The sequence below is a fragment of the Vicinamibacteria bacterium genome (assembly GCA_035570235.1).
In the GTDB taxonomy this organism is placed as follows: Bacteria; Acidobacteriota; Vicinamibacteria; order Fen-336; family Fen-336; genus DATMML01.
Map to the genome: position 1 here is coordinate 1 of DATMML010000085.1, position 57,671 is coordinate 57,671.

General features: G+C 69.7%; 39 protein-coding genes (1 of these 39 running past the window's edge). 22 read left to right on the forward strand and 17 right to left on the reverse strand.

Annotation, left to right across the window (positions count from 1 at the left end; translation table 11 throughout):
• Window positions 1-182: 182 nt before the first annotated feature.
• Window positions 183-1,826 (forward strand): tetratricopeptide repeat protein, encoded by a 1,644-nt coding sequence (locus tag VN461_15305; protein ID HXB56145.1) that lies wholly within the window; start codon window positions 183-185, stop codon window positions 1,824-1,826.
• Window positions 1,827-1,896: 70 nt separating this feature from the next.
• On the opposite strand, the gene VN461_15310 is transcribed toward VN461_15305, so the two are convergent.
• Window positions 1,897-4,581 carry a GH116 family glycosyl hydrolase gene (locus VN461_15310; GenBank protein ID HXB56146.1) on the reverse strand — a complete coding sequence of 895 codons (2,685 nt, stop codon included), beginning with the start codon at window positions 4,579-4,581 and terminating at the stop codon, window positions 1,897-1,899.
• A 348-nt stretch (window positions 4,582-4,929) separates the two neighbouring features.
• On the opposite strand from VN461_15310, the gene VN461_15315 reads away from it, so the two are divergent.
• Window positions 4,930-8,319, forward strand: coding sequence for a TonB-dependent receptor (locus VN461_15315; protein ID HXB56147.1), 3,390 nt, complete (start codon window positions 4,930-4,932; stop codon window positions 8,317-8,319).
• 92 nt (window positions 8,320-8,411) lie between these two features.
• Here VN461_15315 and VN461_15320 read toward each other — a convergent pair whose 3' ends face one another.
• Entirely contained in the window at window positions 8,412-10,007 is a 1,596-nt protein-coding gene (locus VN461_15320) for a trehalase family glycosidase (protein ID HXB56148.1), read from the reverse strand.
• Between the two features lie 151 nt (window positions 10,008-10,158).
• Between VN461_15320 and VN461_15325 the strand changes: the two genes are divergently transcribed.
• Window positions 10,159-12,519, forward strand: coding sequence for a hypothetical protein (locus tag VN461_15325; GenBank protein ID HXB56149.1), 2,361 nt, complete (start codon window positions 10,159-10,161; stop codon window positions 12,517-12,519).
• Here VN461_15325 and VN461_15330 read toward each other — a convergent pair.
• Window positions 12,516-13,085, reverse strand: coding sequence for a hypothetical protein (locus VN461_15330; protein HXB56150.1), 570 nt, complete (start codon window positions 13,083-13,085; stop codon window positions 12,516-12,518). The genes VN461_15325 and VN461_15330 overlap by 4 nt on opposite strands.
• A complete protein-coding gene (locus VN461_15335; GenBank protein HXB56151.1) occupies window positions 13,082-13,462 on the reverse strand; it encodes a hypothetical protein in 381 nt (126 codons plus the stop codon). Before VN461_15335 ends, VN461_15330 begins: the two co-directional genes overlap by 4 nt.
• Window positions 13,463-13,541: 79 nt before the next feature.
• Here VN461_15335 and VN461_15340 point away from each other — a divergent pair, with 79 nt between their 5' ends.
• From VN461_15340 to VN461_15375, 8 genes are all read left to right on the forward strand, one after another.
• Window positions 13,542-13,979 carry a transcriptional repressor gene (locus VN461_15340; protein HXB56152.1) on the forward strand — a complete coding sequence of 146 codons (438 nt, stop codon included), beginning with the start codon at window positions 13,542-13,544 and terminating at the stop codon, window positions 13,977-13,979.
• Window positions 13,976-14,401, forward strand: coding sequence for a rubrerythrin family protein (locus tag VN461_15345; GenBank protein HXB56153.1), 426 nt, complete (start codon window positions 13,976-13,978; stop codon window positions 14,399-14,401). Before VN461_15340 ends, VN461_15345 begins: the two co-directional genes overlap by 4 nt.
• Before the next feature lie 149 nt (window positions 14,402-14,550).
• A complete protein-coding gene (locus VN461_15350; protein HXB56154.1) occupies window positions 14,551-15,816 on the forward strand; it encodes a heterodisulfide reductase-related iron-sulfur binding cluster in 1,266 nt (421 codons plus the stop codon).
• Window positions 15,816-16,412 carry a DUF3501 family protein gene (locus tag VN461_15355; protein HXB56155.1) on the forward strand — a complete coding sequence of 199 codons (597 nt, stop codon included), beginning with the start codon at window positions 15,816-15,818 and terminating at the stop codon, window positions 16,410-16,412. The genes VN461_15350 and VN461_15355 overlap by 1 nt, the downstream gene beginning before the upstream one ends.
• 38 nt (window positions 16,413-16,450) lie before the next feature.
• Window positions 16,451-19,174: a HEAT repeat domain-containing protein gene (locus tag VN461_15360; protein HXB56156.1), complete on the forward strand. Its 2,724-nt coding sequence runs from the start codon at window positions 16,451-16,453 to the stop codon at window positions 19,172-19,174.
• Complete coding sequence (locus tag VN461_15365; protein ID HXB56157.1) at window positions 19,167-20,111, forward strand: cyclic nucleotide-binding domain-containing protein; 945 nt, start codon at window positions 19,167-19,169, stop codon at window positions 20,109-20,111. Before VN461_15360 ends, VN461_15365 begins: the two co-directional genes overlap by 8 nt.
• 141 nt (window positions 20,112-20,252) lie before the next feature.
• Entirely contained in the window at window positions 20,253-20,576 is a 324-nt protein-coding gene (locus tag VN461_15370; protein ID HXB56158.1) for a YtxH domain-containing protein, read from the forward strand.
• A gap of 44 nt (window positions 20,577-20,620) precedes the next feature.
• Window positions 20,621-21,067: a hypothetical protein gene (locus VN461_15375; protein ID HXB56159.1), complete on the forward strand. Its 447-nt coding sequence runs from the start codon at window positions 20,621-20,623 to the stop codon at window positions 21,065-21,067.
• Between the two features lie 36 nt (window positions 21,068-21,103).
• Here the strand turns inward: VN461_15375 and VN461_15380 are convergent, their stop codons facing one another.
• Window positions 21,104-21,604 carry a PH domain-containing protein gene (locus VN461_15380; protein ID HXB56160.1) on the reverse strand — a complete coding sequence of 167 codons (501 nt, stop codon included), beginning with the start codon at window positions 21,602-21,604 and terminating at the stop codon, window positions 21,104-21,106.
• A 209-nt stretch (window positions 21,605-21,813) separates the two neighbouring features.
• On the opposite strand from VN461_15380, the gene VN461_15385 reads away from it, so the two are divergent.
• Window positions 21,814-24,441, forward strand: coding sequence for a M1 family aminopeptidase (locus tag VN461_15385; protein ID HXB56161.1), 2,628 nt, complete (start codon window positions 21,814-21,816; stop codon window positions 24,439-24,441).
• 33 nt (window positions 24,442-24,474) lie between these two features.
• On the opposite strand, the gene VN461_15390 is transcribed toward VN461_15385, so the two are convergent.
• The 3 genes from VN461_15390 to VN461_15400 form a co-directional block, all read right to left on the reverse strand.
• Complete coding sequence (locus VN461_15390) at window positions 24,475-25,962, reverse strand: SpoVR family protein (GenBank protein HXB56162.1); 1,488 nt, start codon at window positions 25,960-25,962, stop codon at window positions 24,475-24,477.
• 118 nt (window positions 25,963-26,080) lie between these two features.
• On the reverse strand, window positions 26,081-27,163 hold the full coding sequence (locus tag VN461_15395) for a DUF444 family protein (protein ID HXB56163.1): 1,083 nt from the start codon (window positions 27,161-27,163) through the stop codon (window positions 26,081-26,083).
• A 127-nt stretch (window positions 27,164-27,290) separates the two neighbouring features.
• Window positions 27,291-30,530 carry a serine/threonine protein kinase gene (locus VN461_15400; protein ID HXB56164.1) on the reverse strand — a complete coding sequence of 1,080 codons (3,240 nt, stop codon included), beginning with the start codon at window positions 30,528-30,530 and terminating at the stop codon, window positions 27,291-27,293.
• A gap of 189 nt (window positions 30,531-30,719) precedes the next feature.
• On the opposite strand from VN461_15400, the gene VN461_15405 reads away from it, so the two are divergent.
• From VN461_15405 to VN461_15435, 7 genes are all read left to right on the forward strand, one after another.
• Window positions 30,720-31,373: a cysteine dioxygenase family protein gene (locus tag VN461_15405; GenBank protein ID HXB56165.1), complete on the forward strand. Its 654-nt coding sequence runs from the start codon at window positions 30,720-30,722 to the stop codon at window positions 31,371-31,373.
• A 68-nt stretch (window positions 31,374-31,441) separates the two neighbouring features.
• Window positions 31,442-34,894: a GAF domain-containing protein gene (locus VN461_15410; GenBank protein ID HXB56166.1), complete on the forward strand. Its 3,453-nt coding sequence runs from the start codon at window positions 31,442-31,444 to the stop codon at window positions 34,892-34,894.
• Window positions 34,895-35,188: 294 nt separating this feature from the next.
• Complete coding sequence (yqeC, locus tag VN461_15415; protein ID HXB56167.1) at window positions 35,189-36,019, forward strand: selenium cofactor biosynthesis protein YqeC; 831 nt, start codon at window positions 35,189-35,191, stop codon at window positions 36,017-36,019.
• Between the two features lie 25 nt (window positions 36,020-36,044).
• Complete coding sequence (locus VN461_15420; protein HXB56168.1) at window positions 36,045-36,878, forward strand: XdhC/CoxI family protein; 834 nt, start codon at window positions 36,045-36,047, stop codon at window positions 36,876-36,878.
• Window positions 36,879-36,956: 78 nt separating this feature from the next.
• Window positions 36,957-37,517 (forward strand): hypothetical protein, encoded by a 561-nt coding sequence (locus VN461_15425; protein HXB56169.1) that lies wholly within the window; start codon window positions 36,957-36,959, stop codon window positions 37,515-37,517.
• Window positions 37,517-38,476, forward strand: a complete 960-nt coding sequence (locus tag VN461_15430; protein HXB56170.1) for a P-loop NTPase — start codon at window positions 37,517-37,519, stop codon at window positions 38,474-38,476. Before VN461_15425 ends, VN461_15430 begins: the two co-directional genes overlap by 1 nt.
• A 2-nt stretch (window positions 38,477-38,478) precedes the next feature.
• A complete protein-coding gene (locus tag VN461_15435; protein HXB56171.1) occupies window positions 38,479-39,042 on the forward strand; it encodes a helix-turn-helix domain-containing protein in 564 nt (187 codons plus the stop codon).
• A gap of 40 nt (window positions 39,043-39,082) precedes the next feature.
• Here the strand turns inward: VN461_15435 and VN461_15440 are convergent, their stop codons facing one another.
• From VN461_15440 to VN461_15450, 3 genes are all read right to left on the reverse strand, one after another.
• On the reverse strand, window positions 39,083-40,348 hold the full coding sequence (locus tag VN461_15440; GenBank protein ID HXB56172.1) for a cytosine permease: 1,266 nt from the start codon (window positions 40,346-40,348) through the stop codon (window positions 39,083-39,085).
• On the reverse strand, window positions 40,345-41,028 hold the full coding sequence (gene deoC / locus VN461_15445) for a deoxyribose-phosphate aldolase (protein HXB56173.1): 684 nt from the start codon (window positions 41,026-41,028) through the stop codon (window positions 40,345-40,347). The genes VN461_15440 and deoC overlap by 4 nt, the downstream gene beginning before the upstream one ends.
• Before the next feature lie 167 nt (window positions 41,029-41,195).
• Window positions 41,196-41,804 (reverse strand): RpiB/LacA/LacB family sugar-phosphate isomerase, encoded by a 609-nt coding sequence (locus tag VN461_15450; GenBank protein ID HXB56174.1) that lies wholly within the window; start codon window positions 41,802-41,804, stop codon window positions 41,196-41,198.
• 268 nt (window positions 41,805-42,072) lie between these two features.
• Between VN461_15450 and VN461_15455 the strand changes: the two genes are divergently transcribed.
• Window positions 42,073-44,952, forward strand: coding sequence for a carboxypeptidase regulatory-like domain-containing protein (locus tag VN461_15455; GenBank protein HXB56175.1), 2,880 nt, complete (start codon window positions 42,073-42,075; stop codon window positions 44,950-44,952).
• An 81-nt stretch (window positions 44,953-45,033) separates the two neighbouring features.
• Here the strand turns inward: VN461_15455 and VN461_15460 are convergent, their stop codons facing one another.
• The 3 genes from VN461_15460 to VN461_15470 form a co-directional block, all read right to left on the reverse strand.
• A complete protein-coding gene (locus VN461_15460; GenBank protein ID HXB56176.1) occupies window positions 45,034-47,133 on the reverse strand; it encodes a sulfatase-like hydrolase/transferase in 2,100 nt (699 codons plus the stop codon).
• A 71-nt stretch (window positions 47,134-47,204) separates the two neighbouring features.
• Window positions 47,205-49,451 carry a sulfatase-like hydrolase/transferase gene (locus tag VN461_15465; GenBank protein ID HXB56177.1) on the reverse strand — a complete coding sequence of 749 codons (2,247 nt, stop codon included), beginning with the start codon at window positions 49,449-49,451 and terminating at the stop codon, window positions 47,205-47,207.
• Window positions 49,452-51,749: a tetratricopeptide repeat protein gene (locus VN461_15470; protein ID HXB56178.1), complete on the reverse strand. Its 2,298-nt coding sequence runs from the start codon at window positions 51,747-51,749 to the stop codon at window positions 49,452-49,454.
• 110 nt (window positions 51,750-51,859) lie between these two features.
• Between VN461_15470 and VN461_15475 the strand changes: the two genes are divergently transcribed.
• Both VN461_15475 and lysA read left to right on the forward strand, forming a co-directional pair.
• Complete coding sequence (locus VN461_15475) at window positions 51,860-53,206, forward strand: amino acid carrier protein (GenBank protein ID HXB56179.1); 1,347 nt, start codon at window positions 51,860-51,862, stop codon at window positions 53,204-53,206.
• Window positions 53,206-54,444, forward strand: a complete 1,239-nt coding sequence (lysA, locus tag VN461_15480; protein HXB56180.1) for a diaminopimelate decarboxylase — start codon at window positions 53,206-53,208, stop codon at window positions 54,442-54,444. Before VN461_15475 ends, lysA begins: the two co-directional genes overlap by 1 nt.
• Before the next feature lie 3 nt (window positions 54,445-54,447).
• Here the strand turns inward: lysA and VN461_15485 are convergent, their stop codons facing one another.
• The 3 genes in view from VN461_15485 to VN461_15495 are tightly spaced (each overlapping or abutting the next) and all read right to left on the reverse strand, a layout consistent with a single transcriptional unit that may run on beyond the window.
• Window positions 54,448-55,356, reverse strand: a complete 909-nt coding sequence (locus VN461_15485) for a serine hydrolase (protein ID HXB56181.1) — start codon at window positions 55,354-55,356, stop codon at window positions 54,448-54,450.
• The gene (locus VN461_15490; protein ID HXB56182.1) at window positions 55,341-56,873 is read right to left on the reverse strand and encodes an ABC transporter substrate-binding protein; all 1,533 of its coding nucleotides are present in this window, start codon (window positions 56,871-56,873) and stop codon (window positions 55,341-55,343) included. Before VN461_15490 ends, VN461_15485 begins: the two co-directional genes overlap by 16 nt.
• Window positions 56,821-57,671: the 3' portion of a C40 family peptidase gene (locus tag VN461_15495; GenBank protein HXB56183.1), read on the reverse strand. Its footprint extends 43 nt past the window's final position; the window shows 851 of its 894 coding nt (coding positions 44-894); its start codon lies off the right edge, out of view; the stop codon is at window positions 56,821-56,823. The genes VN461_15490 and VN461_15495 overlap by 53 nt, the downstream gene beginning before the upstream one ends.

Genomic DNA, 57,671 nt, shown 5'->3' on the forward strand with positions numbered 1-57,671 from the left:
CGCAAAGGCGGACGCGATCGAGGTGCGCTGGCCCAGCGGTCAGACCGACCGGCTCCAGGACGTCGTGGGCCGCCGGGTGGTGACGATCCGGGAGGGCGCGAACCCCTGAGCCCTCTGGGCCCCGACCGGCTTCCTCGCCCCTTCGAGCCCGCGATGCCGGCCTCGGGATGCGGGATCCGACCATGATCCGCGTGGTGGGGGTGGTCATGGCCGCCGCCGTCCTGACCGCCGCGGGGGAGAGGGGAGGAGCGTCCGCAGGCCCGCCTCCCCGCGAGGCCTCCCCCGCGTACGTGGGCAACCAGGCCTGCCTGGCCTGCCACCATTCCATCCAGCAGAGCTACTCCCGCACCGCGATGGCGCGCACGAGCGGTCCCGCGCTCCCGAACCTGATCGAGGGATCGTTCCGGCATGCTCCCTCGGGGGTGGAGTACCGGATCTTCAAGGAGGACGACCGCGCTCTTCTTTCCTACTCACGGTCCTACGACCCCAACCTGAGGGGGACGCAGCTCCTCAAGTACTACGTGGGCTCGAATACCCGGGGCCGCACGTTCCTCTTCCAGATCGACGGTTTCCTCTACCAGGCTCCCCTCAATTACTACGCGGAGAGGAAGCTCTGGGACATGTCGCCCGGATACGAGAAGCTCACGGAGATGGAGCTCAACCACTCCGTGACGCCCAGCTGCCTCTTCTGCCACGCCAGCGGCGTTCAGCCGCAAGTGCGGGGGACCGTGAATCGATTCGGCGGAGACGTGTTCCGGCAGGACGGAGTGGGTTGCGAGCGCTGCCATGGGCCCGGGGGCGACCACGTGAAGGGCAAGGGCTCGATGGTCAATCCGGCCAAACTGACGGGTGAACTCCGGGACGGGGTCTGCTTGCAGTGCCATCTCGAGGGGCAGGCGGAGATCCTGAAGCCGGGGAGAAGGCGGGAGGACTACCGGCCGGGGGAGAGGCTCTCCGACTACGTCACCACCTTCGTGGTCGCGGACGCGGCCCGAGGCGGGTTGGGAGCGGTGAGCCACGTGGAGTCGCTCGAAGAGAGCGTCTGCAAGGCCAAGAGCGGCGACGCCCTGTCCTGCACCACCTGTCACGATCCGCACCGGCCGCCGAATCCCGCCGAGAAGGCCGGCTACTACCGGGCCAAGTGTCTGGGCTGCCACCTGGCCATGGCGGAGCGACACCATCAGGAGCAGCCGGACTGCACCGCGTGCCACATGCCGCGCCGGGAGAGCGCGGATGTTGGGCATACGGTGGTGACCGATCACCGGATTCTGAGAAAGGCGACCCATGAGGAGCGGGAGCCCTGGGCTCCGGGTCGGCGGCTGGTCCCCTTCGGTAACGCGCGAAGCGACCCGCGGGATCTTGGGTTGGCGTACGCCGAGGTCGCGGAGCGAGGGGATGAGTTTGCCAGGGCCGAGGCACTCCGGCTCCTGGAACAGGTCCGCCCGCGGTATCCCGCCGATCCCGCCCTGCTGACCCGGTTGGGCTATCTCTACCAGATGCGCGGGGACCTGGCGCCGGCGGCGAGCTCCTACGAGCAGGCCCTGGCCGCAGATCCCGACCGGGCGGTCGCGGCCGCGAACCTGGGGGTGATCTACGCGACCCGCGGCCAGCTCAACTTGTCCCTCCCCCTCTGGAAGAGCGCCTTCGAGAGCAACCCCCAACTCAGCGACCTCGGCCTGAATCTGAGCCGGGCCTTGTGCGCTGCCGGCGACGCGAGTGGCGCCCGGGAGGTGCTGGAGCGCGTGATCCGACACAACCCCGACTTGGGGGCCGCCCGGCGGCTGCGCGCGGACCTCACCGCGGGCGGAAAGTGCGGTGGTCCCTGAGTTCGGCCCGCTCGGGCGGCGGCCCGGTCCCCCGTCTCCCTCCGTCCCCCGCTGCCCCTGCTCCTGGTTCCTAGCCGCCGTCCCTGAGGGGCAGGCGGACGTCGCGTCGGACGTACCGGTCGGAAGGCCCCTCGAACGCCACGCGCAGCGCCCAATCGCGGCCGGCCTTCTCGAGCGTGACGCCCTCCACCGCTCCTGGTCGGCGGGGGGTGCGCAGGAAGAGGGCGTAGGTGTGCCCGCCCAGGCCCTCGAGGGAGAGGCTGAGGGCGGAGCCCTCGGCCCGTGCCCGCAAGACGCGCAGCCCCTGGCTCCGCGCTCCGGGCGCCGCTGCCTCGGCCCGCATGTAGACGTCGGTGCCTTCGTCGTAGGCAAAGACGATCTCGGTCGTCTCCGCGCCGTCCACGACGACCTCGGCCCGCTGCACGTCCCCCGACCGGGACCGCGCGAACCGCGCCGACCGGCCGTTCACCGCGACCGAGCGCACGGTGGCGTCGAGGGGGAACGACGGCGCCACCACCAGCCGAGGAAGGGGAGCCGGGCTCGAGCGGTCCTGGCGCCTTATCGTGATCGTCTCCCGGCCGGAGGTGCGGAGAAGCTTGAGCTCGAATCGGGACTCGCCCACGGCCAGGCTGCGCACCGTCACCCGATCCCAGTCCGCGGGGAGCTGGGGCGCGAAACGGAGGACGCGGCCGCCCCCTCCCGCCTCCAAGCCGAGCAGGCCGCGGAGGATGGGGGTCACCACCATCGCCTCCGACCAGACTTGGTGGTGGGAGGAGCGGCCGAAGGGCGTGTCGAAGTCCCCCGACAGAAGCTCGGTCACATAGCCGAGCGCGCTACGAGAGCGGAGGAGGGCGTTCGCCATCAGGGCCTGTAGGCCCACGTGCGGCCGACCGTACCCGTAGGCGGCCATGGCCGTCCAGCCCGTGAACAGGGGCCAGACCGAGCCGTAGTGGTAGGAGAGCGGATCGTAGAGCTCGCTGCGGCTGGAGAGGAGGCGCGCTCCCCAGTCGGTCGCGATGGCCCCCGCGCCGAGGTGGTCGATCTCCGACTGGCCGCGGCCGTCCTCGAGGAGGTGCCACCACAGGGGGACCGCCGGGAGGACGGTGTCTTCGTCCACGAAGCGGCCCCGGGCCAAGGCCTCCATTCTGGCCTGGCGTCGCTCGCGGTCCGGTCCCGGCTCGGCCACAGGTGGCTTGCCGGTGGGGAGCACGGTCGCGAAGCCGTAAAAGCCGCGGCCCTCCAGCCAGTACGTCCTCTCCGTAGCGGCGCGGGTGCGCTCGGCGGCGGCCCGCGCCTCCTCGGCCAGGCTCGATTGGCCCATCGCCTCCGCCATCTCGGCCAGGCTCCGCGCGGCCTCCATGAACACGCCCTGCATGTAAATTTCCTCGTGCGGCGGATAGAGCGCTCCCCCCTCCACCCATCCGTGGCCGAAGCGGGTGTTCTCGACCAAGCCGTTGCCGTCGGTGTCGGTGCCGGCGGAGAAGCGCCAGGCTTTTAGGATCGACTCCCAGCTCGCCTTGAGGAAATCGCGGTCCCCGGTCGCGCGCCAGTAGTCGGCGTGGGCCGCCACGTAGAGCGGGGTGGCGTCCGCGCTGTTCCAGGGGTAGGGGTAGTCCGTGAACCAGGGGACCAGGGAGGCGCTCTGGGAGACCTCGTGCGGGATCTTCCCGTCCGCGCGCTGGTATGTCTTGAGGAAGGAGAGGGCGGTGCGGGTGGCCGCAAAGTCGCCGCAAGCGTCCAGGGCGAAGGCCGTCCAGAGCGCGTCCCGTCCGAAGAACCAGGCGTAACCGGGCCGTTCGCTGTCACCGGAAGTGCGGTAGCCGGCGACAAGCCCGGTTCCCAAGAGCGGGTTGGTGGCCATCCCCTTGTCCAGGCCGACCTTGGCCCAGGCGAAGGACTCGTCGAGGCGCGCGTCCGGAGTGGCGAGGGACACCGTCTGATCCTGCAGGTCCCGGTAGTGGGAGACGTTGCGGTCATAGAGCTTGGCCACCGAGCCGAGCAGACGGTCATAGTTGGCGATGGCCGCCGCTCGCCCTTCCACGCTCGCCGCCATCGCGATCGGAATGAAGCCGGAGCTCCTCCCTTCCCCCGGCGCCTCGATCACGAAGCGGGTGGGAACGTCGCGCGGCTCCTCCTGGTAGGGCATGACGGACACGTCCCGAGCCGTGGGGGAGCCGACGACGGCCGCGAAGCGCTTGCTCTCCTCCGTCAAGTAGTAGGCGTGGACCTTCCCATCCCATTCGAGGTTGGGCGTCATCAGGCCCCCCGGCCACATGAGCCGCAGCCGGGGGCGGAAGGAGGCGGTAATGGTCATGGGCAAGGTGCTTTCCACGTCCAGAAGCATCAAGATCCCGGGCTCTTCCAGGGGAGCGAAGATCACTTGCCGGATTGTGAAGGCCGCGTGGGCGTAGGTGAGCACCGTGGCCTCGGGCCGCACGGCGATGCCGGCCATGACCTCGCCGCCGTCGATCTCTAGCGGGTAGTCCCGCAAGCGGAACGAAAGGTGAAAGTCGTCCAGCAGCTTCAGAGGGTATACCCAGGATTCAAGGGTTTGACCTTCGTGACCGAGAACCGCGGACCGCCGGCCCACGACGCTGAAAAAGCGACCCGCCTGCACGGGTTGCTCGAGCTCTAGCCCGCTCTTGATCAGGGGGAAGCGGGCGACGGAATCGGCCTCCGGACGGGCCGGGGCAGGCGCGGCAAGCGCGATCAAAGAGCCGCCGATCAGGCAGATGAGGGTGCATCCCTTCGGCACGCAATACCTCCTTGTGGGCGGGGGCAGGGTAGGACGCTGGGCCGACCTCGTCAAGCGACACTTTCTTAAGGACCGTCAATAAGTGCCTGAGGGGCCTGAAAAAAGGGCTTGACGCCCCGACGCCACCGAAGTAGCATCCGCGAACAAATTACGCTTCATTGAAGAAACTTTATGCAATCCGGCCTGGGTGCCGCCCGCGGGACGCTCAAGCACAGCTCACCTGGTCCTGGCTCCGAGGGAGCGACTGCCTCGTGGTCCGACGAGAGCTCACGCCTTTGCCGAATCGCATCGAGATTGAACAAGTTCCTGAAAAATGGGGCCGACCGAGACCCTGAAGGGGGTTGGGTTATGACGTTGTTCCGACGGTTTTCTGTAGTGGCCTTCCGGTCCTTGACCGGGGGAGCGCTGGCGGGCCTCGTCCTCGCCTTGACCTTCACGCCCAGGCCCGCGATGGCCCAGGCCGTCTACGGCAGCATTGCGGGCACGGTGATCGACAGCACCGGTGCCGCGGTGCCGGGCGCAGCCGTGACCGTCACGAGCGTCGAACGCAAGAGCGTGGACGCCGTGCAGACGAACGCGACCGGGAATTACGTTAAGGACCGCCTGCTGCCCGGCCGCTACGAGGTCAAGGCCGAGCTGGCCGGTTTCAAAGCCAAGGTGGTTTCCTCGGTCAACGTCAGCATCGACACCCAGACCAAAGTGGACTTCCGTCTCGAGCTCGGCGAGGTGTCCGAGACCGTCACCGTCAACGCGGCCGAAGGCCAGCTCTTGAAGACCGATCGCGCCGACGTGGCCACGACCTTCGAGACCAAGCAGCTCACCGAGTTGCCGGTTCTGGACCGGAACTTCACGAAGTTCGTCCTGCTCACGCCGGGGACGCAGAAGCAGGTCTGGCAGCACGCGGCCAGCGAGAACCCGCAGGGCTCGACCCAGACCATTGTCAACGGCCAGACCTTCAGCGGCACCGGCTGGCAGCTCGATGGGACCGACAATCGCGACGTCATCCTGGGCATCGTTGTCGTGAACCCGACCCTGGAGTCCATCGGCGAGACTAAGATCACCTCCCAGAACTACGACGCCGAGTTCGGTCAGGCCATCGCCGGGGTCGTCTCGGTGCAGACCAAGTCCGGCACCAACACCTTCCACGGCAGCGCTTTCGACTTCCACCGGACCGACGGGTTGCAGGCCCGCGATCCCTTCTCGCAGTCCCAGCCCGACCCGCTGACCGGGAAGTTCATCGCCACCACCAAGACGGACCAGTTCGGAGCCTCGCTCGGGGGCCCGATCGTGAAGAACAACTTCTTCTTCTTCGCTGACTACGAGGGCTCTCGCGACACGGTGGGCGGCTCGCAGCTCACCACGGTTCCCACTGCGGCGGCCCGCGCCGGCGATCTCTCCGCGTATGGCGTGAATATCTATGATCCCCTGACCGGAGATCCCTCGAGCCGCCTGCAGTTCCCGGGCAACGTCATCCCGAGCGGTCGCCTGTCTCCCCAGGCCTTGGCGGTCCTCGGTCTGATCCCGCTCCCCAACCGGCCGGGGCTGATCAACAACTATGTGGGCTCCGGCTCGGAGACCTTCAATGCCGACCACTTCGACGTCCGCTTGGACGACCGCGTCAGCGACCGGGTGAACCTGTTCGGCCGCTACAGCTACGCTACCTACACGCGCAACGGGCCCCAGGTCTTCGGCGCGGGCGGGGGCCACGAGCTGGTCTCGCTGGGCGGGGCCTCGAAGTCCCATGATCACAGCGTGGCCGCGGGGTTCGACTACACGATCAGCCCCACTACGGTGCTGGACGTGCGCTTCGGCTTCTACCAGTACTTCGTGAATGTGCTGCCCAACGACTTCGGCACGAACCCCGCGCTCTCCGCTGGCATCCCTGGCCTGAACAACGCGAGCGACCCCTTCACGAGCGGCCTGCCCTTCTTCGAGATCAACAACAACCAGGGCTTCAGCTCCCCGACCAGCATGCGGTTCGGGTCCGGTCTCGACGCGGGTCGATGCAACTGCCCGCTGGAGGAAGACGAGAAGCAGTTCCAGGTGGTCTCCAACCTCACCAAGGTATTTGGCAACCACACGATCAAGTTCGGCTTCGACATCCGGCATGCCACCAACCTGCGCGTACCGAGCGACGCCCATCGGTCCGGTCAGCTCTACTTCCAGGGCCCGGGCACGGAGGGGCCGAACGGAGGCGGCCTGGGTCTGGCCACCTTCCTATTGGGGGACGTCTCGTCCTTCCAGCGGTATGTGAGCACCAGCACAAATGCTGAAGAGCTGCAGTGGCGCCATTTCTATTATGCGCAGGACACCTGGCGCGCCACCCCCAAGTTGACGCTGAACTACGGCGTTCGGCTCGACATCTTCAACCCCCAGACCGTCAACGCGCCCGGCAACGGCGGATGGCTCGACATCAACACCGGCGAGATACGGGTGGGTGGGGAAGGCGGGATCGACCTCGCCGGGAACGTCAAGAACAAGCTGAACTTCGCCCCCCGCCTTGGCATCGCCTACGAGCTCGACAAGAAGACCGTCATCCGGGGCGGCTACGGCCGCAGCTACGATACCGGCGTGTTCGGGTCTATTTTCGGGCACGCCGTCACCCAGAACCTGCCCGTGCTCCAGGAGCAGCAACTGAACCCACCGAACAACTTCAACTCCGTCTTCAACCTGGGCCAGGGCCCCTCCGCCCCCGTTTTTGTCTCTCCCGGGGCGAACGGGAGGTTCGCGCTCCCGAACGGCGTCTTCGCACGGCTTCTGCCGGACACCCAGCACGTACCCCGGGTTGACGCCTGGAACATTACTTTGCAGCGGCAACTATCGGACACGGTATCCGCAGAGATCGCCTACGTGGGGAACCACGGGGAGGGCTTCTTCGGCGACAACCCGGCCGCGGGCTTCAACAACGCGGTGCTCACCGGCTTCCCGGCCCTGAACACGAACCAGCGCCGGCCCTTCTACAATGCCTTCGGCTGGACCCAGGGTATCGACTATTTCTGCAACTGCGCGACCAACAAGTACAACTCGCTCCAGGCCAAGATCACCAAGCGCTTCTCGGACGGCCTCTCCCTCCTCGCCCACTACACCTTCCAGAAGGCTTACAACCACAACGGGGACTTCTTCATCGATCAGGCGGTCAGCTACGGCCCCGCGGACTTCGGCCGCAACCACAACTTCGTCCTCTCCGCGATCGCGGAGCTGCCTTTCGGGAAGGGCAAGAAATGGGCGAGCGACGCCACCGGCGCCCTGGACGCGGTCATCGGCGGCTGGCAGTTCAACACCAACGTGGTGATCCAGAGCGGCATTCCCTACAACGTCACCTACAACAACGCGGGCTCCGACCGAGACACCGGACCCAACTACCCGAACCTCATCGGCGATCCGAGCGGGCCGGGCACCAAGGACCAGTGGTTCAACGCCATCCCCATCGGTTCGTCGGGCAGCGCCTTCGCGCGGCCAGCCGCGGGGACCTTCGGCAACCTGGGCCGGAACGCGCTCATCGGGCCGGGCTTCTGGCAGGTGGACGCTTCCCTCTTCAAGCACTTCAAGCTCGGGGGAGATACCCGGCTGGAGTTCCGCGCGGAGGTCGTCAACCTGTTCAACCACGTGAACCTGGGCCAGCCCGACGGCAACGTGGGCGTGCCCGGCAACGACAACCCCGACGCGGGGCACATCACGTCTACGGCTGCCCAGTACCAGCCGCGCCAGGTCCAGTTCGCCATCCGGGTTCAGTTCTGATGGCCTGACGTTCGCACGGCTTTCCGTACGTCCGCGGAGGAGGGGCTCACACCGGGCCCCTCCTCCTTTTCCTTTCCGGAAAGACCGCGAGCTCAGGGGGCGGGAGCTGGTGTCCCGTTCAGCCCGGCCAGGAGCTCGAGCACGGCCCCGTTCGTCCAGCCGAACCCGACCTGGTTGGCGCTGTAGCCGAAGCGGATGCCGGCCGCGATGTCGGACGTGCAGCGGCGCACGTCGTATTTCTCGACGATGGTGCCGTGCTCTTGGAAGTCCTTGGCCACGAGGGCGACGAACTTGCGGGCCAGGCGGTCAGCGTCATCCTTGTAGCCGTAGCGACGGAGGCCCTCTACCGCGATCATCTGCAGGGGAGCCCAGCCAAAGGGGGCGTCCCACTGGTTCCCGGTCTCGACCGTGCTCGTGAGGAGGCCGCCGGGGGCCTCGAAGAGGGGGAGGTTCTTCAAGACCCGGACCGCCTGTTCGGGGGAGGCCAGGCCCGCCCAGAGCGGGTAGAACGTGGTCGCGAAGGGATACGTGCGTCGCCGGGCGGCCTTGAAGCTGTAGTCGAAATAAAGGCCCGCCTCAGAGTCCCAAAGGTAGCGGTCGATCGCCGTCCGGCGCGCTGCCGCCCGCGCTCGCCACTCGCTTTCCGCCCGCGCGTCCCCCAGAATCCGGCTGATCTCCGCCCCGTCTTCCTCCATCCGGAAGAGCAGCACGTTGAGGCAGACGGGGGCGTAGTGGATGATGTCCACGCTGAAGGGCCCGAAGCGGTTGGAGGGATCGAAGCCGGACTCCCGCATGGAGCGGTCCCCCTTGTAGAAGAGTTCGGTGAGGCGGTCCGCCTTGCGGTCGTAGAAGAGCGAGGGGTCGTAGTCCGGCACCGGATGCTCGCGGTAGAACTCGCGCACGCGGTCGTAATGGGTGCGCCCCTGTGCGTCGCGCTCGTCGCTCTCCGCTTCCGGGGCCGGCCCCTCCCCGAGGTCGTAGTAGCGCGAGAGGCCGAGGCCGGGAATGAGGTGGGGCTCGGTGGTCCAGAAGCGGTAGTACTTCTCGAGGGCGGGGAGGGTGGCGCGGAGCCAGGCCTGGTCGTGGGTGACCGCGAAGACGCCCAGGATCATGCGCGTAAGGAAGGGCGGCTGGGAGCGGGTGAGATAGTAGGTCCGGTTGGCGTTCAGGAGCGTGCCGTAGTTCTCGATCTCGTAGACGAAATTGTCGGTCAGGTCCCGGGCCCGTTCCCCCTCCCCGTCCCGGAGCAGTCCCACCTGGATGAAGTAGCTGTCCCAGCCGTACATCTCGTTGAAACGGCCGCCCGGCACCACGTACGGGAGGGGCAGATAGAGCAGGCCATGCTCTTTCAGCTGGCGGAGGTCGGGGGGGAGCGTGCGCAGCTCGATTCGGGACATCTCCTCCGCGGTGAGCCGGCCGCGCAGGTCACGTTCGACCCGGGCGCGGTCCTCGCGCGCGGAGACGTAGACCGGCCAGGGCTGCCCGGGGCCCCGCTTCATCTTGGGATCGGGGGCGGCCGCGGTGAGATCCCGGTTGGAGCGCGAGAGCGTGGTCCAGGCCTTCTTGATGTAGGAGCGGAGCTCGCGGAGCGTCTCCGGGGACGGGAACTCAGGAGGGGCGGCCCCGAGGACGGCGACGCTTGCAGCCAGGACCAAGAGGCCCTGACCTACCTTGCTCTTTGCTTTCATAACCGTTAGCCTTCCCGGCGGCGCAAGGAGCCACCTGCAAAGCGCTTAGAAGAGTGCAGCGGGAGTCTACCATGGCCGTTCGATCCGACCGCCGGCGCGCCGCCTCGCCCTCGAATCGCGGATCCCTCCCGGCCAGCGCCCTCCCGACCGAATGAGCCGGGGCCGGGCCTTCCTCGGGGTCTCGCTGGTCAGCGCCTGCGTCCTCATCCTCCAGCTGGCCCTCACCCGCCTGTTCTCCGCCACCATGTACTACCACTTCGCCTTCATGGCGATTTCCCTCGCCCTTCTCGGCTCCGCCGCGAGCGGGGTGGCGGTCTACCTCTTGGGGCCCCGGGCCGACGTGTTTGCCGCCGGGCGTTCCCTCTCCCTCGCCTCCCTCCTCTTCGCCTTGAGCACCGTCCTCGCTCTCCTCGTGATCCTGGCCAACCCGCTCGTGCCCGGAGAACCCGGCTCCAGCACCCTCGTTCGTCTGGCCAGCATCTACGGAGCCAGCGCGCTGCCCTTCTTCTTTGCGGGAGGAGCGGTGACCCTGGCCATCCGCAACTTCGCGGCGGAGATGAGCCGCCTCTACCTCTACGACCTGGGGGGGGCGGCCGCCGGCTGCCTCCTCTTCATCCCCGTCCTGGACAGCCTGGGGGGTGTGAACACCCTGCTCGCGATCGCGGTGGGGGGGGCGGCGACGGCGGCCATCTTCGAGAGCGGGGGCGCGGGCGGGCGCGTCTATCGGGGGATTCTGGGGCTCGCGGGGCTGGGGCTCGCGGGCCTCCTCGCCCACAACCTCGCCACCGGCCGCCTCGACGTGCGCCGGGCCAAGGGCTTGTCCGAGGCGGAGAATGTGATCTTCGCCAAATGGAACTCGTTCTCCCGCGTCACGGTGTGGGGGAGCCTGGAGGACGCCAGCCTTCTCATCATGATCGACGCCGACGCGGGGACCCTGATCCTGAAGGACGCGGGCGAGCCCCGCCGCCACCGCTACCTGGCGGACCGGGTGGAGTCGCTGGCCTATCACCTGAAGCCGGGGGCGGAGGCCCTCATCATGGGGGCGGGGGGCGGCATCGACGTGGCCACGGCGAGGCTCTTCTGGGCCCACGCCATCACGGCCGTGGAGGTGAACCCCATCGTGGCCCGGGACGTCATGTCCGGGGAGCCGTTCCGCAGCTACGCGGGCGACATCTACGGGCAGCCAAGGGTGAGGCTAGTGGTAGACGAGGCTCGCAGCTTCCTCCGCCGTGCGCCCGCGTCCTACGACGTCATCCAGGCCACCATGGTCGACACCTGGGCCGCCACCGCGGCGGGCGCCTTCGCCCTCACCGAGAACAACCTCTACACGGTGGAGGCCTTCAAGGACTACGCCGCGCACCTCTCCCGCGACGGCCTCTTGAGCGTCACCCGTTGGCACCTCGAGCCTCCCGACCAGCTTCTGCGGCTGGTCACGCTCACCCGGGCCATGATGAGCGAGCTCGGCCTCGAGGATCCCCCCCGCCACGTCGTGATCGTGCGGGGCACGCCGGAGGCGGGGAGCGGGCGGGCTCCTGCGACCTTCCTCTTCAAGAAGAGCCGCTTCACAGACGGGGAGGTGCGCACGATCGAGGCCCTGGCCGCGCGCAATGACTTCCGGATCCTCTACACCCCGCTCACCCGGCCCCCCAACGACTTCACCCGCCTGCTGGAGGCGGCGGACCCCGCCGTGGTGTGGCGATCCCTGGCGAGCGACGTGGCCCCCACCCGCGACAACAGCCCTTTCTTCTTCCAGACCGTGCGCGCCTCCCACCTGGGGGAGGCCCTGCGCGCGCAGGGGGAGTGGCGCAAGACAAACCTCGGCACCTTGGTCCTCTTCGGCCTCCTCGGCCTCACCACCGCCCTCACCCTCCTCTTCATCTTGGGCCCCCTCGCCCTCGCCCGCGGCCGCCTGCGGGGCACCCCCGCCGGAGGAGAGCTCTCCCGCCTGGGCTACTTCACCTGTTTGGGGACGGGCTTCATCCTGGTCGAGGTAGCGCTCGTGCAGAAATGCATCCTCTTCCTGGGCCCCCCCGCCTACGCCCTCACCGTGGTGCTGTTCTCGCTGCTGGCCTGGAGCGCGGTCGGCAGCTGGCTGAGCGGGCGCATCCGCCCCGAGCAACTGCGTCCGCGCCTCCCTCTGATTCTGGGGGGGACGGCCCTGCTCATCGCGGCGGCGGCGCTCGGCCTATCGCCGGCTTTCTATGCCCTCGTGCATCTCGACCGCGCGCTCCGGATTGCCGTCACCGTCACCCTCTTGGCCCCCCTGGGGATTGCGATGGGTATGCCCCTGCCCGCCGGCGTCCGCATCCTGGCCCGGGAGGCGCCGGAGATCATCCCCTGGGCATGGGGCGTGAACGGAGCCGCGTCCGTCATGGGGTCGGTGGCGGCCCTGGTCGTGGCTCTCTTGGCGGGCTTCGACCAGGCGCTGCTCCTGGGAGCCGCCTTCTACCTGTTGGCCATCCCGGGGTTGGGACGGAGCGCTCCCCGCGTGGACCCCTCGCCCGGCTCCTAGGGCCGGACCGTGTCGAGGGTGATCGAGACGCCCCTCGCGCCCGGCGCCACTTTGTTGGCGAAACCCTCGACGTCGCCCGGGGCGGCGACCGCGTCGCCGCTCCGGGAGAGGCGGGCGGTGACGTCGAAGGGCCCCGTGAAGGGAGTGCCCTCCACCATGACGTCGGCCGCGGAGATCTCGAATGCATGAGGGAAGCGGACGTTTTCCTCCCGCCGTACGGCGACCACGCCGTTGGTTTCGTGGTTGCGGGCGATGATGTAGAGCACACCGAAAGGGGGCCCGCCCATGAGCTTCGGGGCCAGCCTCAGGGTCCCGGACACGGAGCCCGGGGGGGGCTGCCCTCCCGCGAGGGCAGGCGCGGGCGCTCCTCCGCCCAGGGGAGGATGGCCCGGAGGAAGGGCCTCGTCCGCGGGCGGAAGGGACGGCGCCGGGTCGTCGTGCGACGTGAGGGGCCGCAGACGGTCGGGTTCCGGGGTCGGGGATGGCCGGGGGGCGGGGGAGGGGCCGCAGGCGCCGAGGCCTCCGGCCAGGCTCAGGGCCAGGACGGACACAAACAGGGGTCTCACGTCTCGCCCCCAGGGTCGGCCGTTCCCGGACGGGCGAGCAGCTCCGGCAGCTTCTGAACGAAGGCGCTGCGAGCGAGGACGCGCGTGCAGCCCGCGGCCTGGGCCGCGCGGGCGCGTTCGCCATGCACGTGGCTGAAGAAGCCCACCACCGGGACCCCGGCAAGGCCAGGGTCGGACCGCAAGGCGGCGAGGGCCTCGGTCGCGGGCAGGCGAGGGCTGTCCAGGTCCATGAGGACCACCTGGGGCGGGGGTGAGCACGCCTCCCGGAGTTGGGCGAGCGTGCGCACGCCGTGGACCTCCAGGCCCAGGGCCCGGGCCGCCTCCTTGACCCGGCTCAGGAACATGAGGTCATCCATGAAGGCAATCACCGGCGGCATGGTCGCAGTATAGGGCAGGGTCGGCGCGCCCCAAAGAACGTGCTTGACTTCTACAAATAAATGAGAATAATTATCAGTTATGGGGTTGCGCAAGTCACGTCAGCGGGAGGTGGTCCTGGCCGTGGTCCGCTCCACCATGGACCATCCGACCGCGGACTGGGTGTACCGGCAGGCGCGGCGCACCCTCCCCCGCATCGGCCTGGGCACGGTCTACCGTAACCTGAAGACGCTGGCGGAGGAGGGAGTCATCCGGGAGATACACACCGGCGGGCACTCCGCGCACTTTGACGGCAACACCGGCCGGCACTACCACATCCGTTGCCTGGGCTGCGGGCGGGTCAACGACCTGCCCATGTCCGTGGACACGCGCCTCGAGGAGGAAGCGGGACGGGCCATGAACTACCGGATCCTGGGCCATCAGGTGGAGATCCACGGGCTCTGTCCTCTCTGTCAGGCGCCAGAACCAAAACTCAGGAATCATTCTCAGCACGCTCCTAAGGAGACCGAAAGACCATGAGCACGCTCAAGGGAAGCAAGACGCACGAGAGCCTCAAGCACGCCTTTGCCGGCGAGAGCCAGGCGAACCGCCGCTACTTGTACTTCGCCCGGGCCGCGGACATCGAGGGCTACCCCGAGATTGGAGGCCTCTTCCGCGACACCTCCGAGGCGGAGACCGGCCACGCTTTCGGCCACATGGACTTCCTGAAGACGGTGGGCGACCCGGCCACGGGGGTGTCCTTCGGAAACACCCGCCAGAACCTGCAGTCGGCCGTCGAAGGCGAAACCTACGAGTACACCCAAATGTACCCCGGCATGGCCAAGACCGCGCGCGAGGAAGGCTTCCTCGAGATCGCGGAGTGGTTCGAGACCCTGGCCAAGGCGGAGCGCAGCCACGCCGGCCGCTTCACCAAGGGCCTCGAGGGCCTGAAAGAGCTCTAGGGACATCAAGGGGGGGCGGCTCCTTGTAGCGGCCCCGCCCCCGGGGCCCGCGTGGGGGCCCGCGGCCATCCAGGGGTGACGCCCCCGCCGGCCCGTCGCCCCGGGTGGGCTGCGCTTCCCTTTGCCCATCGTCGCCAGAGAGGACGTGGATGACACTCGATCCCTCCGACCCCGCCTTCTTCGACACCCGAGCGGTGGAGAGAGAACTCGCCCGCGTTACCGAGATCTGCGACGGCTGCCGACGCTGCCATCGCCTGTGTCCCTCCTTCGACCACATGCTCGAGCGGGTGGACCACCACGAGGGCGAGGTGGCCAAGGTGACGAGCGCCGACTACCGGAAGATCGTCGACCTGTGCTGGCAGTGCAAGCTCTGCTTCAACCACTGCCCCTACACGCCCCCCCACCGCTTCGACCTCGACTTCCCCCGCCTTATGCTGCGGGCCAAGGCGGCGCGGGCCAAGGCGGAGGGGGTCACGCGGGCGGACGCCTGGCTCGGCAACGTGGACGCGGTGGGAGCGCTCGGCTCCTTTACCGCCCCTCTCAGCAACTGGGCCAACCGCTTCCCCCCGCACCGCTTCCTCCTGGAAGCGGTGGTGGGCATCGACCGCACCCGCAACCTTCCCCGATTCCATCACCGGACGTTCGCGCGCTGGTTCCGCGAGCGAAGGGGCGGCCGCCATGCCCAGGGGTCCAAAGTGGCGTTCTTCTATTCCTGCTCCGTAAACTACAACGAACCGCAGGTCGGGCGCGACGCGGTGGCGGTGCTGGAGAAAAACGGCTGCGCGGTCTCCTGCCCGGAGCAGGTCTGTTGTGGGATGCCGTATCTGGACGGGGGCGACATCCCCTCCGCCGTCGAAAACGCGCGGAAAAATCTGGCCGCGCTCGGACCCCTCGTCGAGGAGGGAGCCACGATCGTGGTGCCCCAGCCCACCTGCTCCTATGTGCTCAAGAAGGAGTACCCGACCCTGGTGCCGGGGGAGGCCGCCCAAAAAGTGGCGGCCGCCACCCAGGACTTGTTCGAGTACCTGGCCAACCGGCAGAAAGAGGGCAGGCTGTGCCGGGAGTTCCCGGGTCCGGGTCCCGGCCGGGTCGCCTACCAGGTCCCGTGCCACCTCCGGGCCCAGAACATGGGCTTCAAGACCCGGGATGTCTTGCAGCTCATCCCGGGCACCGAGGTGTCCCTTGTCGAAAAGTGCACGGCCATGGACGGCACCTGGGGGATGAAGAAGGAGTACTACCCGATCAGCCTGGAGTTCGCGAGGAAGGCGGTGAAGGAGATGGAGGCCTCGCAGCCCGAGACCTTCATGACCGACTGCACCCTCTCCGCCCTCCAGATCGAGGCCGTGCGCGGGCAAAAGCCCGCGCATCCGGTGAGCTTGCTGCGGGAGGCTTACGGCCTTCCCGAGGAGCGTTGATGGAGAAGATCCGCCCCGCGGAGATCAAGAACCTGGTGGAGTACGAGAAGGTCCGGGAAGCCGTGCGCGCGCGCATCATCGAGCTGAAGAAGAGGCGCCGGGTCTCGGTGGGGGACAGCTTGACCTTCCTCTTCGAGAACCGGGCGACCGTTCTCTTCCAGATCCAAGAGATGATCCGGACGGAGCGCATCGTCGAGGAGGGGAAGGTCCAGGACGAGATCGACGCCTATAACGCCCTCATCCCCGCGCCCGGAGAGCTGTCGGCCACCCTCTTCATCGAGATCCCCGGGCTCGTGCACATGAGCCAGGATGAGGTGCGGCGGACGGTGAACCGCTTCCAGGGTCTCGACCGGCAGGGTGTCTCCTTGAGGGTGGGGGAGCGGCTCCCCTTGCCCGCCCGCTTCGAGGAAGGGCACAGCAAGGAGGAGAAGATGGCGGCCGTCCACTACCTCCGCTTCGTGGTCCCCGGGGAGGCCCTGCGCGCCCTGGGCGATGCTGGACAGCGGGCGCGGCTGGTGGTCGATCACCCGAACTACGCGGCGGAAAGCGATCTGCCCGCGGAGACCCGGGCCGAGCTGCTCCAAGACCTGGCCTGAGCGGCCCGTCGTATACTCCAAGCTCGATGCTTTCGGGCTTGGCGACCGTCCGCCCTGAGGAACGACGCGGCACCGCCGCCGCCTTCCTGACCATCTTCGGCATCCTCGCCTCGCACACCCTCCTGGAGACGGCGCGGGACGCGCTTTTCCTGGCCCGTCTTCCCGCCTCCCAGCTCCCCTGGGTGTATCTGGTCATCGCCGCGGTCGCGGTCGGCCTCTCCCAGAGCCGGTGGGGGGGGCAGCGCCGCTCCTCCACCACCTACGGCCTCTCCCTGCTCCTCGCCGGCTGCGCAACCATGACCCTGATCTTTTGGCTCGTGGGCTCCTGGCGAAACCCCGTCGAACTCTACGTGCTGTACGTATGGACGGGGCTCGTGGGGAGCCTCACCGTTCTCGAGTTCTGGATGGTCCTGAGCGACACCTACACCGTCTCCCAGGCCAAGCGTCTCTACAGCCTGGTGGGGACGGGCAGCCTGCTGGGGGCGGCGGCGGGGGCGGGCCTGGCGCGCCTCCTCGCGCGGAGCGTGTCGACGCCCCAGCTCGTCCTGGGTGCGGCCGCGGCCATGTTGGTGACCGCGCTGGGGCCCGCCCTCCTGCTCCGGAGGTCGGAGGCGGCTGGCCCCCCCCTGCCCCCCGGGCTCTCGACGCTTCGGCAGTCCCTGCGCGCCATGAAAGGCCATCCCTACGTGCGAGCCCTGGCTGGCCTGGTGCTGATCTCCACCGTCGCCCTCACCCTGGCCGACTACGTCTTCAAGAGCGCGGTGGCGCGCCAGATTCCTTCCGACCAGCTCGGCTCCTTCTTCGCCACCTTCTACATGATCCTGAACCTCCTGGCCCTCGCCGCCCAGCTCCTGCTCACGGGCTGGCTCTTCCGGGTGCTCGGTTTCCACCGCGCGCTCTGGGCCCTGCCCATCCTTCTCTTCATGGGGGCGGCGGGGGTGGCGCTGGGGGGTGGGCTGGCCGCGGCCCTGCTCCTGAAGGGAGCGGACGGCACCCTGCGGAACTCGCTCCACCGCACGGGGAGCGAGCTGCTCTTCGTGCCTCTGCCCGACTTGCTCCGCGCCCGGGCCAAGCCCTTCATCGACCTCGTCGGCCAGCGCGGGGGGCAGGCCCTGGCCTCGTTGCTCATCCTCTCCGAGGCCACCCTCCACCGCGGCGACACCGTGCTGGCCGCGGCCTCGGCCGCGCTCTGCCTGGTCTGGATTGCCTGGGCGGCCGACCTGAGGGGCCACTACCTGGACCTCTTCCGGGCCGCGCTCCGCGAAGGCTCCATCAAGCCCAGCCTGGACCTCCCGCCCCTCGACCTGGGCTCGCTGGAGACCCTGTTCAGCGCCCTCAACAGCCAGGAGGACACCGAGGTCCTGGCCGCCCTGGACCTGCTCGCGGAGGAGGGCCGGACCCGCCTCATTCCCGCCCTCATCCTCCACCACCCCTCACGCGGGGTGGTGCTGCGCGCCCTCGATCTCTTCGCGCGGGCGGGACGGACCGACTTTGTCCCCGTGGCCGACCGGCTCCTCGGCCACCCCGATGCCGAGGTCCGGGCCGCCGCCCTCCGCGCCCGCACCACCGTCCACAGCGAGGAGGGGGTCCTGAGGACCGCGGGGAGCGACTCGAGCCCGCTGGTCCGGGCCACGGCCCTGGCCGGCCTCGTTTCCGGGGGCTGGATCAGCGACGAGGCCCAGAGCACCCTGGACGGGCTGCTGGAGCACGGCTCGCCCGAGGAGCGAGTGGCCCTGGCCCGGGCGGTCAGCGAGCAGCCCGCGCCGGTGTTCGCGGAGATCCTGCTCCGGCTGGCCGAGGACCCCGACAAGGAGGTGCAGGTCCACGCCGCCCGGGCCATGGGAGCGGTGCGAAGCGCGGGCTTCCTTCCCGCTCTTCTGCCGCTCCTCGGCCGGCGCGAGGTCCGGAGCGCCGCCCGCACCTCGCTGGTCGCGTTCGGGCCGGAGGGGCTCGCCTTCCTCGATTCCGCCTTGGCTGACCACGCCCTTCCCCATGACGTCCGCCGACACCTGCCGCGCACGATCAGCCTCTTCCCCCCCGCCGAGGGGGCGGCCGTGCTCCAGCGCCACCTGGTGGGGGAACCGGACGGGCTGGTGCGCTTCAAGATCCTGCGCGGCCTCAACCGCACCGCCCAACACCCGGAGGTCGTGTTCGACGGGGCCATACTCCGGGAAGCCACCGAGGCCACGGTGGCGGCCGCCTTCCGCCTCGTCGACTGGCGGCTGAGCCTGGCCCGGGGGGCCGCCGAGGACGCCCGACGGGCCACTCCCGGGCACGAGCTGCTTTCCGCTCTGCTCCGGGACAAGGAGCTGCAGGCCGGGGAACGCCTCTTCCGTCTCCTCTCCCTCCAATTCCGAAGCGAGGACTTCAAGGGGATCTACCTGGGCCTCCGCAACACCAACCCGAAGGTTCGAGCGGGGAGCCGCGAGCTGCTGGAGAACCTCGTGGCCGCCCCCCTGCGGGGGGCCCTCCTGGCCCTGGTGGACGAAGCCCCCGACCCCGAGCGCCTGGCCCGGGCGGGGCCCTACTACACCCCGCGCCCCCTTGACTACGAGGGCTTGCTCGCCCTCATCCTCGAGCAGCCCGGGGAGTCGCTCCGCTGCATCGCTGTGTACCACGTGGGGGAGCTGGGCCTGGGGTCGCTGCGCGGTCGGGTGGAAACCCTGCGTCGGGGGGAGCCCGGCTTCTTCCTCTCCCGCGTGGCCGACCACGCGCTCAGGCTCCTGTCCGGACCGGAGGGTGGCACCCTCGCCCATGCTTGATACCCCCCACGCGGTCACGGGCCTGGAGCGGATCCTCTTCTTCAAGAGACTGCCCAACCTCGCCGACCTGCCCGCGGCCGAGCTGACGGTGATCGCGGACCATGCCGCGGAACGCTTCTTCACGAAGGGCAGCCCCATCCTCCGCGAGGGGGAGCCGGTGGGGGCGGTCCACCTTGTCGTGGAGGGCGAGGTGGAGGTCCGGCGCCGAGATAAGCCCCTGGGCCGCTTCGGTCCCGGGACCGGCTTGGGTGGCCTGGGTCTTTTCGCCCGCGACACCGAAGGCTGGGACGTCACCGCCGTCGCCGACACCTTGACCCTGGAGCTGGAGGCGGACGCCCTGCTGGAGGTGTTCGAGGACCGGTTTCCCATCCTCCTTCATGTGTTGCGGAACACCTGTCGGCAGCTCCTCGATCTCCTGGTGCGCAGGGAGGTGGATCCCCGGCGGGGGATCCCTCCCGCCCCACCCTTGCCGCCGGGGGGGCGCGACCTGGACCTGGTGGAACGCATCTTCTTCCTCCGGCAGATGCTGCCCTTCCAGAGAAGCAGCATCAACGCTCTCTTCGAGCTCTCGCGCGGCCTCACCCAGGTTCGCTTTCCGCCCGGGGTCACCCTCTGGCGGGAGGGGGAGTCCTCCCCCGGCATCTATCTGATCCTGGCCGGCAACGTGAGCGCGGTCTCGGTGGCCCGGGGCCTCCAGTTCCGGCCCGGCCCCGGCTATCCCCTGGGTTCCCTGGAGGCGGTTTCGGGGTCCCCCCGCTGGTACGACGCCGTGACCGAGACCCCCCTCGTCGCCCTGCAGGGGAATGCGGAGGCCCTCATCGACGTCTTCGAGGACAACTTCGAGATGGCCATGGACTACCTGGCCATGGTGGCCCGGGGCCTGCTCCGCATCCTGGAGGCCGAGGGGCGGGGGGGCGCCACGGAGCCCCCCATGTAGCCGCACATCGTCAGAGCCCGAGGGTCCAGATGCAAGCCGCCCGAAGGAGCTCGACTCCGAGGGCCACCCCCACTTGTCGAAGTTGCGGGTCAAGGTGGGTCTGTTCTAAGCTATCCTTCTTCGTTGTTGTGAGGAGGCCTTATGAGTGATGATCGCGGTGCGGGCGCTTCGGGAATCATCCTTTCGTTCCTACTGGGGGGCCTGGCGGGTGCGGCCTTGGCCGTCCTGTTCGCCCCCCGCTCCGGCGAGGAGACCCGGGAGCTCCTAGAGGGAAAGCTCCGGGAGAGTGCCGAGCGGGGGAAGCACCTCCGGGATCGGGCGGTCAGCAAGAGCCGCGAGACCCTGGAGGACGCGGCCGAATACCTGGACAAGCAGAAAGAGAGCCTGGAGAAGCGGCGGGACCGGCTGGCGGCGGCGGTGGAGGCCGGTCGCCAGGCCTATCGCGACGAGAAGGAAAAGATGTAACGACCCCGGGGGCGGAGTAGGGGCGAGCGGGAGAGGGGCGAGAGATGGACTCCTGGATGGTGTTCTTCCTGGGCGTGATCGCGTTGTCATCGCTCGTCCAGGCCGTCTTCTTGATCGGGCTCGCGGTGGGGGGGCGGCGTGTGGCCCGCCGCCTGGACGACATGCAGAAGGCGATCGATCGGGAGATCCGCCCCAGCCTCGACAACCTCTCGCGCATCACCCGGAACCTCGCGGAGATCGCCGACCTGGCCACCCTGCAGGCGCGCCGGGTCGATGATGTGCTGGCGGACACCGTGGACAAGATCGAGGAAGCCTCGGACATGATCCGCCGTGTGATCCTGCGCCCGCTGGGCCCGCTCGTGGACGTAGCCGCTTTCTTGAAGGGGCTTCGCCGGGGCGTTCAGGTCTACCGGAAGCTGCGCGGGCTCGAGTCCCAGGGCCGCGGCTCCTCCCGCCGCTACGCCGACGAGGACGAGCACCTGTTCATCTGACGTTCAACGGAGACCCCTTCAGGGCCTCCGGCGACCTCAGCGGGAAGGCCCGGGCCGGGTTGAGCCCTCCCGCACCCGGCGGGCAATGGTGCGCTCGAGGCGTGCGCGCTCATCGGGGGCCAGGTCGCCCGTCCCCACTCGGACCTGGGCTTCCGCGCGGTCGGTAATCACGAGCGCCCGCGCGCCCGTGTCCACCCGGGTCACGTCCCCCCAGGCGATGCTGGTCGAGCCCAGCGGGCCACCCAGGGTGATGCCGGTCTCGCCCGCCTCCAGGCGATAGGCCAGGAGGTGAAGGCCGAGGAAGAGGCCGGCCACGGCCAGAGCGGCCCCGCCCAAGCGCAGGAGCCGGTTGCGGAGGAGGACGGCCAGGAGCGCAGACGCCACGGCGGCGAGGAGGGCGGCCGCTCCCCGCGGCCACGGGTAGTCGATGCGCAGGCCGGCGTTGAACCAGGTGACGCGGGCCGGGCCGAAGGCCAGCCCGGCCCCGGCCAGGATGGCCGCGCCCAGGAGCCCGAGCGCAATTCGGCGGCGCCACATCACGCCGATTCTGTCATGACCGCCGCCTCCCCGTATCCCCGATCCGGGCGGGACGGGAGGGGGGCCTGCGGGCTCTTAACGACTCAGTCGATGGCGGTCGGGAACTCCCGTATGGAGACCAACGACCCACTCCCTGCGAAGAGCGGGGGTCCGTGCGCAGCCACCGCCAAGGTCGAAGGGCCGTCCCGGGGCCCATGGTATAAGGCCGTGTGCCCCTCCTGGCTCTCGCCCTCCTCCTAGCTCTCCCCCCGCCCGCTCCTCCCTCCGGCCTCCGCCTCGGCGCGAGCGTGCGCCCGTTGCGCGAGGCCGTCGACCTCCGTATCGTGCCCAGCGCCGAGCGCTTCTTGGGGACGGTGGACATCGACCTCGAGCTTCGGGAGGCGACGTCCACGCTCTGGTTGAACGGGACGGGGCTGGAGGTCAGCGCCGCCCGCCTGGAGTTCAGCCGCAAATCCCGTGTGGCTCGGGTCGTTCTCGAGGAGGACCGGCTGGGCTTCTCCTTCGAGCGCGCGGTGGGGCCGGGCAAGGTACGCCTGCACATCGAGTACCGCGGGTCGCTGAGCGCCACCGCGACCGAGGGGCTCTTCCGGCGGCGGGACGGGGACGAGTGGTATGTGTTCTCGCAGTTCGAGCCCACCGACGCCCGCCGGGCGTTCCCTTCCTTCGACGAGCCCTCCTTCAAGATCCCCTGGCGGCTGACCCTCCACGTCCGCGAGGGGGACGTGGCCGTCTCCAACATGCCCGTGGTGGGGACGGTCTCGGAGAAGGACGGCTTGAAGCGGGTGGACTTCGCAGAGACTCCACCCTTGCCCAGCTACCTCCTGGCCGTCGGGGTCGGCCCCTTCGAGATCGTGGACGCGGGGGTGGCGGGCCGGAAGCACACCCCCCTCCGCATTCTCACCGCCCGCGGCCGGACCGGCGAGGCGGCCTGGGCGGCCACGACCACGCCCCGTCTCCTCGAGCGGCTGGAAGAGTACTTCGACCTGCCCTACCCCTACGACAAGCTGGACCAGCTCGCGGTGCCGGTGACGATGGCTTTCGGGGCCATGGAGAACGCCGGCCTGGTCACGTACGCGGAGGGGCTCCTCCTCCGCAAGCCGGAGGAGGAGAGCATTGCCTTCCGCCGGCTCTACGCCGACGTCTGCGCGCACGAGCTGGCCCACCAGTGGTTCGGCGACCTCGTCACCCTGACCTGGTGGGACGACGTGTGGCTGAACGAGAGCCTCGCCAGCTGGATGGGCACGAAGGTGATCGAGGGCTGGAAGCCGCAATGGGCAGCGAGAGCGGCCCAGGTAGTCTCGCGCCGAGAGGCCATGCAGCAGGATCGCCTGGCCGGGGCGCGGCGGATCCGCCAGCCAATCGTCACCAAGCACGACATCGTGGACGCTTTCGACTCCATCACCTACGTCAAGGGGGAGGCGGTGGTGAGGATGTTCGAGTCCTGGCTCGGGGAGGACGTGTTCCGGAAGGGGGTGCAGCGCTACCTGGGGCGGCACGCCTGGGGCAACGCGACCACCGCGGATTTCCTGGCCGCGCTGAGCGCCAAGGCGGGCCGGGACGTGGGCCCCGCTTTCTCGACCTTCCTGGACCAGCCGGGCATCCCCCAGGTGTCGGTGGAGCTCGTCTGCGCGCCGGGGGGGGCCCCGCGCCTGCGGCTCCGCCAGGAACCCTATCGACCCCTCGGCTCCGGGGGGATCTCCCGGCCCACGTGGCAGGTGCCGGTCTGCGCCCGCCCCGGCCCGGACGGAAAGGCGAGCCGCGCCTGCACCCTGCTCACGGAGGCGACGGGTGAGCTGGCCCTGGACGGGACGGCGTGCCCGGACCTGGTGGTGGCGAACGACGGCGAGGTCGGCTATTACCTCACCCGGTACCCGCGCGAGCTCCTGCGCCCGCTGCTCGCGAGCGGCGCGCGCGGCCTGACCGCGGCCGAGCGCGTCGGCTTCCTGGGTAGTGTCGAAGCCCTCACCCTCAGCGGCGACCTCCCCGCGGCCGAGGTCCTCTCCTTCCTGCCCGCCGCCGCCCGCGATCCCGACCGCCACGTAGTGGAGACCGCGGTCGCCGTCGCCCGAAGCGTGGGGGCGCCGCTCTGGGGGGAGGGCTCGCGGCCGCTCTTTGCCCGCTTCCTGCGCGACACCTTCGGGGAGCGCGCCCACGGCCTGGGCTGGAAAACCCGATCCGGGGATGACGAGGACACCCAGTTCCTACGGCGCACTCTTCTTTCCCTCGTCGCCCTGGAGGGGGAGGACGAGGGCCTGGGCGCGGAGGCGGTCGCGCTCGCCCCGCGCTGGCTCTCCGAGCCCAAGGCTCTGGACCGCGACATGGTGGGTGTGGTGCTCCAGGCCGCCGCCCGCCGGGGCGACCCCGCCCTCTTCGAGCAGCTCCGCGCGGCTGCCCTCGCCGCCACGGACCGGGAGCGGCGACGAGAGCTCTTGCATGCGCTGGGCGCGTTCCCCGATCCGCCACTCCTGGATAGGGCGCTGTCCCTCACCCTGGGCGAGGGCCTAGATCCCCGGGAGTCGATCGAGATCGTCTGGAGCGCGGCCCAGGGGGCAAAGACCAGGGCCGAGGCGTATGCCTTTGTGAAGGCCCACTTCCAGGCCCTGACCGCGCGACTGCCCCCCGACTTGAGCGCCCTCCTGCCCCAGGCGGGCGCCTCGCTCTGCACGGCCGCGGAGGCGACGGACCTGGAAGCGTTCTTCCGCCCGCGGGCCGGTGATTTCCCGGGTGGCCCGCGGGTTCTCGACAGCGTGGTGGAGCAGGTCCGGTTCTGCGATGCGTTCCGGAGCGCCCAGCAGGCGAGCGCGCTCTCCTTCCTGTCCGGGCATGGGGGCCGCTGAGAGACCGCCGCGGGGGCTAGGCGCGACCCCGCCTCAGAGGCGACCGGACTTGTGCTCGCTGCCGTCGAAGGAGAGGAGCCGGCCGCGGCCCTCCTCCGCGGTCTCGATGTGGACGGGGCGGCGCCACAGCCGGTGAAGGTTCTTCAAGGTGTCCTTGGCCTTCTCCAGGTCCAGGGGGATGCCCTCGAAGCGGTGCTTTAGGTAGAGTTCCCCCCGGTTGCCGTAGTTCGCGTCCACCACATGGATGATGGGTTGGCCCAGGTTGGTGAGGGAGAAGAGAAGGCGTTCCTTGACCTTGCGCCAGTCCCGGCTCACGATCACGTGCTTGCCGGCCCGCGAGTCGTAGCCGTAGACGTAGAGCTTGAGCCTCTCGCAGAACTCCTCATCCAAGAAGGCGTCGATGAAAGTGACGTCGTTGTAGATCTTGCGCACCTCGAAGATCTTCTGCCGGCCCAGTCCCAGCTTGTGGTCCCAGCGGCGCCGGGCCTCCAGATCGTCGCAATCCTCGTACTCCTTGCCGAACCTCCCCTTGTTCCAGCGGTTCTCGATCTCCCGGAAGAGCTCGATCCCGATCTTGTAGGGGTTCATCCTTCCCGGGGTCATGGCCAGGGTTCCCGAGTGATGGTCGGCGAAGTCCACCACCTCGGAGTCGGTCAAGGCCCGCTGGGTCATGATCGTGCTGTGCCAGAAGCTCGCCCAGCCCTCGTTCATGATCTTGGTCATGCCCTGGGGGGCGAAGTAGTAGGCCTCATCGCGGACGATGGCGAGGACGTCGTGCTCCCAGTTCTCGAGGGGGCCGTGCTCGAGCAGGAACTGGAGCACGTCCTGCTGGGGCTCCTCCGGGACCAGCCGCCTTTTCTTGGCCCTCTCCGCGAGCCGCACCTTCTGCTCCTCGAGGAAGGCGGGGGGATTGATGTAGGGCTCCATGTAGCCCTTGCTGCGCAGGCGGGGGACCTCCTTCGTCTCCTCCTCTTCGGCCAGGCCGGGCCGGGGCCGCTCCCGCTTCTCCTTGCGCTGGATGAAGTCCGCGTGGTAGTCGATGAGGTTCTCCAGGCTCAGGCAGGCGTCGATGAAGTCCTCCACCGGCTCCAGGCCGTGGCGGTCGATGTAGGACCGGACCCGGGTCGCGTGGTTCGCCATGTCGTCGATCATCCGGCGGTTGGTCTCGCTGAACCAGTAGTTGTTCTTGAAGAAGTCGGCGTGGCCGAAGACGTGGGCCATGACCAGCTTCTGCTCCACCGCCGCATTCGCTTTCATGAGGTAGGCGTATACGGGGTTGTTGTTGATGACCAGCTCGTAGATCTTGGAGAGGCCGTAGGAGTAGCTCTTGCTGAGCTCCTCGTACTCCATCCCGAAGCGCCAGTGGGGGTAGCGGGTGGGGAAGCCGCCGTAGCTTGCCACCTCGTTGAGCTGGTCGTAGTCCAGAACTTCGAACACGACGTCGTAGAAGTCGAGGCCGTATTCGCGGGCGTAGCCTTCGATCTCCCGCCGCCAGCGGTCGAGGTCCGCGTTCAGGTTCATTGGGGGAGCGGGGGGTCGGCATCCCCCCCGACCCCGGGGCCGCCCCCGGGGGAGAGCACGGGTGGCGCGAGGAGGCGGGCGCGCTCGCCCCCCCACCTCGCGAGTGACGGCCCGCTCCTCACAGCCCCTTGCCCAGGAAGCGCTTTATGGCGTCGTAGATCTCGTCCTTGTCCCGGATCTCGCTGGTGACGATCTGGGGCTCCCCGGGGAAGGCCTCCTCCAGGTCGGTCTTGAAGCGGCCCCCGCCGTAGGAGGAGCGGACCTGGCCGAAGCAGAAGAGGTTCAGCTTGGGCAGCAGGTCCCGGCGCAGGATCTCCAGGCAGAGGTCGGTGTCCCGGCTGTCGCTGTTCTCCCCGTCCGAGAAGTGGAAGAGGTACACGTTCCAGGCCTCGGGATGGAAACGGGTGTCGATGATCTGGTTGACCAGCTCGTAGGCGGTGGAGATCTTGGTGCCCCCGCTCTCCCGCAGGTGGTAGAACGTGTGGGGATCCACCTCCTTGGCGAAGGCCTCGTGGACCACGTAGACGTTGTCCAGGCTCTTGTACTGGCTGCGCAGCCAGGTGTCGATCCAGAAGGAAGCCACGCGCACGATCTCCTTCTGCTGGTCGCCCATGCTCCCGCTCACATCCATGCAGAAGATGATGACGGCGTTGGACTCCGGCACCTCGCGCAGGTGCCAGGAGCGGTAGCGGCGGTCCTCGCGGATGGGTACGATGACGGGGTTGCCGGGGTCGTAGGTGCCCATGGCGATCTGGCGCTTCAGGGCCTCCCGGAAGGTGCGCTTGAAATGGCGCAGCGTCTCCGGTCCCACCTTGCGGATGTTGGAGTACTTCACCTTCTCGACCGGGATCACCCGCCGCCCCCGGGGCTGGATCCGGGGCAGCTCCAGCTCCTCCCCCAGGATGGAGGCCAGCTCTTCCAGATTGACCTCCACCTCGAGGATGTGCTCGCCCTGGGCGGTTCCGGGAGCGCCCTCCAAGGGATCCCCCACGTCCCCCTCCCCCTGGCCCACGCCCCCCGCTTCCCTCCAGCTGAAGCGGAAGCGCGGGATCTCGATCTGGGGGATGGGGATGGAGACCAGGTGCTTGCCCTGGCGTCCGATCAGCTCGCCCTGGGTCAGGTACTTCCGAAAATCCTTTTTGATGATCCCGCGCACGATCTGTTTGAAGCGCTTGACGTCGCGGTCGATCTTTCTGAGCATGGCGGTCACGACAATTCCGTCGGGGCGGGGGGCGGGGTGCCCGCGGCGCGGGGGGCGGGGGAGGGAAGAGTGAGCCCCGCGGGGGAGGCGCGGCATCCCCGGTCGGTTGCTTCCTGGGGCCGTGCCCTCACCGCTGTTTGGTGTCCCCCCGGGCGAAGATCGAGGCCACGTAGTTCAGGACGTCGGTCGCGCAGACGTCGCAATAGCCGTAGTTCTTGATGAGACGGCCCTTCACGATGTCGATCTTCTCCTGGGTGTCCCGGTCCACCACGCTCGAGACCAGGCTGGTCAGCTTTATGGAGTCCTTCTGGTCCTCGAAGAGCTTCAGCTCCAGAGCCTTCTGCAGGCGTTCGTTGGTCTTGTAGTCGAACTGCTTTCCTTCCAGGGCCAGGGCCGCGATGTAGTTCATGATCTCGCGTCGGAAGTCGTCCTTGCGGCTCTCCGAGATGTCGATCTTCTCCTCGATCGAGCGCATGAGCCGTTCGTCGGGGTCGTCCTCCTGCCCCGTGAACTTGTTCCGCACCTTCTCGTGGAAGGTGTAGGCCTTGATGTTGTCCACGTAGTTCCCGCAGAGGCGGGCGATGGCCTCCTCGTCCGCGGAGATGGCCTTCTGCACCTCGTTCTTCACCACGTCCTCGTACTCCTGCTTGACCATGGAGAGCAGCTCGCGGTAGCGCTTGCGGATCTCCTCCCGGGTGATGAGGCTGTGGTGGGAGAGGCCGGCCTCCAGCTCGTTCAGGACCATGAAGGGGTTCACGCAGGTGCCGGTGTCGTCGCGCACGAGGGCGTTGGAGATCTTGTCCTGGATGTAGCGGGGACTGATCCCGTCCATGCCTTCCCGGGGGGACTCCTCATGGAACTCCTTGATGTTGTCCTCCGTGAAGCCGGGCAGGGTCTTGCCCCCGTATAGCTTCATCTTCTGGATGAGGGTGATCTGGGCCTTCTTGGGCTCCTCCAGCCGGGTCAGCACCGCCCAGATGGCCGACATCTCGATGGTGTGGGGAGCGATGTGCTTGCCCGTGATCTGGCGCTCGTTGAAGTCCCGGCTGTAGATCTTGACCTCCTCCTTCCACACCGTGTTGTAGGGGATGTCGATCTTGACCGTGCGGTCCCGGAAGGCCTCCATGAGCTCGTTGTTCTGGAGCTTGCGGTATTCCGGCTCGTTGGTGTTGTGGCAGACCACGTTGCCGACCCCGCAGACAAAGTTGTGAAGCCCCTCGCACTCGATGTCGTAGACCCATTCGCCGAAGACGGCCCGCCGGTGGAGCCGGGCCTGGAAGGTACGGGGGCGGCCTCCCATGCGGCCTTCGCCGGAGGCGAAGCGGATGCGGTAAGCCGGCTCGTGCCCGGGCCGGTGGTGACGATGAACGCGGTAGTCATGCCCGAGGAGGCTGGCCAGGGTTCCCACCTGGGCGGCCAGCATGCGCGAGACCGTCTTGTATTCGAAGAGGCGGGCGCGGTAGGCGGGAGAGGCGGTTCTCCTCGCTTCCCGCGAGAGCCGGCGCCGGCCGTCGGTCCGCATCAGCTCTTCGAAGGCGTGGCCCAGAAACTCGTCGGGGAGGTCGAACAGGAAGTCCGGCAGCCGCTTGTTCTCCGACCCTTCCCCGCAGTGATGCTTGGCCAGGGCGGCGATGGCCGGCGAGCCGAGGGTGAGCCGCCAGGCGGAGTCGGACTTGGCGCCGGAATCGATCGAGCCGCCGGCGCTGCTGATCCGGGCGAACGCCGCCCGCACCCGCATGAGCTCCTGGCGGTCGGCTTGGCTGATCACGATGCCGCCGTTTCCGCCGTCGACATGCCCCTCCGTCGCATACCACACGAGGACCGTGATCAGGTCCTTGAGGGTGGCGGCGTCCCGCGCGGTGTGGTAGACCGCTTGGACCTCGGTCGCGTGCCGCGGGAGGCTCCGCGCCCACCGCGGACCGCAGGGCCGCGTCAGGGGGCCGCCGACCGTGACGCGGACATCGGAACGCACGAACCCGGGCACACCGGCCAGGGCGTCCATCAAGAGAGCGCGCTCGGGGGCGAAGCCGAGCAGGGTCCGCGCCGCCATGATCTCGCCCCGCTCCTCCGGATAGAATGTCGTTCCCCCCCGGCCGTAGATCGAGTGGTTCGGCGTGGTCTCGACCACCCCCCACTTCTGGTCCGTGGTCAGCATCTCCCCCGTGAAGCGGTGGCGAAGGAGGGACCGCACGGGGGTCCAGCGCGTCCCCCCATCCTCGAAATCGTGGGCCAGGACCTCGAGCCCCGCGCAGTTCCCGTGCAGCTGGCCGTAGAGGTCGGCCATGGTGGCCCAGCCGATCGCGCCCCGGAAGCGGTAGGGCACCGGCTCCTCTCCGGACACGCTGTGCCCGAGGATCACCTCGTCGATGTCGGTCTGGGGAAACTTCTTGGGCTTGATCTTGTGCTCCTGGGAGGCGCCCAGGAGGTCGTAGAGGAAGGCCACGTCGAGCTTGAGGATCTCGATGAACTCGATGATCCCGCGGTTGGCGATGTTCAGCTCCCCGTCGAAGTTGAAGGCCCGGGGGTCGGTGTCGGAGCCGTACTCCGCGATCTTGCGGTAGTTGAGGTCGCCCGTGAGCTCGGTGGAGTCCTGGTTCTTCTCGTCCTTTGGCTGGAAGGTGCCGATGCCCACCCGGTCCTTCTCGGAGAGGATGAGCCGCCGCACCACCACGTGGCGCGTGGCCCGGTCCCAGTTGCCGTCGTAGCTCGTCATCAGGTCCTGGTAGATCTTGCGGCAGAAGGGGCAGAGGTTGCCCGTGGGCCCGATCCGGTAGTCCTTGGCGCCCAGCCGCCGGTTCACCTCGGTGTAGACCGCCTCCTGGGTCTCGAGGGGGATGAGGTGCAGGGGGTCCTCGTGCATGGGGCACCACTGCACGGCCTCGGGGTTGATGGACGCGGGGTCCGTCCTCCAGCCGTAGGTGTAGAGCGCCCCCTCCTTCTGGTTCGAGTAGACCTCGGTCCCCTTCTTGAGGAGGCGGGCGATGGTGGACTTGGAGGAGCCGACCGGCCCGTGCAGGAGCAGGATTCGCTTCTCCGTGCCGTAGCCGTAGGCCGCCGATTTCACGTTGTTGACCAGGCGCATGAGGGGGGCATCCAGTCCGAAGACCGCGTCCCGTCCGCTGTCGATGGGGTCGTCGAAGATCCGGTAGTGGATGTGCTTCTCGTGGTGACGGGTGTACTCGACGACCCCGTAGGACAGGATCATGTCGTAGAGCCGCTGGTAGCTGTTGCGGGCCACCCGGGGATTCGAGATCACGATCTCGATGTATTCGGAGAACCCGCCCGCCCAGTGACGTTCCCGGTAGCCCTGGAGGTCCTGCTTCTGCCGGATGAGGTTCAGGAGTGCTTCCGCCCCGGCGACTCCCATCGTGGTCCCCCTCCTGGGGTCGCCGTGGCCGGTCAGGGCGCGGCAGCCCCGATCCTGGGAGCGGCACGCTCCCGGGTTGAGAGTACGGGATTTGGGGGGGGCCTGACAAGGCCGATTATGGCGGGGCCCGCGCGCCTTGACGCGGGGCGGCCGGCGCGACACACTGGCGGCAGGGGGAGAAGGGGGGAAATGGGCCGAAAGACGATTTCCGTCGACCGCTTCGTGGAGACCCTGCGCTCGTTCCAGAACGAGCCCATCACCCGCGACCGCATCCTCAACTATCTTCGGGAGACGGCGGTCGACCGTTCCTCCCTCGATCCCTTCGTGCACTTCCTCCCCGACGCCTATACCCGGAACCTGATCCACCGCGACGAGCTCATGGAGGTGATGGCCGTCTGCTGGGGGCCCGGGCAGCGCACCGTCATCCACACCCACAACGGACAGCTCGGGTGGATGAGCGTGGAGCGGGGGGCTCTGGCCGTCATCAACTACAAGTGGCTCGGCTGCAACGCGTCCGACAATCAGAACGTGGTCGGCATGGACTGTCTGGCGGGGGCCACCGAGCTGGACATCGACCGCCGCGAGGTGCAGGAGTGCTTTCCGGGCGGGCCTGTGAACACGGTGGACAAGGTCCAGACCATCCACCAGGTGGTGGTGCAGGGCCGGGAGCCGGTGATCTCCCTTCACGTCTATAGCCAGCCCATCGACTCCTGCGTGGCCTTCGACCTGGAGAAGCGGACCTGCTACCGGCGGACCCTCTCTTTCTACAGTCGTTACGGCCAAGTCTCGGTGAAAGAGGGCGACCTCGCGCCCACCCCCCTCCGCCCATCCCCCGCCGACTAGCCCCCGACCGCCCCCGTTTGACTCCCTTCTCCGCCTGACTCATCATCCCGCGGAGCCACCCCCCTCCCATGGCCCAGATCCTCGTCATCGACGACGATCCGCACGTGGCCCGCGCCCTTTTGGAAATCCTGGGCCGGCACGGGTTCTCGGGCGAGCGGGCGGAGTCGGGGGAGCAGGGCCTAGACCGCCTTTCCCACGACCCCTTCGATCTCGTGCTCCTCGACCTCCGGCTGCCAGGCATGAACGGCTTTGAGACCTGCCTGCGCTTGCGGGAGGCCCACGGACCCTCCCTGCCCGTGGTCATGCTCACCGCCTTCGGCGACGCGGCCGCCCTGAGACAGGGCTACGAGGCGGGGGCCGACGACTTCCTGCAGAAGCCGGTGGACACCGCCGCCCTCATCCTCAAGGTTCGGGCCTTCCTCCGCATCAAGGGCCTGCACGACGAGATGCTGCGGAACCGGGAGGAAGCCCAGGCCCGGGCTCGCGACCTGGCTCTGCTCCATGAGGTAGGCCGCGACTGGTCGCTCATTGCCGAGCCGGAAGACTTCAACCGGATGGTGACCCAGCGCTTGGCCGCGCTCATCCACGCCCCGGTGTGCGGGATCGCCCTCTATGACCCTTCCACGCGCACCATGGGCTTGGCTCTGCCCGTCCACGGACTGGGGGATGAGGTCGCGCGCCAGCTGCGCTACGTGATGAAGCCGGAGTACCGCAGCCTCTGGAACTTCCGCAACGGGCGTCCCTACCTCAGCAACCGCGCGGCGTCCGACCCCCGGCTGATCCCGGAGATGGTCGAGCTCTCGGGCGCGGAATCGGTGGTGCTGGTGCCCATGCTCTCGGAGGGGCACGTGCTGGGGCTGCTGGTGGCCGCGAACAAGCCGGGGGGGTTCAGCGATGCCGACGCCCAGATCCTCTCCATCTTCGCGGGGCCGGCGGCTACCTTCCTGCGCAGCCGGCAGATCTTCGACCGCGAGCGGCGGCACGCCGCCCGGCTGGAGCGCCTATCCGCGCTGGCGGGGGAGATGGCGGCCATCTCCGGGCGCGCGCGCCTCATCGGCCTCACCGTGACCCGCATCCAGCAGGATCTCCCCTATGAGCGGGCGGCTTTTTACGCCCCCGAGGAGAGGGACGGCCTGCGCCTGGAGTTCGAGTCGGGCCCGGGGCTCCCCGGGCACCCCCCTCCAGACCCGGAGCTGCTGCGCTGGGCGGCGCGGGGCACCACCCCCTTGCGTCCCCATAGGAGCGCTTTCGGCTTGGAGCTGGCGGTGCCGGTGCGGGCGGGGGATCACGCCCTGGGCGTCCTCTACCTGCTGCGCTCCTCGGCCTCTCCCCTCGACGAGGAGGAGGTGAATCTCGTCTCCACCTTGGCCGGCCACCTCGCCCTGGCCTTGCGCCGGTGCGAGAGCGAAGCCGCCACCGAGAAGATGGCCCAGCAAATGGCCACCCTCTATGACCTGGGGCTGGAGACAGCCGCCCTGCGCGACCTCCGCTTCCTCTTCGTCAAGGCCACGGAGGAGGCGGGTCGGCTCATACGCGCCGACCACACCTCGGTCTTCCGGCTGAACGAGGGGGAGGGCACCCTCCGCCTCTTCGCGGCCTGGAGGCGGGAGCCGGGTGCGGACATGGAGCCCGAGCCTGTCTTTCTGCGCGGGGAGGGGATCGCGGGGCGCGTGGCCCGGGACCGGTTGCCCGTCCTTGTAAACGACACCGCCGGGCACGAGGGCTTCGTGCCCCGGAGCACCCCCGTGGCCCGGATTCTCTGCGTGCCCCTGACCCATTACGACCGCGAGCGGGAGACCCCCGCCGTGTTCGGGGTGCTGAACGCGACCCGTCAGCCCGGCTCCCTGCCCTTCGGGGACGACGACCTGGCGTACCTGACCCGCTTCGCGGGCCAGCTCTCGATCGCGGTCGCCAACGCGATGGCCTTCGCGGCGGAGCAGGAGCGCAGCGAGCAGCTCGCCCTCGTGAACGCCCTCCTGCGCGAGATCGCGGGGAACCTCTCCCGCGACCGGATCCTGGAGACGGCGGTGCGACGCATCCACGAGGCTTTCCGCTACCCCCTGGTCTCCGTGCTCGTGCCCGAACCCGACTCCGGGCTGTTCCGGGTGGCGTCGGTGGCTTGCCGCGACCCCCGGCCCGAGGGCTGGGCCAGCTATCCCCTGTCCCACGGGACCTGCGGGCGCGCCCTGCAGGAGAAGCGGACCATCCTCATCCCCGACGTGGCGCGGGAGCCCGGTCACGTCCCCTGGATGCCGTCCATGAAGAGCGGGCTGACCGTGCCCATCCTCTCCGGGGACGAGGTGGTGGCCCTCCTGGACCTGGAGAGCGACCTCGTCCAGGCCTTCGACCGGGGCCAGATCATCACGCTGGAAACCCTGGCCGACGGGATCGGCATCATCCTCCGCAACGCCGAGCTCTACCACACCCTCGAAGAGACCAACGCCAAACTGGTGGAGCTGAGCCGCATGAAGAGCGAGCTCCTCAACATCGTGGCCCACGACTTTAGGGCCCCCCTCTCGGGGATCCTCGGCTATGCGGAGCTCCTGGAGTGGAAGCCGGAGGCCCCCCCCGAGGACCGCGTGGAGCGGGCGCAGGCCATCATCCGCTCCGCCACCCACATGGCCAACCTCATGGACAAGACGTTGAAGACCGCGCGCCTGGAGACGGGCCACTTCTCGTTCGACTTCGGCCTCGTGGATCTCGTGACCAAGGTGCTGGAGGTGGGGAGGCGCTTCCCGGAAGAGCCCGGCCACCCGCTGCGCGTGCAGGCCCCGGAGTTCCCGCTCCCCTGCTGGGCGGACGGGGAACGGGTGACGGAGGTGCTGGAGAACCTGGTCGCCAACGCGTTGAAGTACTCGCCGGGGGGCGGGCCCATCGGCCTCAACGTGTGCGCGGAGGGGGACACCGCCGTGATCAGCGTGTCCGACCGGGGGATCGGGATCGCCCCCACCGACATCGCCCGACTGTTCCGGCCCTTCTCGCGCGTCCGCGACCAGTGCACCCAGGGCATCGAAGGGTTCGGGCTCGGCCTCTACATCTGCGAGCGGATCGTGAGGGCGCACGGCGGTCGCCTGTGGGTGGAGAGCACGCCCGGGGAGGGCTCTACGTTCTCCTTCTCCCTCCCCCTCTTCGGGGCCGCCGCCCAGACCCGGGCTCCCCTCGTGCTCGTGGCCACGGGGGACGCACGCACCCGGCGGCAGGTCCGGCGGGCCGCGGAGGAGCTCGGCTACGGCATTCACGAGGTCGCGGACGGGGTGGAGGCGGTCGAAGCCGCCATCCGCCTGGTCCCCTCCGCGATCGTGCTGGACCGCATCCTGCCCCGACTCCGGGCCGAGGAGGTGGCCGAGCGGCTGCGGGACAACGACGCCACCGTCTCCCTTCCGCTCTTTGCCCTGGCTGCCCGCGAAGACCTGGGTGCCCAGGCGGCTCTGTTCCGGGCCTGCGTGCCCAAGCCCCTGGACCCCAAGGTCCTGACCGCGGCCCTGAAGAGCCTGGGGAGCCGAGTTCCCTGGAGCGCCTGATCGAACGCCACTCCGAGCGGCCGGTTCGCCCGGACCCGAAGCGGCCCCGCGACTCCCACGAAACGGGGCGGGAAACCCTCCGATCCCTCGCGGTCGGCGGCGGCACGCGTGAAGGACACGTCGAGGATCTCTGCTCGGAGCGCTTGATCAAACGCGACCCCCGGCAGCCGGTTGCGACCGAGCAGAGGCTGCCCAAGGCCCTTGGACGTGATTCGGCGTCGGTTCGCGCTTGGGGGGCATTCTGACTCGCCCACATGACGGGCGCTACGGCCAGGAGGGCCGAAGGTTAAGCACGTGGAGCGTCGAGACCCCCGCCGACGTTTGGCGGACGCCGCGGGAAGCGTGAACGGCACGTCGAGAACGCCGACTCCGACGAAGGGAATCGAATCCCTCCTTATCGCCCTCGGAGTGGGGAAGGGGGACGTGGTCGCGGTGGCGGGGGCAGGCGGCAAGACGACCCTCGTCTTTCGGCTCGCCGCGGAGGCGCGAGCGGCCGGCCTGCGGGTGCTGGTCACCACCACAACTCACATGGGCACGCTCCCCCGGGACGTCACTGGCCCGGTGGTGATGGAGGCGGACGGGGCCACGGAGGCCGCGCTCGAGGAGGCGCTGGAGCGGGAGGGCCGGGCCACGCTGCTCGGTCGCGCCCTGCGATCGGACAAGATCGAAGGCGTCCCCGCGGAGCGCGTCGACGCCCTGGCTCGCCTGGCGGAGGTGGTGCTCGTGGAGGCGGACGGGGCCCGGGGGCGCTCGTTGAAGGTTCCCGCCCCCCACGAGCCGGTCGTCCCCCGCTCCACCACCCTGCTCGTGGTCGTGGCCGCCATCGACATTCTGGGCCGACCTCTCGGCAACGAGAACGTGCATCGGTTGGAGCTCGTCCTCGCTGCCACCGGCAAAGCGGCGGGGGACCGGGTCGACGAAGAGACCCTGGCCGCCGCCCTCCGCTGCCCCGGTGGTTATCTGTCCCGGGTCCCCAAGGGCGCGCGCCCCGCCGTGTTCCTGAACAAGGCGGAGGACCAGGGGGCCGCGGGGCCGGCCGGGCGGGTCGCTCGTCTCCTCCTGCCCGCCTACGACCGCGTGGTGGCGGGGAGTGCGCGCGGCGGCCCCGCCTGGGTCTGGCCCTGATCTGCTATTCTCGTGCTCAGGCGCTATGAGGGAAGTCTTCGAAGCCGCGCTCAGAGCGGAGCAGACGGGGGAGCCGGCAGCCCTTGTCACCGTGGTCTCGACCGAGGGCTCGACGCCGCAGAAGGCGGGGGCCAAGATGGTCGTCTACGGGGATGGACGCATCGTGGGGACCATCGGGGGCGGGTGCCTGGAGGCGGAGATGACCGGGCGCGCCCGGCAGTGCATCTCCAACCGGCGCGTGCAGATGGCGTCCTACGACCTCACCCCGGACCAGGCGGGGGAGGATGGCCTGGTCTGCGGGGGGAGGATGCAAGTGTTCATCGAGCCCATCGAGGGGACGCCCACCCTGTGTCTGTTCGGGGCGGGACACGTGGCCCAGCCCCTGGCCCGGATGGCCAAGGCGGTCGGGTTTCGGGTCGAGGTCGCCGACGACCGGTTGAAGTTCGCGAACCGCGAACGCTTCCCGGAGGCCGATCTCATCGTGGTCGAGGATTTTGTGGCTGCGGCCTCGAAGATGACTCTGGGCTCGAATTCCTATGCCGTGGTCGTGACCCGGGGTCACAAGGGGGATGCCGACGCCCTCGCGGCCACGGTGGGCAAGGGGCTGCGCTTCGTGGGCCTTTTGGGGAGCAAGCCGAAGGTGGTCCACATCTTCTCCGCGCTCGAGGAGCGGGGGGTCTCCCGCGAGGAGCTGGCCCAGGTCCACTCGCCCTTGGGCCTGGAGATCGGCGCCACCACCCCGGAGGAGATCGCGGTCAGCATCTTGGCGGAGATGATCGCCATCCGGCGGGGCGTGGACCCGAGCCACGCGCGGTCCATGCGGATGGAGCTGCCGGGCCGCATGAGGGTCGGTAGTTAGGATCCAGTATCCCGCGTTTGCGCCAGCCACTTGATGTATTCCCTTAACTGATGTAACGTAAGCTTTCAAAGGCCCTGAATGAAGGACCTTGGACAACTTGCGTTTCTACTGATGCTCCTGGTTCCCGTCCCGACGTGGGCGGGGAAGGCGCCGAAGCTCGCACCCCCGGATCTCCCCAGCGAGCACGTCTGTCCTTCCAAGGCCTTCTCCTTCCGCACGCCCGCCGATTGGAAGGTTGAATCCGGGGGCTCGAGCCCGGAGATCGTACAGGCCCAGGGAGACAGCGTGGTTGTGCGCTTCCTGCATCGCGGGGAGGAGGCGGGCTTCGACGGCCTCCACGTCGACTGCATGGCGGAGCGCTTGTCGGGCACCCCCCTGGACTCCGAGCCGCAGGTGGAATACGAGTACGACTTCGTGAGCGGGCGTATCCGTGGTCGGCGCGCCCTCGACTCCGCATTCCGTGTGATCTACGATTCCCCCATCCTCGGTTCCCGCGAGTGGCGGCAGCGGAACATCACGCTCGTTGGAGAGGGCGAGTCCCTCTGCGTGATCGCGTTTTGCCCGATGAAGTTGTGGAAGAAATCGCCGGCGACGCGGGCCCTCTTGGACGGCGTCCTGGCCAGCATCACCCTGCGCTAATGGCCCTGAGTGTCACGCCGGTCATCCCCGCCGCCGCCCCCCGCACGAGGCGCCAGATCTGGTCGATGGGCGGGGGCAAGGGCGGCATCGGCAAGTCCCTCCTCACCGCCTCCTTGGGCTGGCAGCTGGCCCGCATGGGCAAGCGCGTGGTCCTGGTGGACGCGGACCTGGGGGGCGCCAACCTCCACACCTGCCTGGGCCTCTCCGGCCCGGAGCGGACGCTCGGGGACTTCATCCAGCGTCGGGCGGAGCGGATCGAGGATGTGCTGACGGAGACGGGGGTGCCCGGCCTGCGCCTCATCAGCGGAGCCTCCGACTTCCTGGGGGCCGCCAACATCAAGTACCAGCAGAAGGTGAGGGTCCTGAACCGCATCCGGTCCCTGGACGTGGACCTGGTGCTGCTGGACTTGGGGGCCGGGACCTCCTTCAACATCGTCGATTTCTTCCTGATCTCCGACCTCTCGCTCCTGATGGTGGTCCCCGAGCCCACCTCCATCGAGAACGGCTACCGCTTCATAAAGAGCGCCCTCTACCGCCGGCTCCGCGCCGCCGCCCCCCGGGAAGGGGTCCGCCTCATCATCGAGGCCGCGCTCGACCCCAAGAACGCGCGCGGGATAAGGACGCCCCTGGACCTCCTGGCCACGGTGGAGAAGGAGGACCCGGAGGCGGTGGGAGTGCTGAAGCGGGAGATGGCCGCCTTCCATCCCCGGTTCGTCGTGAACCAGGTCCGCGACAACGCCGACATCACCATCGGCCACCAGCTCGTCTCCGCCTGCGCCCGGCACCTGGGGGTGCGGGCCACCTACGCCGGGTACGTGCACTACGACGACACCGTCTGGCAGAGCGTGCGGCGGCGCCGCCTCTTCATGGTGGACGCGCCTGGGGCGCGGGCGGCGGAAGAGGTGCGGCAGCTGGCCCGCGGGCTCCTTCAGGGCGAGAGCCTCGCCCTGCCCTGGTAGCCGTGGAAGGCGAGACGCACTACGACGTGCTGGGGCTCGAGCCCCGCGCCTCCCGGGAGCAGGTCGAGCGGGCCTACCGCTTCTGCCTGGAGCTCTACGGAGACGGTTCGCTGGCCACGTACTCACTGCTGGAGGTGGGGGAGGTCGAGGCCGCGCGCACGCGCGTGCTCGAGGCCTACGAGGTCCTGGCCGATCCCATCCGCCGGCGGGAGTACGACCTGACCCGGGGATTGGCGGAGCCGGGCTCGCCCCTTCTTCCCTTCCCCCCTTCCCCCCTGGCGGGCGAGCCGGCGGTTCGGGACACGGCCGTCCCCGAGCTGTCCGACGTCGTGACCGGCGCCGACCTCCGGCGGGTGCGCGAGGCGCGGGGGGTCAGCCTGCGCGAGATCGCGGTCGCGAGCAAGATCGGGGTTCGCTACCTGGAGTACATCGAGCAGGACCGCTACCCGTTCCTGCCCGCCCCCGTCTATCTGCGCGGGTTCCTGCAGGAGTATGCCCGTCAGGTCGGCTTGGATCCCCGCCGCACCGCCGACGCCTATATGGCCCGGATCCCCCAGCGGGTCTGAGCCTTCCTCCGGCACCGGCCGAGCCCAAGGCGGCAGCTGGTCATCGGGCCGGGCGGACGCTCTCCGTGGGTGCCCACCATCGTCCGATGAGGGCGTAGGCGAGAATCGCGGCGGTGAGGGAAGGCAAGGTCCCCCCGATGGGCGCCGCCCAGTAGTAGACCAAGGCTCCAAGCGCCCAGGCCAGGAGCCCAGGCACGGCAAAGCCCCGCCCTTGGGCGTAAGGACCGGACGGATCGTAGAGAGCCCGGACGTCCACCTCCCCTCGCCCGAGAAAGAAGCGGCCGAGCAAGACGCCGCCCACCGGCACCAGGACCCCGCCCAGGACCAGCATGAAATCCACGTAGCGGTCGAGCCACACCCGGGAGAGGAGACCGAGGGCCGCGCCCACGAGCCCGGCTATCCAGACCGAGGCCTGCTCGCCCGCCCCGGGGAGGAGGCTCTTCCAGGCGAGGGCCGAGAGGTAGACGTTGACGAAGTTGGTGGTCAGGGTGGCGAGAGCCAGGAGTATCGCTCCCGCTGCCCCCAGCCCGACCGCTGCCATCATGGCCCCGGGATCGGTCCGGCCGGCCGCGCGGGCGGCCAGGAAGCCGAGGGGCATGAACCACGCGCTGGTCACGGCTAGGCCCAGAAACACGGCTACCGCTCCCGCGCGGGGGGAAGCGGTGTAGCGGGAGTAGTCCGCGAACATCAGGATCCAGGAGACCTGGTAGCCGATCACCACGTCTAGCCCCCTTACCCACGAGAGCCCGCCAATTCCAGCGGCCCCCCCGCCGCCCGCGGGCAGCCGCAGGCAGACGACCGTCGTCATGAGGCCGAGGGCGAGCAGGAGGGGCACCGCCACCCGGTCGGCGAGGGCGACGAGTCGGGGTCCTCCGGCCACGATGGCGGGGGCGAGGATGCCCACGCCGACGGCCCAGGCTCGCTCGGAGGACGGCCCGCCCGCGAGAGTTGCACAGGCCGAGCCCGCGATCACGTTGTTGATGGCGATCCAGGCAAAGTTGGTCACGTAGAGGAAAACGGCCACGAGGGCGGCCCCGCGGGTGCCGAGGGCGGCCCGCGCGGCCACCACCGAAGGAACCCCGAGGCGTGGCCCCACGGGGGCGAGGGCGGCCACCAGGGCCGCCCCCGCTATGCTCCCGAGGACGACCACGGCCAGGGCGGCGCCTGTGGTGAACCCCGGATAGAGGCTCGCTCCCGTGACCATCGTGGTGGCCACCAGGTTGGCCCCGGCAAAGATGAGGAAGAGATCGATCGGGGGCTGGGTGCGGCGCTCGGCGGGAACCGGCCCGAGCTCGACCGCGTTCACGCGGTTCCGCTTTGCGCGGCCCGGCTCTCCTGGATGATCTTGACCCCCACGCTGGCCCCGATGCGGTCCGCCCCCGCCTCCAGCATGGCCTGGGCCGCCTTCAGGTCCCGGACCCCGCCCGCCGCTTTCACCCCCATGCTCGGACCCACTACCCGGCGCATGAGGGCCACGTCGGCGGCGGTGGCCCCGCCGGGACCGAAGCCGGTCGAGGTCTTGACGAAGTCGGCGCCGGCCACCCTCGAAAGCACGCAGGCCTTGACCTTTTCGTCGTCCGTGAGCAGCGCGGCCTCGATGATCACCTTCACGGAGGCCCCCCGCGGATGGCAGGCCGCCACTACCCTGGCCACGTCCCGCTCCACCAGGCGGTAGTCGCGCGACTTCAGAGCCCCCACGTTCATGACCATGTCCACCTCGGCCGCGCCGTCCTCCACCACCCGCCCCGCCTCGAAGGCCTTTACCTCGGGGGGCGTGGCCCCCAGGGGGAAGCCCGCCACCGTGCAGACCCGGGTCTCGCTGCCGCGCAGGAGGTCGGCGCAGAGGCGGACCCAGGTCGGGTTGATGCAGACGGTGGCGAAGGCGTGCTCCCGGGCCTCGCGGCAGAGGGTCTCGATCTGCTCGCGGGTGGCGTCGGGCTTCAAGAGCGTGTGGTCGATGCGGCGGGCGATCTCGCGGGGATACAGGTTGACCCCCGCCTGCAGGCCGAAGCGCTCGGCTCCCTCCTGCAGAAGGTGGCCGAGAAGGTCCGGACAACACCCGCCCGCCGCCTGGTGGCAGGCGCAGGGAGGCTCCTCCGACCGGACCTGGGCCAGGACCGCGCGCACGACCGCTTCCACCAGCCGGGCATCCGTCACTTCGACCGCTCCCTGGCCTCCAGGGCCTCGATCTTCTTGACCCGCCGCCGGTGCCGCTCCTCGGTGCACTCGGTGGTGAGGAACGTCTCCACGATCTCGCGCATGCGCACGGGGTCCACGAAGCGGGCGCCCAGGGTCAGAACGTTGGCATCGTTGTGCTCACGGGCATTGCGGGCGGCGGCCGCGTCCCCGCAGGGGGCGGCCCGTATTCCCGCCAGCTTGTTCGCGGCCATGGCGGAGCCAATGCCCGCTCCGTCGACCATGATGCCGAGACGGGCCTCCCCGGCCCGGATCGTCCCCCCCACGGCGGCAGCGATATCGGGATAGTCCACCGCCGGCTCCGGAGAGAACGTGCCGAGGTCGCGGAAGGCGTATCCCAGGCGGGTCAAGTGATGCTTGACCTCCTCCTTCAGCGCAAAGCCCCCGTGATCGGAGCCCACGGCCACCGTCGTTGGGCCCGGCATCGTTGCCCCCAGCACGATGCGGACTCCCCGGGTGGCGGCCATCTCTCGAGCCCAGGGCGTCACGACCGCTCCCGCAGAGGCCAAGAGCTCGCCTCCGGGCGGCACCGCCCTCACATCGTCCGCGGTCACGACGTCCTTCATTCTTGCTCCGGGGAGGGGATGGTAGCACGCTCGGCGCCTTGGCCCGGCCGCCCTCGTGCTCGAGCGCGGCCCGTCGACAATTTATTGGATTCCCAGCATACGGCGATTTGGATCCAGCCCCCACAATGAAATGTAAGTCATTATGCCAACGTGAGTTATTCTGATATGACGACCTGGCACACGCGTTGCTCGAACATTCAGTAAGGTGTTGTCCTAAAGGACTGTCCTCGGTCAGTCGGCGAGTCTTCCGATTTGCTCGGAGGTGAGCATGAAGTTGTTCCGATGGGTGATCGCGGTGGCGGCGGTGGCCGCTATTGCCAGCCTGATCGTCCCTGCCCCCCTGGGCGCCCAGACGGTGACGGGCACCATCGACGGCCGGGTTTCCGACGAAAGCCGGGCGGCCGTTCCCGGCGCCACCGTCACGGCCAAGAACACCGCCACCGGACTCACGCGTACCGGCACGGTGAGCACGGCCGGCACCTACCGGTTGGCGTCCCTTCCCCCCGGCCGCTACGACGTCAGCGCGCAGCTGACCGGCTTCGCGACCCAGGTCATCAAGGACGTCGAGGTCCTGGTGGGAAGCGAAGCCACCGTGGACTTCACGATGAAGGTCGCGACCGTGTCCGAGATCATCACCGTGACCACCGAGACCCCGCTGATCCAGACCACGACCTCGGATATCGGGCAGGTCATCACCAGCAAGCTGGTCGAGAACATCCCCCTGAACGGCCGGAAGTTCCAGGATCTCTCCCTGCTCGTGCCCGGAACCCGGAGCTCCAACTACTACGATCCCACCAAGACCGAGGTGGGCGGGATCAGCTACGGGGGGGCGACCGGGCGCAACGTGATCGTCAGCGTGGACGGGGCGGACGACAACGACGGCGTGGTGCGCGGCCTGCTCCAGCAGTTCTCGAACGATGCCATCCAGGAGTACAAGGTCACGACCCAGCGCTACAGCGCGGAGTTCGGCCGCTCCACGGGCGGCATCGTGAACGTGGTCACCAAGAGCGGCACCAACGACTTTCACGGCGGGGCCTTCGTCTACGGCCGGAACGAGAGCTTGAACTCCAAGAGCTTCTTCGAGGACAAGCTGAACCTGCCCAAGCCGCCCTTCAAGCAGTGGCAGTACGGCGCCACTCTGGGGGGGCCGATCGAGAAGGACAAGGCCCACTTCTTCCTCTCCTATGAGCGGAACCAGCGCGACGACTACGCGACCGTGAACACGAACGGTGCCCTCCCCTCCCAGGAGGGAAGCTTCCCCCAGCCCTTCCGGAACAACTTCGTTCTCGCGAAGGTGGACTTCCAGTGGAGCGACAACAACACGCTGGTCGCCCGTTACGGCCTGGAGGACAACAGCCGCACCCACGACTTCATCGGGGGCAGCACGCTCGCCTCCTCGGGCGCCCTCAACACCAACAAGACCCACTCCGGGGTCTTGAAGAACACGACCGTCCTCGGCAACAACAGGCTGAACGAGCTGGTGCTGACCTACCAGCACTTCGAGAACAACATCACGGCCGAGGACAACAGCAAGCCCGGCATCGCGACCCCCGACTTCACGTTCGGGGCCAACCTCAATACGCCCCAGCAGACGATCCAGCAGCGCTTCCAGGTCCGGGACGACTTCTCCTTCCGCAAGGAGAACTGGGGGGGGGACCACGCCTTCAAGGTCGGGGCCGAGCTCATGAGGTCCCACTTCGGCGGGTTCTTCGTGCCCACCCTCTACGGGCTCTTTACCTTCGGCCACTCCCTCGGCAACGACCTCAACACCTATCTCAACTCCATCGCCGACAGCTTCAGCGGATCGGCGGGCAACAACAGCTTCGACGACAACTGGACCTACGTGGCCGGCTACGTCCAGGACGACTGGAAGCCCACCCGGAAGCTGACCTTGAACCTGGGGCTACGGTACGAGATCCAGTTCGGCCCCTACAGCAACCGGTTCGACACCATCGGCATTCGCGCCGTGAATGCGGCCGGGTATCCGAGCCAGCGGCAGCAGGACTACAAGGACATCGGGCCGCGGGTCGGCTTCGCCTACGACATAAACGGAGACGGCAAGGCGGTGTTGCGCGGAGGCTACGGGCGGTACTACGACGAGATCTTCCAGAACATCACCCTCTACGAGTACTGGAGCCAGATCAGCAGCCCGACCAACTTCCTCTCCTTCTCGCCCGCGCCCTTCACCCCCAACAACTACGCCGCCAACCGAGACGCGATCCGCGGCTCCTTCATCGACCCAACCTTCAAGGGGCAGCTCACGAGGCTCACCTCACCCCAGCTCGTGCAGCCCCGGGCGGACCAGTTCAACGTGGGCTTCTCCGCCCAGCCCACCCGCCAGTTCGGCTTCGACATTGACTACGTGCACGTCACCGGCAACGACGAGATCGCCCGCTGGAGGATCAACACCCCGCAAAACGTGAACACCCTCGTATCTCCGGCCGGAGTCTTCGATCCCGCGATCGGACCCATCAACGTGGAGGGCAACCGCGGCCACTCGAAGTTCGACGCGGTCTACGTCGCGCCCAAATTCCGCACCCCGAAGGCCTATCTGATCGCCACCTACACCTGGTCGAAGGCCTACAACCTGGCCAACGACTTCAACAGCCTGCCCGCCGACATCACGAACGCGAATTGGGAGCTGGACTGGGGGCCGGCGCCGAACGACATCCGTCACCGCGCCACCCTCGCGGGCGTCTTCGACCTGCCGGCCAAGTTCCAGTTCTCGACGGCGCTGCAGGCCAACTCGGGCCGGCCCGTCAACGCGCTCGCGGGGCTGGCCGGGCTCCGGGCCAACGTCCGGGCCATCGACCCCACGACCGGCCAGATGTTCTCGCGCAACGCCTTCGTGGCGGGGCCGGAGTTCATCTGCCCGAGCGGGAAGGCGAGCTGCGTTCAGGGAGGCACGGGCGGCCTCGCCTTCCTGAGCTGGGACGCTCGAGTGTCCAAGTTCATCCGGTTTGGCGGCAAGGATCAAGGCGTGGAGCTGGCCTTCGACGTCTTCAACATCACGAACCACGCCAACTTCAACACCGCCAACCCCGGCGGCTACACCAACCGCTACCCCTCGGTCAACTTCGGGGCGGCGACGGCGATCGTGCCCGACAGCCAGCGGGAGTCGCAGTTCTCCCTGCGGTTCCGCTTCTAGCGACCCCGCCTCAAGCTCCAAAGGGGGGCGGCGCACGCGCGTGCGCCGCCCCCCTTCTCTTTCCCGCCTGGGGACGCCTGCCTAGGGGGGGAGAGAAGCGAGGTGCTCCCGGGCGCGGGCCCGGATGAGCGGCCCCGTGTCCTTGGCCTCGACCAGGCGGCGGTATTCCGCGGCCGCCTCCTGGCGCCGCCCCTGCCGATTCAGGACCTCCGCCAAGTCGAAGCGCGCTTCGTCCTGGCTCGGCTCCATCTCGAGGGCCCGGCGGAGGTGGCGGGCGGCCGCTTCCAGCTCTCCCCCGCTCGCCTCTAGAGCCCCGAGGCCGGTGAGGGCGGGCGCGTAGTCGGCCTGAACAGTCAGGATGCCGTTGTACTCGGCCTTGGCCTCCGCCGCGTGACCGGCCTCGGCCAGAACGCGGGCGAGGTCGAGCCGGATGGCGGGCTTGGCGGGATCGGTCGTCACCGCCTGCCGCAGCTCCGTGATGGCCGGGTCGTAAGCCCCCCGCGCGGCCAAGACGCCCGCCTTGAGGACGCGGGCGTCGCTGAAGCGAGGATCCACGGCGAGGGTGGCCTCCGCCTCGCGCAGGGCCGCCTCCCGGTCTCCCAGCCGCAGGTAGCAGACCGCGATCCAGTGATGGGCGTAGGCGCTCGTGGGCACGAGCTCGAGGTACCTCCGGAAGGAGGCGATGCCCTCCCGGTAGCGTCCCCGGCCCATCTGCGCGCTCCCCGTCACCACGATGGCGAAGGCGTTCTGGGGGTCCCGGGCCAGGACCTCTTGCAGGATGGGCAAGGCCTCGTCGAAGCGACGCTCCCTGACCGCGCGGTTGGCCCGCCGCAGTCGGTTGAAGACCCCGATCATGTCCTTGGGCTCTTTGCGCGCGGCGTCGTGGGGCGGGGGCGCGGCCGCGGAGCCCGCCCCCAGGTAACCGAGGGCGGCGAGCTTCTCCGCCGTCTCCGCGTCCAGTCGGCCCACCTCCATGCTTCCCTCGCTGCCCCCGGTGAGACGCTCGAGGCCCTCCTCGAGGGCGCGCGCCCTTCCCGCCTCCTGCCCGTAGAGGTTGCGTTCCTCCTTGGGGTCGGAGGCGAGGTCGTAGAGCTCCGGGCGGGGGGCATCGATGAGCTTGAATCTCTCGTCGCGAATCGACCGCAGCGGCGCCCAGTTCATGTAGAAGAGGGGGAGGTAGGTCTCGGCGTAGATCGGGGGCGAGGGACCGGCGCTCCGACCCTGGATCAGGGGGAGGAGGCTCCGTCCGTGGTCGGTCTTGAGGGGGGGCATGGCGAGCAGGTCGAGGAGGGTCGGGGCGAGGTCCGTGGCCCGGACCGGCTCCTGGACCACGACCCCGGCCGGGATCCGTCCCGGGCGCCAGAGGATGAGGGGGACTCGAAGGACTCCCTCGTAGACGAACATCGAGTGGGTTTCCTCGCCGTGGTCGCCCAGGCTCTCGCCGTGGTCGCCAATGACGGCGATGAGCGTGTGGTCCTTGAGGCCCAGCTGGGAGAGCTTGTCCAGGATGGAGGCCACGACCGCGTCGTCGAAGGCAATCTCCCCGTCGTAGGGGCTGCTTGCGAACATCTCCCGGAAGGGCGGCGGCGGCTGGTAGGGCTCGTGGGGGTCGTAGAGGTGCAGCCAGGCGAAGAAGGGGGCCCCCGGGGAGGCCGCTTGTTCCTCGAGCCAGCGCGCGAGGAGGAGGGCCGTGCGGTCCCCCCGGCGCTCCGCCTCCAAGCTGATGACCTGGGCCTCGGCCCCCTCCATGCGGTCGTCGTAGCGGTCAAAGCCGCGGGCAAGGCCATAGCGGCGGTCGAGGATGAACGAGCTCACGAAGGCCGCGGTGCGGTAGCCCTGGGATTTCAAGAGGGTGGCCAGGGTCGGGTAGCGGTCGGAGAGGGTGAAGTTGCCGTTGTTGCGGACGCCATGGGCGATCGGATAGAGGCCGGTGAAGATCGACGCGTGGGCGGGCAGGGTGATGGGGGCCGGGCTGATGGCCTGCGCGAAGCGGACTCCCTCCGCGGCCAGGCGGTCGAGATAGCGCGTGCGCGCGCCTGCGTACCCGTAGCAGCCCAGCCGGTCCGCGCGCGTCGTGTCCAGGGTCACGAGCAGGAGATTGTCCCGGCCGGGAGGTCGGGCCGGGGGCGGGCGGAGGGCGAGCCGTCCCAGGACGGCGGCGGCAGCGAGGGCCAGGGCCACGAGCCAGGGCCAGGTCCGGCGCCGCCGGGCGGCGCCGGAGTGGTGAGACCGACCCCGCTTGCGGCGCGGACTCAGGGCCGCGCTCCCGCGGGCGCCCGACCCGCCGAGAGCTGCGCCACGACCTCCGCCACCTGGGGCTGACGGGGGTCGAGGGCGAGAGAGGCGCGGAGGGCCTCTAGGCCGCCCCGGGTGTCTCCCGACTCGAGGCGGGCGAAGCCGAGGCTGTTCAAGGCGAGGGGGGTGCGGGGCCCCGTCTTGAGGGCCCGCTCGAGATAGGGGACGGCCTCCGCGGCGCGTCCGCTCTTGGCGAGGGCCCCCCCCAGGTCGAGGAGGGCCTCGGCCTGGCCGGGATCGATCTCCAGCGCCCTTCGGAAGAGGCCGATGGCCTCCGGGAGGCGGCCGGTCCGCACCGCGAGCACGCCCCGCTTGATGAGGGCCCCGAGGTCGGCGGGGTCCTGCTGCTGGATCTGGTCGTAGAGGGCGGCCGCCTTCGGCAACTCGCCGCGGCCGAGGGCGATGTCGGCCAAGCCGCGCAGTGCCTCCGGCTGGTCCGGAACCCGGGCCAGGATTTGCTCGTAGCTTCGGACGGCCTCGTCTTCCCGCCCTTGGCTGCGAAGGGTGCGCGCACGGCCGAGGAGAGGCTCGGGGGAGCGGGGGAGGATCCGGGCCGCGCGGTCCAGGGCTTGGAGCGCGTCTGCCGAGCGGTCCAGGCGCCAAAGGCACTCCCCGAGAAGCACGAGGTCTTCGCCGGTTGATCGGTTCTCCTTCTCCAGGGCCTCAAGGTCCGCCACCGCGGCCGGGAAGTCCCGGGCCTGAGCGTGCGCGATCGCCCGGTAGCGCCGGGCGAGCGTCATCTGGGGGTCCTCCTTGAGGGCGGCGGTCAGCTCGCGGACGGCCAGTTCGGGGTCGCTCCGCGCCTCGGCGATGCCGCGCTCGATCTGCCGCAGGAGGACGATGCCCTGCTTGGGATCCCGCCCGGAGGCCGTGGCCGGCGCCGAGCCCCCTCCGCCCAGGTAGCCGAGGGCGCGCAGCCTCTCCGCCGTCCCCGCCTCGGCGGGGGCGGCCGCCCTCGGGGTGGTCACGGCCAGGGCCGCTTTGAGCGAGGCCTGCAAAGCAGTCGCGGTCGCCGGCTCATCCGAAAAGCGGTTGCGCGCCTCGCTCCCGTCCACCTCGAGCGCGTAGAGCTCCGGCCGGGGGGCGTCGATCAGCTTCCAAGTCGCGGTCCGCCATCCGCGCAGGGGCGCCCAGCCGAGCTGGAGGCGCGTGAACTCGGATTCGAGATAGGCAGGGGCGTCCGGTAGCGGCCCGGCCATAGCCCCCTTCAGCGAGCGGCCCTCCATCGACGACGGCACCGGCTGACCCGCCAGGTCCAGGAGGGTGGGGGTCACGTCGATCCCCCGCGCCACCGTGGTGGCCACCCGCCCGCGGGGCACACCCGGCCCGGCCATGATCCAGGGCACGCGGACGGTGGAATCGTAGACAAAGACCCCGTGCGTCTCCTCACCATGCTCGCCCAGGCTCTCCCCGTGATCCGAGGTCACCAGCACCAGCGTGCTCGCGGCGAGGCCTTTTTCTTCCAGCCCCCGGAGGAGCCGGCCCAGCTGTCCATCCACAAAGGCGATCTCGCCGTCGTAGGGGCGCTCAGCGAAGCGGGTGGCGAGCTCGCCGGGCGGCTCGTAGGGGGCGTGGGGGTCGAAGTAGTGCACCCAGAGAAGCCAGGGCGGAGCCCGGTCGGCACCGGCGCCGGCCAGCCAGCGCAGCGCCGCCTCCGTGGTCGCGTCCGCCCTCCGCTCCACGTAGGCCGCCCGCCGGGGGTCGTCGCCGTAGGGCAGGCGGTCGTCGTAGGTGTCGAAGCCGCGGCCGAGGCCAAAGCGGCGGTCGAGGGGGAAGCCGGAGACGAAGGCCGCGGTCCGGTACCCGGCCCCGTGGAGGAGGCTGGCCAGGGTGGGGATGCCCTCGGGGAGCACGAAGCCCCCGTTGTCCCGGATGCCGTGCCGGAGGGGAGTCAACCCGGTGAGGATCGAGGCGTGGGAGGGGGTCGTGAGCGGCACATGGGCGACCGCGACCGCGAAGCGCGTCCCCCGCCCGGCCAGGCCGTCCAGGACGGGCGTCTCCGCTCCCTTGTCGCCGTAGCAGCCCAGGTGGTCGGCGCGGAGGGTGTCGATGGTGACGAGGAGGACGTGCGGCGGGAGGCGGCCACGGCGCCAGAGGACGGCCACGACCAAGGCGAGGAGGAGCATCGAGAGCGCCGCCGCCGTCAGCCGCCGCCCCGACCAGGTGGCGCCGCGGGAAAAAGCCGCGGGAGGCTGCCGGGCCATTCAGCGGCCCCGGACCAGCCCGGCCAGCAGGCGGCTGATGTCCGGCTGGTTCTTGTCCATGGCCAGAGAGCGCCCGAAGAGCTGGGCGGCCTCGGCCGTCTGGCCGAGCTCGAGCTGGGCATAGCCGAGGCCGTTCAGCAGCTCGGGCGTGGCCGGGCCCTCCTCGAGGGCGGCTCGATAGTGGATGGCCGCTTCCCCCCAATGACGCTGCCGAGCGTGGGCGGCGCCGAGGAGGATGCTCCGCTCCCTCGAGGGCGGGGCGGGAAGGAGGGTGGTGAGCGCGCGGTCCTCACGGCCCTGGGCGAGCTGGGCCCGCGCCAGGTCGATCATGATGGGGGCGCCGTCGGGGGCGAGACGCAGGGCGTGCTGGAGCGACGCTTCCGCCCCCGCCGCGTCGCCTGCGGCCAGACGGGCCTCGCCGAGGAGGGCGGCCAGACGCGGCGAACCGGGCGCCATCTGGGCCGCCCGGCTCAGCGGGGGAACGGCCTCTTGGGGGTGGCGGCCAGCGGACAGCAGGTCGAGGAGGCGGGAGAGCGCCGGGATGGAGAGGGGGTCGGCGGCCAACGCGGCCCTGAGCTCGCGCTCGGCCAGGTCGGCCTGGCCATCAGAGGCGGCCAGGATGGCCCGGGCCACGGGGACCGCGGCCGCGCTACGGGGCGCGGGCCTGAATCCGGCCAGGAGGCGTCGGGCCTCCTCTTTGAGGCCCGAGGAGACCGCCAGGTCCACGGTCTCGATCAGGACGTCACCGTGGTCGGCGGAGAGGCCGAGGGCCCGCGCGTAGAGCGCGAACGCGGCCTGGGTGCGACCCTGCTCCCGCACCGCCTTGGCCAGCCAGAGCAGGGCGGCCACGTTCTGGGGCTGGGCCTCCACCACCGCGCGCAGCTCGCGCTCCGCCCCCGCGTAGTTCCCCCGGCGGTAGAGGACCTCGCCCAGATTCTGGCCGGCGAGGGAGGTGGTGGCGGCGCCGATGTAGCCGAGGGCTAGAAGTCGCTCGCGTTCGTCGGGATCGGCGGCGGCCGCGGCCGCGGGCGGCTCGGGACGGCGAGCCGGCTCCAGCGACGGGACCTTGACCACGGCGCGCGCCGCCGCCTCGTCGGGGAGGAGGGCGGTCACCACCCGGCCGGGCATTTCCAGGCTGACAGGCAGGCCCGCCGCGTGGAGAACGGTGGGTGCCAGGTCCAGGGGGGTGACCGAGCCCACCGCCGCCCCCAAGGCCTCCCCTTTTCCCGCCAGGACCCGGGCCTCCACCGCGGCCACGATCCCGTAGGGTCGGTGCCAGGCCGTGGCCGGCCCCGCCAGGTCCGCGGGATCCTCGGCGATGGCCGCGTCCGGCGGGTAGAACCCGTGGTCCGAGCAAACCAGAATCCACGTGTCGGGGGCGCTTCGCGCGGCCAGGCGCGAGAGCAGCTCGTCCGCGTCCCGGTAGGCGCGCTCGATGGCGAGGGGGCCCAGGCGGGGGTCGCGGACGAAGAGGTGCGAGATGCTGTCGATCTCCTCCAGGTACACGAGGAGGAGGTCGGGCTGGCCCGCGGCCAGGATAGCTTCCGCCAGCCGGGAGTGGGTGCGCGTGCTGGCCACGATCACGGCCAGGTGGGCGAAGGGGTCTCGGTAGAAGCGCGCGCCGGGCGTGGCCAGGGCCGTCCGCGCCGACTCGTACTGGGCGGCCGTGAGCGGCACGTAGGCGGTGAGCGCCTCCTGCGTGATGTCGCTCGCCCGCACCAGGGCCGCAGCGAGAATCCGCGCCTCCGAGGCGGGAGCGAACGCCCGGGGGTCGGGGGCGGCGTCCGCACGGATGAGCTGGGGCGCCACGCGATCGGAAGCGATGGTGCCGTTGACGGCCTCCGCGGGCCAGGTGGCCCACCAGCCCACGACTCCCACCCGGCGCCCCGCGGCCGAGAAGATGTTCCAAAGGGCCTGGACGCGGCGGGCCGCGGAGGTGATCGGGGCCTGTCCCCCCGCGGGCAGGTCCACCATGAAGTCGAGGACGCGGTGGTCCTCGGGCCGCCGCCCGGTGGCGATCGTGGTCCAGACGATGGGTGAGACGAGGGGCGGGGTGGAGAGCAGGATGCCGGTCCGGCCGGCGGCCTTGAGGCGCGCGAGGGTCGGGAGCTTACCGGCGGCAAGGAGGGGATCGATAACCAGCCAGTCGGCGGCGTCGAGGCCCAGGAGGATGATGGGGCGCGCCCGCATGGTCGGGTCGGAGGCGGGGAGGAGGAGGGGAGGCAGGCCGACGAAGCCCGCCGCCACGAGCACTAGAACGAGCCATGGCGAGCGCCGGAGGCGTGGGCTCCCGATCATTCCTCAGGGATGATAGCGACAGGTCCCGCGAGGGTCCAACCCGCCGGGTTGGGGTGGGCTCGTCGGGCCCGAGCGGTATCGGCGCGCCTGGTCTATCATTCCTCCCCACTATGCCCGGCCCCGGGGGCGCTGCGGCCGCCCTGACCGCCGCCGTCCTTTGGACGAGCGACCTCGTCTGGGGCTGGTGGACGATGGCCCTGCTGCTGGGCACGGGACTCTTTCTCAGCGTCCGTTACCGCTTCGTCCAGGTGACGCGCTTCCGGGAAGCCCTGGGCGCCCTCGTCTCCCCGGCGGACGCGGGGGCGGGGGGGGCGCTCTCCCCGTTCCAGGCCTTCATGACCGCGCTCGCCGCCTCCATCGGCACCGGGAATATCGCGGGGGTGGCCACCGCGGTCGTCTCCGGAGGCCCGGGGGCGGTCTTCTGGATCTGGTGCTACGGATTCTTTGCCACCACCATCAAGTTCACGGAGGCGGTGCTCGGCATCCGCTTCCGACACCTCTCCGAGGGGCGGCTTTCCGCCGGCCCCATGCACTACCTCCGGGACGGACTGAACCTCCCCCGCCTGGCCTGGATCTACGCCCTCATCGCGAGCATAGCCGCCCTCACCACCACCCCCTTCAGCCAGCCGAACTCGATCGCGGTCGTGATGAAGAGCCAGTTCCAGGTCCCCACCCTGGTCTCGGGGGTGGGGGTCGCGATCCTGACCTGGCTGGTCATCATCGGCGGCGTCAAGTCCATCGGCCGGGCCGCGGAACGGCTGGCTCCCCTGAAGGTGATTCTCTATCTGGCCGGGGGCCTGATCGTCATCGTCGGCCACGCGGGGCGCCTGCCGGAGGTGCTGGCCCTCATCTTTAGGGAGGCCTTCTCGCTGCGCGCCGCGGGGGGGAGCGTGGCTGGGCTCGGCATCATGGTGGCCATGCGCTACGGCCTGGCCCGCGGCATCTACGCCAACGAGGCCGGGTACGGCACCGCCGCCGTGGCTTACGGCACCGCCAAGAGCCAGCAGCCGGTCCGGCAGGGGCTGAACGCGGTCATGGAGGTCTTCATCGTCTCCGGCGTCACCTCCACGATCAGCGCCCTGACCATCCTGGTCAGCGGGGTCTGGCGATCGGGGCTCACCAGCACGGCGGTGGTGGCGGAGGCCTTCAACACCACCTTGCCCGTGGCGGGGGGCTGGGTGGTGGCCTTCTGCGCTCTCCTCTTCGGCTACACCACACTCATCGGCTGGGCCTACTACGGCGAACAGTTCCTGGAATACGCCTTCGGCCCGTTCCTGACCGTGCCCTACCGATGGCTCTATTGCGCCCTGATCGTGCTCGGGGCCACCATCAAGGTGGAGACGGTCTGGGCCTGGGGCGACCTCATGAACGGCCTGCAGATCTTTCCCAACTTGGTGGGCGTCCTGGGCCTCTCGGGTATCGCGGCCGCTACCCTGCGCAGGGAGGGGAAGGGCTGATGTCCGGCTTCGCGCGAACTGATTCCACCCTCCTCTGCGACGGGGTCTCCCTTCTGGACGCGGCCACCCGCTTCGGGACCCCCCTTTACGTCTACAGCCAGGCCGCCATCGTCGATGCCTACTGGGACTACGACCGGGCCTTCACCAAGGTCCCCCACCGCATCCACTACGCGCTCAAAGCCAACAGCAACCTGGCCCTGCTGCGCATCCTGGCCGGCCTGGGCGCGGGGGCGGACATCGTCTCCGGCCTGGAGATGGAGGCGGCTCTACGGGCCGGCTTCCCTCCCGAGCGCATCGTGTTCGCGGGAGTGGGGAAGACGGAGGCGGAGCTCGTCCTGGGGGTCGAGCGCGGCATCCGCGATTTCAACGTCGAGAGCGAGGAGGAGATCTCGCGCCTGGCGGAAGTGGCGAAAGGGCGGCAGCGCACGGCCCGCGTTTCCCTGCGCGTGAACCCCGACATCGACCCCCGGTCGCACCCCTACATCTCCACCGGGCTGCGCGAGAACAAGTTCGGGGTCGACATCGCCAAGGCCCCCGCCATCCTGCGGCGGGCCCGGGAGCGGCCGGGGATCGCGGTGGTGGGCCTCCAGTGCCACATCGGCTCCCAGATCACGGACCTGGAACCGCTGGCGGAGGCGGCGCGCGAGGTGGCCGCCCTCTCGCGAGAGCTGCTGGGGGAGGGTTTCCCGCTGGAGACGGTGGACCTGGGCGGCGGGCTGGGGGTGGACTACGAGGGGGGCGGGGCGCCCGGGGCCGCGGCCCTGGCCGCGCGCGTCCTGCCCGAGCTGGCCGGCCTGCCCCTGACCCTCCTCCTGGAGCCCGGGCGGTCGCTGGTGGCGGGCGCGGGCGCTCTCCTGACCCGCGTGCTCTACCTCAAGGAAAACCGCGGAAAGCGGTTCGTGATCGTGGACGCGGGGATGAACGACCTCCTGCGGCCGGCCCTCTACGGGGCCCACCACCGCATCGAGCCCGTGGTCTCCCGGGGGGGAGCCCCGCAGACGGTGGACGTGGTGGGGCCCGTCTGCGAGACGGGCGACTTCCTGGCCCGGGATCGCCCGCTTCCACCGCTGGAGGTGGGGGATCTCCTGGCTGTGCGCGATGCGGGGGCCTACGGCTTCTGCATGTCCTCGAACTACAACCTGAGGCCCCGCGCCGCCGAGGTCTTGGTTGCGGAGGGGGGCCTGCGCCTCATCCGCCGCCGGGAGACTTTCGAGGACCTGATCCGGACCGAGACCTGACCGTCACTTCTCGCTGATGATCCGCCCGTACTCGCTGGCCTGGGCCAGCCGGGAGAAGGTCTCGTAGAGGGCGGCCGAGATCTCCCGAATCGCCGCCTCCCCCTCCTTGTCCCGCCGCAGATAGGTGGTCATGACCGCGGCGGCGTAGGGTCGTCCGGGCAGGTCCACCACCGCCGTCACGCAGCGGACGCCCTCGAGCTCTCCTGGCTTGTCCAGAATCGAGAGGTCCTCCGGCAAAGGGACCCGGAACGCTGAGGCCTTGGGGGTGGCGGCCACCTTGAGCGCGTCCTTCCCGCGCGCGGAGGCGAGGCCGGCCCCCTTGTAGAGGGTCTCCATCAGGGCCCGGAGCTCGGTGGGGGTGGAGACGTTCTCGTCGCCGCGGCGCGCCGCCGGGAGGTCCATCATCCGCCGGCGCAGCCGGGTGACGGGGAGACCGAGCCCGTCCAGGCGGCGGTTGACGGCGTCCATCCCCAGCCGCGCGATCAGCAGGTTGGTGGCCTCGTTGTCCGACCAGCCCATCATCAGCACGGCCAGGTCCCGCCAGGTGAGGGCCACCCGGTCCCCCAGCTCCATGAGCACGCCCCCGCCGCGAACGCGGGGGAGGGGGGGGTGCATGACCTCCGCGAGGTCGATCTTCCCCTCCTCGGCCTCCAGGAAGAGCTCGTAGAGGACCGCGACCTTGATCGAGGAGGCGGTGGGGAAGACCTCGTGTCCCCGCAGCTCGAAGGTGGCCCCCGTCTTCAGATCCCGGACGGAGACTCCGAGCACGCCGTCGAGGCCGCGGTCCACGGCCTCGATGCGGGCCTTGAGCTTCTCCCAGAGCACGGCTTCCTTGGGGGAGAGGTCGGCCGCGGCCGCGGGAGCGGTCAGGAGGAGGGCCAGGGCCAAGGCGCGCGTCAGTCCCTTTTCCATGTTTTGTCGAACCTCAGGATTCCGGTGGGCCCTACCGTGAGCCCCCGCACCACCCGGCGGTAGGCGGTGAAGACGGAGACGTGGTAGAGCGGGACCCAGGGCATGTCGCGCTGAAACAGCTCCTGGGCCTCGTGGTAGACGGAAAGGCGCGCCTCGGGATCGCCTCCCATGCGCCCCCGCTTGAGGAGCGCGTCCATGTCCGGGCTGCGATACCGGCTCCGGTTCGTGGTGCCGATGGCCTCGGAGGCGAGGAGGGCGGAGAGGAAGTCGTTGGGGTCGGCGGTGTCGGCCTGCCAGCCGAGGATGGCCAGGTCGTAGTCCCCCCGGCTCCCGCGCTCCACGTACTCCGACCAGGTGGGGACCTCGCGTAACCGAGCCCGGATGCCCACCTGGAGCAGGTCCTCCCGGATCTCGGCGGCCAAGCGCAGGGGGGCGGGCATGTAGGGACGGGGGGAATTGACCGCCATGAGCGTGGTCTCGAAGCCGGCCGGGAAGCCCGCTTCGGCCAGGAGGCGGCGGGCGGCGGGCCGGTCCAGGATCAGCTCCTTGGTGCGCGTGCCGTAGCCGAAGAGCGAGGGGGGGAGCGGGTTCTGGGCGGGCTCCCCGTGGCCGCCCAGGAGGCGGTTGACGAGGGCGCGGCGGTCCACGGCGCGGGCCAAGGCCTGCCGGACCCGCCGGTCGCCGAAGGGGGGGTGCTCGTTGTTGATGGACAGGAAGGCGAGGTTGAGGCCCGTCTGCGAGTCGAGGGTGATCTCCGGGTGGCGGTGCAGGGTCGCCAGGCGGTCCTGGCCCAAAGCGGACGTGACGTCCACGTCCCCCGCCAGAAGCGCGGCCGCCAAGTCCTCCTCGTCGGCCAGCCGCCGGAAGACCAGGCGCTTCAAGCGGGGGGCGCCCCCCCAGTAGTCGGCGTTGGCCAGGAGCTCCAAGAGCCCGGGTCGCACCGCGCCCAGGCGGTAGGGGCCGGTCCCCACGGGCGCGTCGTCTCCCGCCGCCAGCTGGCGCGGGCTCTGCAGCGAGAAGAAGGGCTGGGAGAGGGTGGCCAGGAGGGCCGCGCTCGGGCGGTCGAGCGTGATCGAGACCACGTACGGCCCCACCCGCTCCGCCCGCCCCGGGAAGCCCCGCTTCAAACGGAGGTTCTCCAGGTTCGCCACCACCGCGTCGGCGTCGAGAAGCGTTCCATCGTGGAAGCGCACGCCCTTCCGCAGCGTGAATGTCCAAGCGCGGCGGTCCAGGCTGGCCCAGGTGGTGGCGAGAGCGGGCTCGGGCCGGCTCCCTCCGGGGTGCAGACGGACGAGCGTCTCGCACACGTTCACGACCACCGCCGCGGAGACGAAGTCGCTGGCGCGGTGGGGGGCCAGGCTCGGGGGGTCGGCGAGGATCCCGATGACGAGGGTGTCGACGGGCGTGGCCAGGAAGGCGAGGGCGAGGAGGGCGCTCACAGGCCCGGGCGGGTCGGGCGCGCTCTCATCGAGGCCGCCGGGCCCCGCGGTAGAGGGCGCTCCAATGGGGATCGTCAAGAGCGTCCTCCCGCACGGTGGGCGTCGTGTGGGTGGTGGCGTTGATGAACCGACCTCCGCCCACGTAGAGGCCCACGTGGGTGACCTTGGCCTTGCCGAAGAAGAGAAGGTCGCCGGGGCGAAGGTGCTTCCTTGGGACCACCTGGGCCCGGGGATCCTCGAACTGCAAATCGGCGTCGCGGGGGAGGGTCACGCCGTGAGCATGGTAAACGAGGCTCACCAAGCCCGAGCAGTCCAGGCCCCAGGGGGTCATCCCGCCCCAGAGGTAGGGCAGGCCCAGCAGCCGCCGGGCGGTGGCCACGAGCTCGGCCGGGGAGCCGCGCGGGGTGGGCGCACCGGCCTCCCGCAGGCGGATGTCGCCGGCCTGGATGAAGCCGCCCTCTCCGTTCGGGAGGCGCAAGCGGTGCCAGCCATCCTTCTCGGGGGTGGGGGCAACCTCGAGGCGAGCGCCCAGGGGGGCCTGCGACATGGGGCGGGCGGAGGTAACGCTCGGCTCCCGGTAGATGTTGGCGACGAGGCTCACGACCTCCCCCAGCGTGCCCCGCGTGCCATAGCGGGGCACCGCGGGGCCCGGGTACGAGAGCAGGGCGGCCTGCCGGATCCAGCCCGGGTAGTGGTCGGGCGTTTCGATGCGGGCGAAGTCGGCCTCCGTCGCGGACACGGCCACCACCTGACCGATCACGGCCTGGCTGACCACGTCGGTCGCGGGGTCCGGATGCGAGTACATGTTCTCGACGGGGAGAAGGACCACCGCTTCACGCCGGTCAGCGGCTGGCGCCCACCCCGCGACAAGGAGGC

What these genes read in the sequence shown, in the direction of transcription:
- VN461_15305 (HXB56145.1), top strand. Translation starts at nt 183, where the DNA reads ATGATCCGCGTGGTGGGGGTGGTCATGGCCGCCGCCGTCCTGACCGCC.
- VN461_15315 (HXB56147.1), top strand. Translation starts at nt 4,930, where the DNA reads ATGACGTTGTTCCGACGGTTTTCTGTAGTGGCCTTCCGGTCCTTGACC.
- VN461_15320 (HXB56148.1), bottom strand. Translation starts at nt 10,007, where the DNA reads ATGAAAGCAAAGAGCAAGGTAGGTCAGGGCCTCTTGGTCCTGGCTGCA.
- VN461_15325 (HXB56149.1), top strand. Translation starts at nt 10,159, where the DNA reads ATGAGCCGGGGCCGGGCCTTCCTCGGGGTCTCGCTGGTCAGCGCCTGC.
- VN461_15335 (HXB56151.1), bottom strand. Translation starts at nt 13,462, where the DNA reads ATGCCGCCGGTGATTGCCTTCATGGATGACCTCATGTTCCTGAGCCGG.
- VN461_15340 (HXB56152.1), top strand. Translation starts at nt 13,542, where the DNA reads ATGGGGTTGCGCAAGTCACGTCAGCGGGAGGTGGTCCTGGCCGTGGTC.
- VN461_15345 (HXB56153.1), top strand. Translation starts at nt 13,976, where the DNA reads ATGAGCACGCTCAAGGGAAGCAAGACGCACGAGAGCCTCAAGCACGCC.
- VN461_15350 (HXB56154.1), top strand. Translation starts at nt 14,551, where the DNA reads ATGACACTCGATCCCTCCGACCCCGCCTTCTTCGACACCCGAGCGGTG.
- VN461_15355 (HXB56155.1), top strand. Translation starts at nt 15,816, where the DNA reads ATGGAGAAGATCCGCCCCGCGGAGATCAAGAACCTGGTGGAGTACGAG.
- VN461_15365 (HXB56157.1), top strand. Translation starts at nt 19,167, where the DNA reads ATGCTTGATACCCCCCACGCGGTCACGGGCCTGGAGCGGATCCTCTTC.
- VN461_15370 (HXB56158.1), top strand. Translation starts at nt 20,253, where the DNA reads ATGAGTGATGATCGCGGTGCGGGCGCTTCGGGAATCATCCTTTCGTTC.
- VN461_15375 (HXB56159.1), top strand. Translation starts at nt 20,621, where the DNA reads ATGGACTCCTGGATGGTGTTCTTCCTGGGCGTGATCGCGTTGTCATCG.
- VN461_15380 (HXB56160.1), bottom strand. Translation starts at nt 21,604, where the DNA reads ATGTGGCGCCGCCGAATTGCGCTCGGGCTCCTGGGCGCGGCCATCCTG.
- VN461_15390 (HXB56162.1), bottom strand. Translation starts at nt 25,962, where the DNA reads ATGAACCTGAACGCGGACCTCGACCGCTGGCGGCGGGAGATCGAAGGC.
- VN461_15395 (HXB56163.1), bottom strand. Translation starts at nt 27,163, where the DNA reads ATGCTCAGAAAGATCGACCGCGACGTCAAGCGCTTCAAACAGATCGTG.
- VN461_15400 (HXB56164.1), bottom strand. Translation starts at nt 30,530, where the DNA reads ATGGGAGTCGCCGGGGCGGAAGCACTCCTGAACCTCATCCGGCAGAAG.
- VN461_15405 (HXB56165.1), top strand. Translation starts at nt 30,720, where the DNA reads ATGGGCCGAAAGACGATTTCCGTCGACCGCTTCGTGGAGACCCTGCGC.
- VN461_15410 (HXB56166.1), top strand. Translation starts at nt 31,442, where the DNA reads ATGGCCCAGATCCTCGTCATCGACGACGATCCGCACGTGGCCCGCGCC.
- VN461_15420 (HXB56168.1), top strand. Translation starts at nt 36,045, where the DNA reads ATGAGGGAAGTCTTCGAAGCCGCGCTCAGAGCGGAGCAGACGGGGGAG.
- VN461_15425 (HXB56169.1), top strand. Translation starts at nt 36,957, where the DNA reads ATGAAGGACCTTGGACAACTTGCGTTTCTACTGATGCTCCTGGTTCCC.
- VN461_15430 (HXB56170.1), top strand. Translation starts at nt 37,517, where the DNA reads ATGGCCCTGAGTGTCACGCCGGTCATCCCCGCCGCCGCCCCCCGCACG.
- VN461_15450 (HXB56174.1), bottom strand. Translation starts at nt 41,804, where the DNA reads ATGAAGGACGTCGTGACCGCGGACGATGTGAGGGCGGTGCCGCCCGGA.
- VN461_15455 (HXB56175.1), top strand. Translation starts at nt 42,073, where the DNA reads ATGAAGTTGTTCCGATGGGTGATCGCGGTGGCGGCGGTGGCCGCTATT.
- VN461_15465 (HXB56177.1), bottom strand. Translation starts at nt 49,451, where the DNA reads ATGGCCCGGCAGCCTCCCGCGGCTTTTTCCCGCGGCGCCACCTGGTCG.
- VN461_15470 (HXB56178.1), bottom strand. Translation starts at nt 51,749, where the DNA reads ATGATCGGGAGCCCACGCCTCCGGCGCTCGCCATGGCTCGTTCTAGTG.
- VN461_15475 (HXB56179.1), top strand. Translation starts at nt 51,860, where the DNA reads ATGCCCGGCCCCGGGGGCGCTGCGGCCGCCCTGACCGCCGCCGTCCTT.
- lysA (HXB56180.1), top strand. Translation starts at nt 53,206, where the DNA reads ATGTCCGGCTTCGCGCGAACTGATTCCACCCTCCTCTGCGACGGGGTC.
- VN461_15485 (HXB56181.1), bottom strand. Translation starts at nt 55,356, where the DNA reads ATGGAAAAGGGACTGACGCGCGCCTTGGCCCTGGCCCTCCTCCTGACC.